Below are 53,906 nucleotides of genomic sequence, written 5' to 3'. Positions count from 1 at the left end.
CACACCGAGCAGCTCGGCCCAGATCTGTGCCAGCGTGGTCTCGATCTGGCCTTGCGGCGGCTCATAGGCGCGATGCGCATATGCCTCAGCGCCCGGCGCAGCCAGCGCCTTGCGGTCCAGCTTGCCGTTCGCCGTCAGCGGCAGCGCCGCCAGCCGCNCGCCGCAAACGCTCGATCAGTTGCACCGCCAGCAGCGAGTGCCCGCCGAGCGCAAAGAAGTGGTCGTGGCGTCCGACCCGCTCAACACCCAGAAGCTCGGCCCAGATCTGTGCCAGCGTGATCTCGATCTCGCCTTGCGGCGGCTCATAGGCGCGATGCGCATACGCCTCATCGCCCGGCGCAGCCAGCGCCTTGCGGTCCAGCTTGCCGTTCACCGTCAGCGGCAGCGCCGCCAGCCGGACGAACGCCGATGGCACCATGTACTCCGGCAGGAGCGCACTTATGTGGGCGCGCAAGGCGCCGGCAAGCTCGCTTCCCTCCAGCCCGTTCGAAGCTGCTTCCGGCGCGCGCACCACATAGGCGACAAGACGCTGCTCGCCGCCGGGGCCCTCGTGCGCCACCACCACCGCCTCGCGCACGAACGGGTGCTCGCAAAGCCGCGCCGCGATCTCGCCCGGCTCGATCCGGAAGCCGCGGATCTTCACCTGGTCGTCGTTGCGGCCCAAAAACTCCAGATTGCCGTCCGGTAGATAGCGCGCCAGATCGCCGGTGCGGTACAGCCGGTCGCCGTCCACAAAGGGATTGGCGATGAACCGCTCCGCCGTCAGCTCGGGCCGGTTCAGGTAGCCGCGCGCCACCCCCGCCCCGCCGACGTAGAGCTCCCCGACCGCGCCAAACGGAACCGGCGCACCATGATCATCCAGCAGATAGACCGCCGAATTCCGGATTGGTCGTCCCAGTGGCACCCGTTGCTGGCCATCGAAGCCAGCAGGCACCGGGTAGCAGAGACTGAAGGTGGTGTTCTCGGTCGGGCCGTAGCCATTTGAGATTCGCAGCGTCGGATGTCGCTTCTGACATGCTTTGATGGAACTGGCTGAGACCTCTTCGCCCCCGACCAGCAGTTGCTGCAGCCCACTGGTGCTCCGCCCCTCCCCGACATAGACGTCGAACAACCGCGCAGTCATCCAAGCGATAGTGATGCCTTGGTCTTGGATGATCCGGGCCAGCGTTGCCGTCGAGAGATAGCGTTCAGGATAGAGCACAACACTGGCGCCGTTCGCCAAGGCTCCCCAGACTTCGAACGTGGTCGCATCGAATGTCGGCGAGGAAGCGTTGAGAAAAACGTCCTGCGGCGAGATCTCGACGAAATCGTTCTCCGCCACCAGACGCGCCACTCCGCGATGCTCGACCATGACCCCCTTGGGGGTGCCTGTTGATCCGGAGGTGTAGATCACATAGGCGAGATGGCGTGAGGTGAGGCCAAGCGCGCGCGGGTCCGGATCCGACGCCGGCAGATTTGCCCATTCCGGCGTCGCCGCCAGATCCACCACCGTCAGATCGCGTAGCGCATCGTCGCCCAACGCCGATCGCCCCGCTGCATCGGCCAGCAGCACTCGCGGCGCCGCATCGTCGAGAACCTGCCGCAGCCGCGCCGGCGGATAGGCCGGGTCCAGCGGCAGGTACGCCCCGCCCGCCTTGAGGATCGCCAAAAGCCCGACCACCATCGCCACGCTGCGCGCAACGCAGATCGCCACCGGCTGGTCCGGCTTGACCCCGAGCCCGATCAGATGATGCGCCAGGCGGTTGGCGTGCGCATTGAGCTCGTCATAGCTTAGCCGCTCCTCCTCATGGACCACCGCCACCGCGTCCGGCGCACGGCGAACCTGTGCCTCGAACAGCTCGTGGATGCACACGTCCGACGGATAGGCCGATGCCGTCCGGTTCAGCTCCTCCAGCAGATACGCGCGCTCAGCGGATGACAAGAGTTCAATCTGCCCCACCGGCTGCCGCGGATCTGCCTTCACAGCACATAGCAAATTTTGCAAATGCTGGGTCATACGGTCGATATGCTTGGGTTCCAAGCGACTTGCATCAAAGTGCCATCGAAAGCTCCCATCTAGAGCGCAAGCCTCAAATGTTAACGCCTCACCGGGCAGGGCTGCCTCAGAAGTCGGGCTCGAAGCTAGGTCACCAGTGGCAGACTCGCCACTTACAGTAAGCATAACGCCAACCGGCCAGGGGCGGCGCAATCGTAACGCCTCCATACCGAGCAACGTTGGGCAGCGCGCGATAAGATCTCGCGCGAAGCTATCCTGCTCCTTCAACTGAGCGAATTCGGCCGCCACCACCGTGCGCGCCTCTGCAAAATCATTGTCGAGATCGATGGTAATTGCCATCGGCACAACAGAAGCGACAAGCACCTCGAGCGCTTTCAAGCCCGCTCGCGATCCACTCGGCGCGGGAGTCCATCCCAATTGAAGCTCTAATTCTCCCGTGATGCGGGCTAGGTAGATCAGCCAAGCCGTTAGCAAGAATTCCGTGCGATTACTGGGAGACAGCTCAGCCAAAGCACCCGGAATTCGCCATGAACTCAACTGCCATTGAGGTGCAGCCAAAGCTACTGAAGACGACAAAAAGGAAAGCTGGGATGTTTTGAACTGTTCAAGTCGCCGTCGCCAAAAACTCTCACGAGGCGCCAACATTTCATGCGCAACCGTTATGCTCCGCGCCTCGTCATCGCTCAGAATCGGGAGGCGGTCGCCTACATGGGAATCAGAACGCCTCGCGAGTGCCCGCGCATCCAGAGCCTTACCATCCAAGCTGCTAAGCCAAACATTAACATCCTCTGTCCCTGTCGCCACACGCCAGTGGCTGGGGTGGATCTCAACTAAAGACCCCGCAGCAAAGCCCGAGCGCCGAGCCGTCACCTCCAAGCGCCTGACGACGACAACGTCATCGCCTACGAGAGCCTTGGACAACCCCAATGGATTGGTATGATACGGGCCAAAGTCTAAGGCGCGCGTCATCGCTTCCAGATCTTGTGCGGATCGATCCCATCGCAGACAGCCCGCAGCATCTGGGCGCCGACCTTTCGGGAAAAAGCTTCGGTCCGCTAGCGCTTGCGGACGAGCACTAAGCTCTCCATTTGTTAAGCCAGTTAGAAGCTCGCGGAAGCCATCGATAGCAGCCTCATAACATTTGAGATTCAGCGTCAGCGCAGTATCGCTCGTCGCAATCAACACTTGGCGTTGGACGACCAGCTCACCAGTATCAACACCGTGATCGATACGATGCCACGTGATGCCATGTTCGGTCTCTCGGGCAAGAAGCGCCCAAGACGTCGCATGAGTTCCGGCATATCGCGGCAACGGACCGTCGTGGTAATTGAAAGCGCCTCTACGCGCTTTCCCAAACACATCTGCTGGCAATATGAACGGATTGGCAACGGAAAATATCCACTCGACTGGCTCCGCGTTGAGCAGCGCAGATAGCTCTTCAATGCTCGTCACACACAAGATATCGGCGAGATCGGCCCAATCGCGGAATATGGCGTCGGCACACAGCGCCGCCCGGATCGCGTGGCCCATCTCCATCACTAGCTGAGCACATCTAATAGCTAGCGCACCACCACCAACAAAGATGCAAGAGCCAACCGGTGTAGCAAGTTTCATCTGAACTCCGGCTACGATGAAGGCCGTAACGGATCACCCCGCTTTTCAAGCAATCGACATACCAATGACGTACTGCGAGCGTTTCCTGAAGAAACAACGCGCGCCTCGCTCGGAACGCCACCGTCGGACTTGGGACATCGACGTCCTGAACCAGACACAGCTCAGCACAACAATACGGACGTCATTGGCGACGATCACCGCATGGGCGTCCGCAAAGTCGTCGGAAGCTCTGCAACAGCCGCCGTCATCTCCGCGCGTACAGCAGAATCTCCTTGGCGCTCACGTTAAGTAACGGACGCGCCAATGACCTTCTGCGAGCTCATTCTGAAGAAAACAATTCGCTTCTCGCCGGGCTGCCAGAATTTTGCCGTCATGCCGTCGGGCTTGGGACATTAACGCCTTGAACCGAAACCGAGCTCAACACAACAGCACGCGCCGTCAACAGCGACGACCACTCAAGATCGGGCGCCCGCGGCTTGTCCGAATTGCCTTTGCGAGCCAAAATGCTCGCCGCTGCGTTCTCCAGGTGGTCTGCTCGTCGAGTGAGAGAGGGTCCTGCGACAGGGATTCCGCTCGATGTTGTAAAGTTCGCCACGCATCGCGTTTTCGCAGACTGGCCGGGGCTCGGCACTAAGTAGCGTTTTCGCTGAATGCCCGCTGTGGCACGGCCCTTGCTCGTGAGGCGACGAAAGCGACGAAGAACGGGTCCACGGCGAATGTCGCAACCACAACTGACTCCTGATCTCTCACATCGGCGCATGCTGTTGACCCTTGGGTGCAGCGGCTTGGATGTGACTTGCGTGATCGAGGCACTCAGTCGAGACTGTGTCATTTTGATTCGAAATGTCTCACCGAGCGAGGCGGACGGCCTCGTACATCAAATTGCCGGTGAACTGGGATTGCAAAAAAAGCTAGAGCTGGAGGCCGGCTTTTCCGATTTTCTTGGTCACCGACGGCGGATCAACAAATACTTCATGAGCGTTAATTCCCGGGATGATTATCAGTTTGTCACCCCGCATTCCGAAGGAGATAGAATATCTAATATGCAGTTGTCGTGCTTTTATTGTTTCGAGAATAGTAAAGACGGAGGAGAAACAATCCTATTGAACATCGACGACACAAGTGAGGCATGGGGACTTTTACGAGAAAAAACGACAAAAATATTACCTGGATCAAAACCATTGTCTCGGGGCATGATCACTCGTGCAAAAGCACTTCATCGTCTGAGCTCGCCGGATGACTATTTGGTACCAGATGACCAAATAGTAGCCGAGGTGAAATCCGAGATCCCGGGCCTTTTGCTGGCGATTGTTATGGCAAGGCCGAAAAGAAGCTTTTCCCTTCTCCTAGGGCGCGATGTGAATGTCCTTTGGGATAACATTGGAAGTGTTGACCAAAGCTGTCTTCACTTTTTCGTTCGGATGTTGCAGGAGCGCGAACTTCTCAAGTTCCCACCGGACGGTTTTGAGTTGCACCAATTGGACCCCGTTAATGCAGGACGGAGCTGGTGTTCAGGCGCCGATTACGAGAAACTTTTTTGTGACGAGATTATTCTCAAGCTAAAACCAGGGGACCTTGTTATTCTGAACAACCTAACTTGGGCGCATGCGGTGAACAATTGGACATCGGCACCGGGCACTCGAAGGATAGCTGTGGCATTGGCCTAGCGTAGTCCCCACTTCCTGAAAGTTGAGTCGTGCTTCAAGGGTGCATGAGCAGCATCCCTGAGCGACAGCGATTAGCCTGACGAAGGAGTGACCTGCCACTGCTTTTCATCCAGCGGCAGTTAGAGTCTCGGGGTTTTTTGTAGCGAGACCGAACTTTGGACCAGCCAGAACTAGAGTTTTGCGCTTCTTACAGCCGCAGCGGCCGATGTGCGATAGGATTAGTCGGCGGTCAGCAGCTGGCGTTGTCAGCGGATCAGTTCGCGCCGATCCTGCACTGGCATTGAATCTCGCGCTCTGATTTGCTACTGCTTATTCGATCAAATGGAAGCAGTGGATGAGCGCGCATAGTCCGATGCCCCGGTCGGACTGGATCTTCCCGGCGCTGGCCGTGCTGTTGTTCGCGGCCGTCAGCGCGACGGACTACGTGTTCACGCTGTCGCTGGGCGGGCTCGTCTTCGCCATTGTCCTTCTGGTCATCCTGTTCGGCACGGTATTCGCTGCGGTTCATCATGCCGAGGTGATCGCGGAGCGCGTCGGCGAACCCTATGGCACGCTGGTGCTGACGCTCTCGGTGACCATCATCGAGGTGGCGCTGATCACCTCGATCATGTTGGGCGACAAGCCCGCGCCGAAACTGGCGCGCGACACCGTGTTCGCCGTGGTCATGATCGTCTGCAACGGTCTCGTCGGGCTCTGCATCTTCATCGGCGGCCTGCGCTATCGCGAGCAGGGCTTTCAGCTCTCCGGGGCCAACGTCTATCTCAGCGTGCTGTTCGCCCTCGCGACCATCACGCTGATCCTGCCGAACTACACCACCACCAGGCCCGGGCCGGTCTATTCGGCGGTTCAGCTCGGCTTCGTCGACGTGGTCACGCTCGCGCTGTATGGGGTGTTTCTCTACACCCAGACCGTCCTGCACAAGGATTACTTCGTTCACAAGCGGGCGGACGGCGGCAACGGTGGGGTGCATCTATCGGGCCGGATGTTGGTGCTCAGTGTCGTGCTGCTGCTGATTGCGCTGCTGGCGGTCGTGCTGCTCGCCAAGAAGTTTTCGCTGGTGGTCGACGCCGTCGCGGCCAAGATCGGTGCGCCGCCGGCCTTTACCGGACTTCTGGTCGCCCTCCTGATCCTGATGCCGGAAGGCGTCGCGGCCGTTTCGGGGGCCCGCAGGAACGACCTCCAGAAGAGCATCAACCTTGCGCTCGGGTCGTCGCTGGCCACCATCGGGCTGACCATCCCGGCCGTCGGCGTTGCCACCTACGCGCTCGACAAGGAGCTCGAGCTCGGCCTCAACGCCCAGGGCAGCGTGCTTTTGCTCCTGACCTTCTTCCTGAGCATGCTGACCTTCGGCACTGGCAGGACCAACGTCCTGTTCGGACTGGTCCATATGGTGGTATTTGCCGTCTACGTGTTCATGGTCTTCGTGCCCTGAGGCGCGATAAGGAGAGTTCCCGATGCTTGCCGCTAGGTCCGAGGTTCAGGTCGACAACGAGCAGATTCGTGTGACCGAGTGGCGGCTTGCGCCGGGCAGTGCCGCCGAGCATCAATCTGGCAGCGCTGGATCGCAGCGGCCGGACCGGAAGTACGGTGGATTGCCTTCGACAACGCTTTCACTGATGGGTGTACATTGATTGTTGCACTACGCCTTTAGATACAATGTTTCGGTGATCGTGGGGCATCATCGGGTATGTCTTCAGAGACCATTTATCCGTCGCGCTGGTGCGGAGAATGCCAACGGCGTTACCGGCCATGCTGTTGTGTCGGCTGTTGGGCTTTGATCGCATATGCACGCAAAACGATTCGAATCTTTGCTCCTCGGGCAAGTTGGCAAGACCGATTTTTCGCAGCGCGCGCTGGACGATATGACGCAGCGGTTGAGGAGTTTGCGTGATTATGGCTTGTTGCCAGCCGGCCGTACGAAGGACGTAACACCACTTTCACATGCGCAGATGGCAGCAACGATCCTGGCGATGGCCGCCGCCAAGCCCGGATGTGCCGGTTTGCCGCGAAGATCTTGAGCAACCTTCGTCCGGTTGGAGGCACCGACGCATCATTTCGGGAATGCGCCACGTTCGGGAATGTCGTCGAAACTCTTCTTCAAACGCCCGCAGCGCTTGACTCGCTTGTCGAATTGCGGATCTCGGAAAGCGAACTCTCCACCAACGCGCATGGCCGCGGTACCATCGCTTACCGGTCCGGCGAGCAAATCCTTCCTTGTTGTCGGGCATCGAGAGGGAGTCCGATCCTCGCGACGTCATCTCTCCTCGACCGTAACCGAGAGGGTGTTCTACACGCCGTTCTTTCAGAGGATCGTGGGAGAACTTGCACGTGGAAGCTAAAAAAGCCGCCGACTCCGGATCTGGGGACCTGAGATAGCGTATCACCGAGTGCGCACAACGGTTGAACGAGCCCTCGCCTGCGAAAACCGATGGTGCTCCCAAGGCACCCTGCGTCGCCGTCTGATGAGAGCACACGACATCAGATCGCCAGATTTCACTGGTTCTCATGCTTCAACCACAAGATACAAAAAGCCCCCACTCGATCCCGATGTCGCGGATCTGGCGCCGACAGATTCGATGCTGACGCTGTACGACTACAATCACCTCGTGACCTATTGGAGGTTGTTGGACGCAGATGCCGAGGGAGCGGACTGCAAAGAAGTCGCGCAAATCGTGTAGCACTTTGATCCCGTCACGAGCAACTACGACCAGTTGCACCATTTCATTGCGGACGGTGTCTGGGACGCGACGCCGCTGGAGACAGAGCTGCTCACCCATGCGCGGTCGATCGTCGCAGCGCTCATCGCCAAAAGTTTGTCGCGGCTCGGGTGCGATCTGGCGTTGCCAAAAGATCGAGCAGAAATATTCTGATCCTGGTGCCGGCCGTCGTTAGCCGGATGTTGTACAAAGTATAGTGACGCAAGCGGGTATATAGCCCGTGATCGAGAGTACGCCGACGCGATATCGCTTATGGTCGCGCCGAACGGAAGCCCATCATTCTTTCGCTTTTGAAATAAAGCGCTCCATTCAATTCATGGTTTCGGTCGCGAGGCTCGAGATCTCTGTTAGCGTCTCTACTACCGGGTTGCCCTGAAAGGTCGTTCCGTTGGCGAAGGTGAGGTTCACGGACGCATTGATCTCGTGATCTAGAATGATCGGCTGGCGCGCCTCGATCAGCACATAGGTCAGATCGGCGCCATTACCGATGGTGGCGTTGGTGAATGCATTTCCTCCTATCTTTGTGTTTATTGACTTTACCATTGAAAGGGGCCGGCAACGCGTGAAGACGATGTTGGCCGCCTCGCAGTAGGCTTTCAGCGTCTCGTTCATGATGCGCAATTCCGTCAGCACCGTGCTCAACAGCATCTGTTCGCGCACGATCAGAGGAGCGCACTCCGTCCAGCCGGTAGCAATGTCGGTGAGCACGAGGGTCTGGATGAAGCTGCCGCGCGCAGATGGACCGCTATGCGCTACAAGGTCGGCCTCGACGAATCCCGGCGCCGGATCATTCCAATCTGCGCTTTTTTGATGACGTCCAACTTTGACGAAAGCTTCTACAATCGCGTTGGCGGTGACCGAATTGGCTCTAGGCAGATCAACGAGCTCATCCGCATTGCGCGGGGCCTAGTGGCAGACAATCAGATCAATGTCGCGGAAGGTAGCGGTAGAAACAAAAAACTCAACAGGTCGGCCGGGGCACAGAGCGACTGCACCCACTTCGTCCGCAGCAAACACCCAGGCGGGGACATCCCGGAGACTCTTCCGAAACGCCGATATCTTTCACGATCACCTTAAGCGCGACTTGACGCGCCGCCCTCGCAGACTTGTCGACCGCGCGGCGAATGGCATTGCCAATCCGCCGCGCGGAAAGATCAGATGCCCACTTTTCCAGCAAACTAGGCGTGTGACGCCCGAGGCGCTTGCGCCATTCCGGATTCCGCAGACGAAGCGCCCTGCCGGCGACCCCATCCCGTTGCCGTACCTCCTCGACGCGACAGACCAGCGCGAAGGCGCGCTGAACGCCGAACTCGAGGTACTTCTGCTGACCCTGAAGATGCGGGAGGCAGGTCTCCCGCCGCATCGACTTTCCCTATCCAACGCAAAGCACATGTATTGATCGCCGGCACAGATGGTGGCCCATCATGCCAGCGGCGGGTGCAACCTGCAGCCGGGAGATCTCCTCGGCACGGGCACGATCTCCGCGCCCGATGCGGCGGGGTATGGCTCCATTATGGAGACGACCAAGGGCGGCACCGAGCCCGTCCGTCTGGCGTCAGGAGAGGAGCGCCGCTTCTTGGAAGATGGCGACGAGATCATTATGACGGCTCGGTGCCGTCGCGAAGGATTTGCCCCGATCGGATTCGGCACGTGTCGAGCGGAAATCCTTTCGGTGCATGGATCGCGAGTCAGCAACTAGGCCTTAAAGATGAACTGGGCGCACATCGCTGACACCTCAGATTTTGCGGAACGTGCGGTGATCGAACGAGTCCGCGGCAAGCGCTCGATCGCCATCTATCGAATAGATGGCGAGTACTTTGCAACGTCGAACATCTGCACACATGCCAACGGCTTGCTCTCCTGTGGCCAAATCGTCGACGGTTATATCGAATGTCCGCTGCATTTTGGTCTTTTCGAGGCGGCCACTGGCAAGGCCAGAAGCGCTCCCGTCACGCGTAATCTTGCTACGTTTCCGGTGCGGATCGAAGGCACCCGAGTGCTTATGCAGTTATCTGATTGACGCGAGTTTGACGAACGCTAGACAGTTGGCTGCGAGGTTGCATATGGATTATGAAACTATGGCCGCGCGAACCGGCTCGCATCTGCAGCGCTTCCCTTTAGGCGGCAACTGCCAATGAGTCGTTGGCTGTTCAAGGCGCGGGCTTTCCACTCATCGAGGCGCGCTTCCGCGAGGCCCTGACTGCTGAGAACATGATTGAGGCGAGCAAAGGGATTGGGGATCGCAACCTGCCGAGGTCGCGCGTATGTTGGAGATTGAAGGAGTCAGGTTAAAGAGGATCGGACGTGGGTTGAGAACCAGCAAAGGGCACTTGCTGAGGCTTTGTTGACGCCTCAACGATGCGTTCGAGCGGTTGCGGCAGTGATCATTTTGCGGCGATGGATGGGTTGGTACGCGACCGAATCATTGCAAGCGGCAGACGTTGTCGCGTCGGGTCATACAATACCGGCCAAAGTTTCGACTCGTAAAGCGCTTGTCGACGCACTCACCGGCCATCAGCAGCGCGGATGCCCGTCATCAGGTTTGCCGACGATGTTGACTGCGAGAAATGGAGGCCAGGGCAGTCAGGAGCTGATTATACTGCCGGCAGTGCAAAGGAAAACGTCGCACCTCCTTCCGGCTCGTTGGCGGCGACGAGCTCGCCGCCGTGCTCGCGCACAATGCCATAACTGATCCACATGCCCAGCCCAGTGCCTTCGCCGACCCGCTTGGTCGTGAAGAACGGCTCGAAAATGTGGTTGATGTGATCCTTGTCAATTCCCGGACCGTTGTCGGAAATCCGGAATAGAATCTCGTTGCCCCCGCGTGCCGCTGAGACCACGAGCCTCGGCTGTTCCGTGCTTCGCATTGCGTCGATCGCGTTCTCGACAAGATTGACGATGACCTGGTGCAACTGCCCCTCGTTGCCAGAGATCCATAGTTCCGGCTCAAGCTCCATCTGCAGATCGATGCGCACCTGCTTGGTGCGGACGGCCCACAGGACCGCGGTGTTGATCAACCGCTCGATATTGACGCGCTCAACCTCGCCGAGCTTGCTGAAGGAAAGCCGCCGCAAATTCTTCACGATCTCGCTGATGCGAACCGCGCCCTCCATGGTACCGTCGATCAAGGGACCGAAATCCTCCAGAATATCGTCGATGCGTAAGCTCTTCTTTAGCGCGGCGAGATCACTTGCCCGGCCCCTGTCGTGTACCGCGTCGAGATAGGCGGCGATGGCGGCGCGGTAGCGTGTTAGGGTGTGAATGTTGCCGTAGACAAAACTGATCGGATTGTTCAGCTCATGGGCCACACCGGCAACGAGACGGCCCATGCTCGCCATCTTTTCCTGCTCGACAAGCTGCCGCTGGGCGCGCTGCAATTCGTGATGAGCCTTGTGCAGCGCCTCATAGGCGCGGCGGAGTTCGCCAATCGGCCGCCCCGTCAGCACAACCCCGATGAAACGGCCGCGATGATCGTGCCGCGGCGAGCTGTTGATCGCGAACAGATCGGTGCTGCCGCCTTCCGTTACGAATCTCAATTCGCCATCGACGACGTCGGTCGTGCCGCGCGGCTTCAATAGCGGCACCAGCTTGGCGCTATCGGTCGCGTCGATCACGTCGGCGATGTTCCTGCCGACCACATCCCCGACGCTGCGACCGAGCGCATTCTGGAACGCGGAATTGACCTGTTGCACCAGCCCCCGCGCGTCGCAGACGATCAGGATGTCCGAGACGGATTCGATGACGTTGGTGACAAAGGTCTGCGCTTCCTCGAGCTCCGCGTTCTTGTGCTCGAGGTCGACCTTGAGCAGCGATTCGGCTTCGCCGACTTCAGGAGAATGCGTCGCCTTTGGCATTTTTTCTCAAATCGTACCTGGACAGCTTGTTCCTGAGACCGACGCGCGACAGCCCAAGCTCGCTCGCGACCCGGCTGATATTGCCTTCGTACTTCTCCAGGCAGTTCATGATAACCGACTTCTCGAGATCCTCCACCTTGTCTTTCAGCGAGGCCGAGCCGTTAAGCTTGCCGTGGGCGGGCAGCGGCGCCGATCGCTTCCCGGTGCGGCGGCCGAGCAGCGGCGGGGCACGCAGCTCGTCCTGGTCAGCGAGCACGGCCATGCGCTGGATCTCGTTCTGGAGTTCGCGCACGTTGCCCGGCCAGTGATATTTGCCGAATTCCTCTAGCGCCGAACGCGCAAAGCGCAGGTTCGGCCGGTTGAAGGAACTCTTGACTGCCGTCAGCACGCCCTCCGCAATCAGCGGGATGTCCATCGGGCGCTCACGTAGCGCCGGCATGTGCACCGGGAGTGCGGCGAGGCGGTAGTACAGGTCGCGCCGGAAGCGGCCCGCTTCGACCTCCGCCTCCAGGTCTCGGTCGGTCGCCGCGACCACGCGCACGTCGACCTTGCGCACACGCTGCGCACCGAGCGGCCGAATCTCGCTCTCCTGTAGCACGCGTAGCAGTTTGACCTGGAACGCCGGCGAGGTCTCGCCGACCTCGTCGAGGAAGATCGTGCCGCCATCGGCGACCTCGAACAAGCCGATCCGATCCTGATAGGCGCCGGTGAAAGCGCCCTTCTTGCAACCGAATAGCTCGCTTTCCAAGAGTTCGTCCGGCAGCGCGCCGCAGTTCTCGACCACGAACGCCTTGTTGGCCCGCGCCGAACCGTAGTGGATGGCACGGGCCAGAAGCTCTTTACCGGTGCCCGATTCACCGGTGATCAGAACCGAGATGTCGTAGTCGGCGGCGCGCTTACCGAGCTCGATGACACCGTGCATCGGGCTTTCCGTCGAATGCACGATGCGGTCGAAATCGTAGAGCTCCTTGGCCACTCCGCGCTTGACAGATACGACCTTCTTGACGTGCCCCGAGGTCGGCTTAAGGTCGACACTGGCGGTCTCGGTCTCCTTCTGGAGCCGATAGAGCTGAACTGCCTCTTTGACGGTTTCGACCAGCTGGTCCGGCTGCCATGGCTTGGTGATGTATTGATAGATGCCGGCCTCGTTTAGCCCGGCGATGATGTCCTCAGACTCCGAATAGCCGGAAATGATCATCCGTACCGGATCCGGCCAGAGCTCCCGGACGCGCTTCAAAAAGCTCACGCCGGATTCATACGGCATCCGCTGGTCGCAGAGGATCGCATGGACGATCTCGCCCTCCAGCAGCTTCTCCGCATCGGTCGCGTTGCCGACGCAGAGCACCTCGAAATCCTCCCTGAGCACGCGCCGCAGCGCTTCCTGCGAGCGGACCTCGTCGTCGATGACGAGAATCGTCCCCTGAATGCTCACGATGGCACCGCGAAGCCCAGAGACCGACCTGGCGCAGGCCGGGACCGGTGAGTTGCTATGGTCAGCGGTGTGCGCGACTTCGGCACTTTGTGAACGAAGTTGTAGCGAGCGACGTGGTAGCTCGGATCGAATCCGTAGAAATTGATTCGCATCCGCCGCAGCTCCTCGTCGCGATAGGCCTGCAACGGTTTTCCGGCCTCATCGGCCGCGCGCCGCTGCTGTTTATCGGCGAGGCGTACGGCAAACTCTTCGCCCGCCGCGATGGCGGCGCCGAGCTTCACGAGGTTTTCGTTCGCAAGCTCCGAGCGCAGCAGCACGCGATCGATGATGCCGAGACGCTGCGCCTCCGCCGCCCCCATCGGCAGCCGGCATTGCGTGATCCGGGTGGCGTTCGACAGCCCCGCACGGCGTGGCAGCAGATAGGTCCAATATTCCGAGCCGTAGAGATTGCCCATGTCCTTGTAATGCGGATTGAGGACGATTTGATCGCTCGCCCAGACCTCGTCGGCGGCAAGGCTCAGGAACACCCCACCCGCGCCGGCATTGCCTCTGATGACCGAAACAACGAGCCGATCGATGGTCTTGATGATCGCGCGGGCGAGATCGTTGATCGCATTGATGTTTCGCCAGGACTCGTCCGCGGCACTGTCAGCCGCCTCGATCTCGGCGAGATGGATGCCGTTCGACCAACAGTCGCGACCACCAGTCAGAAGCAGCACCCTGATCGGGCGCGTCAGCGCGCCGCGATAAGCGTCGAGCAAGGCTTCACAGTCGCTGCTGCTCATCGCGCCGTTGTAGAAGGAAAAGCTGAGTTCGCCGACCTCGCCATGCTCGCGATATTCGATCGGCGCGTAGCCGCAGCCGGGCCGGTGCGGCAGGTGCGCGGCTTCTGCGGCGAAGATTTTTGCCGCCGGCAGCTTCAGGCTCTTCGGCGCGAGCCGCTTGACGTGGCCGATCCAGACCGCGCCATCGACCGTGGCGCGGGCAAGCGCGGCGCTGCATTGCGCCACGACGGTGCCGGGCACGTCGGCAACGTCCTGCGCCTCGTGCGCGTCGAACAGCCTGACGTCCTCAAAGAACAGACTGTCGACAAGGCCCGGCATGCCGTCGGCGCTGTTGATCTTGCGCAGGATCGTCGCGGTGGTGTCGTGCTGCCAGTCGATCGTCCGGTCCGCCTGACGGCAGGGCCCGCGCACGCGAATGCGCGGATCGTCCGCCTGCATCGGTTGCGGCGCCGGTCCGCCGGCTTCGATTGCCGCGATGGCCTCGAGCACCGCCGCGACGGCGCTCGACGTCACCTCGTTGCGGTAGATGCTGGACTTGGCCGCGCGCCGCATCGGGAAGCTGCGGAACGCCCAGACCAGACCGGCATCAAACTCGCCGTCCGCCTGCAACACCGTGACGCCCCACTCGGCTGCGCCTTCGAGAACAGCCCAGTCGAGCGCGGCCGGTCCGCGGTCGCCGGGCGGCCCGGGATGCACGATCAGGCAGCGCACGCTGCTCCAGACGTCGTCGGGGATCGTGCGCTTCAGGAACGGAGCGATCACCAGGTTGGGCCGATGCAGCGCCACGCTCTCGCGCGTGACGTCGGCATGGATATCGAGCTCAACCGAGACGTCATGGCCTCGCTCCCTGAGCTCGACGTGAAGCCGCTGCGTCAGGCTGTTGAAGGAATGTGACAGGAGCAGGATGCGCATCTCGAAGCCTCAACAGATTCTCGGCAGTTGTTCGCCCGACAGCCAGTCTACGATTCGACCGCCTCCGAAGCTCGTCGCCATCTGCACGAAATGATGATCGTCGGCTACGGCCGCGCCAATGTCGGCGGCATCGCGGCCGAGCGGATGCGCCCGCATCGCGGCCAGCACCGCCCTGGCGGCCTCCGGCGCGACGATCGCGACCAGCTTGCCTTCATTGGCGACGTGGAGTGGATCGAGCCCGAGCAGCTCGCAAGCCGCCGCCACGCCCGGCTTCACCGGGATCGCCTCCTCCTCGATACGGAAACCGAGGTCGGACTGCTGGGCGATCTCGTTCAGCGTGGCGGCGAGCCCGCCGCGGGTGGGATCGCGCATCAGGCGGATGCCGCGGCCGCCGGCCTGCACCATCCTGGCGACGAGATCGTGGAGCGACGCCGAATCCGAGACGATTTCAGTCTCAAAAGCAAGATTCTGCCGCTTGGACATGATGGCGACACCGTGGTCGCCGAGCGTGCCGGAGATCAGCACACGATCGCCGACCCGCGCGTTCTCGGCCGAGAGATCGAGGCCATCGGGCACGACGCCGACACCGGCAGTCGAGATGAACAGGCCGTCAGCCTTGCCGCGCTCGACCACCTTGGTGTCGCCGGTGATGATATGGACGCCGGCCCCGCGCGCCGCCTCGCCCATCGATTCCGCGATGATCTTGAGGTCGGCGAAGCGAAAGCCTTCCTCGATGATAAAAGTCGCCGAGAGATAGAGCGGCTTCGCGCCGGCCATTGCGATGTCGTTGACGGTGCCGTGCACCGCGAGCGAGCCGATATTGCCGCCGGGAAAAAACAGCGGCGAGACCACGTAGCCGTCGGTCGTCATCACCATGCGCCCGGCGCCGACCTCGAACGCCGACTGGTCATTGCCACGCGCCAGCCATTCATTGTCAAAAGCTTCGTGGAACAGGCCCGAGATCAGCTGTACCATGGCACGGCCGCCCGAGCCGTGGGACAGGTCGACGCAGCCATTCTTGATGTCGAGCTTGCGCTGATAGGCCTTCATGACGCACGCCTCTGCTGATGGTCGCGGAAGCGGCCATAGGTCCAATGCGCAGCGCAGGCGCCTTCGGAGGACACCATGCAGGACCCCATCGGCGTCTCCGGCGTGCAGACAGTGCCGAACAGCTTGCAGTCGACCGGCTTTTTCACCCCGCGCAAAATGGCGCCGCATTCGCAGGCCGGATTGTCGTCGACGCGCAGCTCGTTCATATCGAAACGGACCTCCGCGTCGTATTTCGCGTAGGCGCGCTTCAGCTTCAGCCCGCTATAGGGCACCTGCCCGAGCCCGCGCCATTCGAACTGGTCGCGCAGCTCGAAGATATCGGACACCTCTTCCTTGGCGCGCAGATTGCCGTCGCGGTTCACGGCGCGGCTGTACTGGTTCTCGACCTCATGCCTGTGCTCGTTGACCTGCCGAACCAGCATCAGGATCGCCTGCATCATGTCGAGCGGCTCGAAGCCCGAGATCACCACCGGCTTGCCGAATTCTTCGGCGAAGAACTCGTAAGGCGCGGTGCCGATGATGGTCGAGACGTGGGCCGGCCCGACGAAACCGTCGATCTCGACGCGGCCAATGTTGCGGATGTCGGGACTCTCCAGAATGTTCTGCATCGCCGGCGGCGTCAGCACGTGGTTGCAGAACACGCTGAAGTTTTCGAGTTGCTTCTTCCCGGCCAATCGGATCATGACCGCGGTCGGCGGCGTCGTGGTTTCGAAGCCGATGGCGAAGAACACGACCTCGCGCTCGGGATTCTCTTCGGCAATCCTGATCGCATCGATGGTGGAATAGACCATGCGGATATCGGCGCCGCGCGCCTTCGCCTTCAGCAGCGATGCGCCCTGCGACCCCGGAACGCGCATCAGGTCACCATAGACGCAGAGGGTGATGTCTGGCCGTTCGGCTAGCCGGATCGCCATGTCGATGCGCCCGGCCGGCAGCACACAGACCGGACAGCCGGGCCCGTGAATCATCCGCACGTTCTTCGGCAGCATGTCCTCCAGACCGTAACGCGAGATCGCGTGGGTATGGCCGCCGCAGAATTCCATGAAGCGATAGGGCTTTTGCGGATCGGCTTCCGCGCGGATCACTTTCGCGAGCCCGAGCGCGATCTCCTTGTCGCGAAACTCATCGGCATATTTCATGGCGCGGCTCCCTGTGCCTCGGTGCTGAGCTCGCGCAACAATTCGAGCGTCCGCCTTGCCTCCTCCGGGTCGATCTTGGTGAGGGCGTAGCCGACATGGATGATCACATAGTCGCCGACAGCAAGGTCTTCGATCAAGGCGACCGAAATTTCCTTGCTGACGCCGTCGATGGAGACGATCGCCATTTCGTCGGGCAGCAGCTTTGTGACCTCAGCAGGTATCGCGAGACACATTAGGCGGTTCCTTCCAGGCCTTGCTGTTCGAGTTGGAGCGCGGCGATCCAGGCCTGACCGAGGCTGAGACCGCCGTCATTGGGCGGCAGTTGCCGCGGCAACAGCGGCGAAAGACCGGCGGCTATACAACCGCGCTCAATCTCGGAACTGAGGATCGCGTTGAGAAAGCAGCCGCCGCTCAGGGTGACGGTCGTGATGCCGGTCTCGCGCGCCGCGCGGCCGATCCAGTCGACGCAGGCGGCCGCAAGCGTGCCATGGAACAGCTCGGCGCCGTCGACCGGGTCAATGCGATCGGTTGCAAGGCGCGCGAGCAACGGAAACAGGGACAGCACGCCGTGTTCGATCACCCAGCCATCCTTCAAGATGCGCGGCGTGCCGACCCGCGCTTCCAGCTTCATCGCGGCTTCGCCTTCGTAGCTCTGCACCGGGCAAAGACCAAGCAGCCCCGCCGCCGCGTCGAACAGCCGGCCGGCGCTGGTCGTCACCGGCACGCCCGGCTGTTCGAGCATGGCGCAGAGACGTGCGGCCTGCGGCTGCCTCGCGAAACGGCTTGCGATCGCATCGCCGCGGCGAAGGGCATGCAGTACGCTCGCGGCCATGCGCCACGGCTCGCGCGCGGCACGATCGCCACCCGGCAACTTCATCGGCGCCAGATGTCCGAGCCGTCGGAACTGCGCGGCCTCGCACAGCAGGAGCTCGCCGCCCCAATTGCCGCCGTCGCTGCTATGACCAAAGCCGTCGAGCACCAGCGCCAGCGCCGACCCCGTGATGCCATGCTCCGCCATCACTGAGGCCGCATGGGCATGATGGTGCTGGACCGCGATCAGCCGCTTCCCGCTCGCCTCGGCGAAGCGCGTCGAGGCCATGTTTGGATGCAAATCATGCGCGATTACGACCGGCTCGACGTCCAGCGTGAAAAGCAAGTGATTCACCGTCTCTTCGAAGAAGCGGATGCCTTCCGCGCTGTCGAGATCGCCGATGTGCTGGGAGACGAAGGCCTCGTTGCCGCGCGTGACCGTCACGGTCGATTTCAGGGCACCGCCGACCGCCAGGATCGGCGGCACGGCGCGCACGAGGCGGACCGGCTCGGGCACATAGCCGCGGGCACGTCGGATGAATTGGGTACGGCCCGAGACGACCGCCGCCACGGAATCATCGGCACGGGTAACGATGCCGCGGTCATGGGTGACGATGAGGTCGGCGATGCCGGCAAGCCGCAGCTGCGCCTCGCGATTGTCGATCAGAAGCGGCTTGCCGCCTGGATTGGCGCTGGTGGCTACGATCGCCCAGCTTGCATCGGCTCGCTTATGCGTCAAATCCAGCGCCGCGAGGATCAAGTGATGGAGTGGGGTGACCGGCAGCGAGATGCCGATCCGCGAGAGCTCCGGCGCGATCGCGGGCGCGAGCCGGCCGCGCGATGTCATCAGCACAATCGGCCGCGGCGAGGTCTCGAGCAAGGCAAGCTCGGCAGCATCGGCAGTAGCGATGTCGGCGACCGCGACCACCGAGCCAACCATGACGGCAAACGGCTTCTGATTGCGCTGCTTGCGCTGGCGCAGGCGCTGCACGGCCGGTTCGTCACGGGCATCGCAGACGAGCTGATAGCCACCGAGCCCCTTGATCGCGACGATCGCGCCAGTCGCAATCGCGGCGGCGACGTCCTCGATACCGTGGCTGAGCCTCGGGCCGCAGTGCGGGCAGGCAATCGCCTCGGCATGAAAGCGTCGGCTGTCGGGATCGGCATAGTCGCCCGCACAGGCCTTGCACATCGCAAAGCGCTTCATGGCCGTCGTTGGACGGTCGTAGGGTAGCCGCTCGGCAATGGTATAGCGCGGGCCGCAATGGGTGCAGTTGACGAAGGGGTAGCGATAGAACCGGCTGGTCGAATCGAACAGCTCGTCCAGGCATTTTGGGCAGGTCGCGGCATCGGCGACGATGCGCGTCGACACCCTGCCCTGCTCGCTGGTGCGGATGCAAAACTGCTCGCTCGCCATGGCGCCGACCGGCTGCACGGAGATTTCGTCGATGCGGGCGAGCGGCGGCTTTTCGCGCGGCAACGCTGCGACGAAGTCGGAGGCGCGCTCTCCTTGGACCTCGATGACGACACCGTGGGGATCGTTGGCGACGAAACCGTCGAGGCGATAGCGCGTCGCGAGGCCGTAGACATAGGGACGAAAGCCGACACCCTGCACCGCGCCGCGCACGTGCAGGCGCAGCCGCCGTCCGTCCAATGCTGTAGCCTCGCCGCCCATCGTCATTCCGCCGCCGTCATCGCGGCCGGCTTCATGGCCTCCATCCGCCTGCGGATCCAGGCATAGAACGCCGCAAAGCCTTCGCCGGTGCGCGCCGACACCGTCAGCACCTCGATCTTCGGGTTGACCCGCCGCGCATATTCGACGGTCCTGGCGAGATCGAAATCGAGCACCGAGGTGAGATCGATCTTGTTGATCAGCATCAGGGACGATGCGGCGAACATGTCAGGATATTTCAGCGGCTTGTCCTCCCCCTCGGTGGTCGAGAACACCACGATCTTGCAGGCTTCGCCAAGATCGAACGCTGCCGGGCAAACCAGGTTGCCGACATTCTCGATGAAAAGCAGCCCGCCGTTCAGCCAGGGCAGCCGGTCATAGGCCTCGCCGACCATGGCGGCATCGAGATGGCAGCCCTTGCCGGTGTTGACCTGGATCGCCGGCACGCCGGTCGCGCGAATGCGCTCGGCATCGTTGGAGGTCTGCTGGTCGCCTTCGATCACGCCGATCGCAAAACTGTCCTTCAGCTCGGAGACGGCACGGACCAAGAGCGAGGTCTTGCCGGCGCCGGGGCTCGAGACGAGATTGAAGGTAAGCACCTCGTCGGCGCGGAAGCGGGCGCGATTGTCGGCGGCGAGCCTGTCGTTCTTGCCGAGGATGTCGCGCTCGACCTGGATGATGCGGTCGCTGCTCAGGCCGGCGATCTTCTGGCCGGCCGGATTGGCGCCGCAGTCGAGCAGCCCGGCATCGCCGTGGGCGTGATCGTGGTGATGACGGTGATCATGGTCATGACCGTGGTGGTGGTAACGATGATGCCCGTCGTGACCATGATCGTGGTCATGATGATGATCATGGGCATGTTCGATGGATGCTTTGCCGTCGCTGCAGCCGCAGACCATACACATCAGTCGACCTCCAGTTCCCTTACGCGCATCTCTTCGCCGCCCGTCACCTGCAGTTGATAGCCACCGCAGGATGGGCATGGTTCGTAACGCTGCTTGATCTCGATGCTTTTGAAACACGCCATGCACCAGGCTGTCCCGGGCGTCTCGACGATCTCGAGCCTCGCCCCTTGCGCGATGGTCTGCGCAGCGACCGCCTCGAAGCAGAACTTCATGGCTTCCGGCGCAACGTGGCTGAGCGCGCCGATCTCGAGGCAGACGATCTTCACCTTGGCGAAGGAACGCTTGCGCGCTTCCTCCTCGACGATGCCGATGATGCCCTCGCACAGTGCCATCTCATGCATGGCCGGCCTCACGAAAACTGAGGCTGAAGCCGACGCAGGGGTCGAAGGAGCCGACCAGCGCGCGAACCGCATCTTGGCCCGGCCGGCCGGCGGCGAGCGTCGCGCCCTTGAGGCTTTGGACCAGCGGACCGCGAGCGTGAAAGTTCCACTCGGTCGGTGCCAAGAATTCGAAGCTCGTGATGCGATCCTCATCGTCGAGCGCGACGGCGTGGTACAGCCGCCCGCGCGCGCATTCGACGGCGGCAGCGCCCTTGCCTGCGCCGAGGCGATAGCTTGCGACGACGCCGTCATCGGGATCCTCGTCGCCGCCATCGAGCCAGGCGCAGAGCCGCGCGACCTCGGCGATGCGCGCCTTGAGGCGCGCGGCCGGGCCTGCCGACGAGACCGGCTCGCGTTGCGCCCTGCGCGCCCACACACCGGTTTCCGGAATCTTGCCGCCAAGTTCCGGCGCATCGGAGTAGGCCGCCCCATCCGCCAGCAAGCGCGTGACGATTTCGAGGTCGTCGGCCGTCGTCAGGAATGATTGCTCGGCCATTGCCGGCGACAATACTTCGCCATCGCAGCGCGCGACATAGGCGGCGAGGGCGCTGCCGGGTGCGAGGATCTGGTCTTCGCCGCAAATTCCCAGCGCGCCGAGCGCGGCCTTGATCTGTGCGACGACGTCGCGACGCAAGGCTTTCGGCACGGCGTCGCTGGCGCCGCCGAGAACCGTGCTCGCCTGCATCATCGCGCGCACGGCAGCAGCGCTCGTGGCGTCGAGCGTGAGCCACCCGACGAACAGGCCGCGCAGCAATTCGGTCAGCCGCTCGGCGACGACAGCCGTGACGCGACGCCGCGCCGTCACCGGTGTCGCCTCCTGCCCCTGCGCGGCCTCGACCGCCGACAGGAACGCCACCTGATGGGCGACGGAGCAGAGCGAGAAAAGCCTTGGCAGCACCGAGAGCAGCGACATCGCCGGCTTGCCGGCAAACAGCCGCGTTAAAGGCGGCCGGCTGCGCGGCCGGATCGCGACGTCGGCGATCGTGCCGCTGGCGAGCCACACCGTGATGTCGATCTCGTTGCGGAACCCCAGGCTCATTCACGCCGCTCCGTCAAGGCACCGCGCAGGAAGTTACGCCGATCGATCGGGGTTGTCGCAGGCTCGCGACGGCGGACCGCTTCCTCACTGTCTGCCGGCAGCATCAGTTCGACAATGGCTGCTTCGGCCGTCGCCCGCGCCGCGGCCATGTCCGCGAGCTGGAACATCGGCGAGAACAGCGAACAACTCGCGATCCGGCCCATTTGTCCGACCTCGCTGATGATGAATTCGATGTTGCCCGCGGGAAAACGGACTTGCACGGTCGCGCCCGACATCGTCTGGGCCACCGCGCTCGCAGGCATCACCACGTTCATGAACCACGGCGTGACCATGATGCCCACGATCGTGCCGTTGAAGCGGCGGAAACCGACCGCCTCCACGCCGAGCGCATCGTTGTAGATCGGCAGATCGCGCATCGCGCGGTCGCCGATCTGCCGATAGCTTCCGGCCAGGAGATCGCCCCACGCCGCGGCGTCGGCGTCTGCGACGGGAACCGGCGCGCCTCCCGTCATGCTTCGATCGCCATGAATTTGGATTTCGGGGCATCGCAATTCGGACAGTGCCATTCCTCCGGCAGCGCGGCGAATGGCGTACCGGGCGCGATCTGCGCCACCTCGTCACCGTCAGCCGGATCATAGACGGTCCAGCAGATGCCGCATTCCAGCCGCGTGATGTCCGCGACGTCCTGACGCACGCCAAAATTCTCGAAGGCGCTCATTTGAAATAGGCCTCGATGATTTCCTGCAGCCGCTCGGCGGAATCCTCGAAATCCTCGTCCGCCGCAAGCGCGACGGTCGGCACGCCGCTGACTTCGAGCGTATCGAGAATGATGGTGTCCATGGCGTTGAAGAACTGCACCGACCAGACATTGCGGATGCCCGTGGACAGCACCCGGCAGGTGCCATAGCCGCGCGACACGAGCTGAATCGGTCCGTTCCGGATCGTGTCCTGCAGAAAGCTCATGTCGACCGGGCTCATCGGAAGCAGCGTGAAGTTGATGATCTGCGAGGGGATGCCGGGCCGCCAGGCCAGGGCGCGCTCGCGGATTTCGGCGAGCACCGGCAGCACGTTCATGGCGCCCCCCGGCACCTCGCCGATCTCGAAATCGGCGGATGTCAGGTCGGCGGCCGCGCGCTTGACGATCTCGGGTATGGCGCCGATCTCGAGATATTCGTGGCTGGCGTCGGACTCGAGCCGCACGCGCCAGATCCCCGCCAGCACCGATTCCTGGATCTGGGCCAGCGATCCGTCCGGCAGCGCGACGACGCCACCAACCTCGCCTTCGCCGAGCACGTCGGCGATGAGCTTGCTCTCGAGCTCGTTGAGATTGGCGAGCCGGAACAGCTGCGTCGGCGCGTCGGCTTTCTGGCCCGCGATGGCATCTGCGATCCGCGAGAGCAGCGCGACCGCGTTTGGGCAGCTCCAGGCAAGCTCCGCGCTGTCGAGCGTTGCAAGCTTTGCCAGCGCTCCGGCCGCCGTCAGGCTGCCTTTCGACGCATTGAGACTCTCCTCGCCGATCGGAAACACGCTGACCGGTTGCTCGGCGCCTTCGGGCGCATCCCAGAACCCGACCTTCATAGCTTGACACCTTGCGTGCGATGCTGGGGAACGATGGTGACGGCGACCGCGGCGGCTCGCCCGCGCGGACGATCGATCAGTTTTGTGATGCGATCGACATAGACCGACCAGTCCTGGATCTTGGCGATCAGCCCCAGCGTCTCGCCCTTGGCGACGAAGATCAGCGTCGGCTGCACGCGCACGCCAAAACGCTGTCCGACCGCGCTCTCGTCGCCGCGCGCGATGACGGCACCGCGCAGCCGGCCGCCGAAAGCGGTAATCAACTCCGGCAGCACCACGGCGACATCGATCGCCTCCGGGAAACGATTGGGATCGCCCGCCGACAGCAGCACGGCGATCGCGCCGGCAGCATCCGCCTCGCCAAGAAAACGATCAACCGTCGCGGCGTCGATCTCAGGCAGGCCGTGCCGCGTCAGATCATTCTTCCCCACCTGGAATTCCATTAGACCTCCCCTGACAAGCTTATGTTTTCGCTCGGAACAGAGGTCAGCAAGGTATGTGCCAGCATATCGCTGGCAGTAGCAATGAATCACCTATTTGATTACATCGGATATTTTTACGAACCGATGGCAACGCTCGTTTTAATGATAAGATACTTTCCGTCTTTATTATTTGCAGTGGAAAGACAGCTTGCAGGCCTATCGCCACCGCCAATCCGGCCGCCGGTATACTTGAACCGGGCCGGTCTATTCGGACCGCAGATGTGCCGGCAGCTGCGGTTCTCGGTCGATGAGGTCGGCAAAGAAGCGATCGCAATTCTCGCCCCCGACCGCCGCGTTCAGGCCTTCGATCGCATCCGCGATCAGGCGCGCCTCATCCTCGTCGAGCAGACGGATCGCGGTGTCGATATAGACCAGCACCTTCGCGCCCACCGGCGGGTTCGAAAGCAACAGTACGGAGACGCGGCGCTCCTCGCCGAGAAATGCGCACAGTGCGGACATGCCATCGGTCTCGACAATCGTCATGGGTAAGCCGAGGCACATGGTCCAGTCTCCAGAGGCGCGGTCAGGCCGGCCGCGTCTCGTAATGGAGGTCATCGATGTCGTTGGCGAGCAGCCGCTCGGACTCCGCCAAGGGCGCACTGCGCCGCGTTACTTCGATGCCCCACTCGGCCAGGATCTCGCAGGCGAGATCGATCGCCGGCGCGATCTGGTGGCGCACCGGCGGCGTCAGCGGCCCGCCCCAGTCTTCGAGATCGAGCGGCTGGCAGCCGATCAGCACCAGATGTTTCGGGCAGCGGCCGAGCAGGTCGGCGGCGCTGATCACCTCCTGGAAGCCGGTCTGGTGCAGGCTCATCTTCTTGGCGCCGGTGAAACGCGGCACCTCGTCGTCGCGTGCGAGCTTCAACCGGCCGGGTTCGAGGCCATAGTCGATGGCGTCGAACACGATCAGGCGGTCGGCCTCTTCCAGATAGTTCACGAGGTAGAGGCCCTGGGTGCCGCCGTCGAGGATCGTAACGTTATCAGGCACGACGTAGCGGCTGTGGAACTCCTCCACCGCGCGCACGCCAAAGCCTTCATCGGCCCACAGGATGTTGCCGATGCCGAGCACCAGGATGCGGTCGTGTTGCGAGGATGTCGGCATCGGTAGCCTTCCCGTTTCAGTCGCGGAATTGCCGTTCGCCCGAGATCATCGAGGAGATGATGCTCTGGCGCGACATGATGTCTTCGCGGATCGCCGCGTAGGTGTGCACCATCAGGAACACCACCAACGCCCACATGCCGAAATGATGCCAGGTGTGCACGTCCTGGCTGTTCGGCCAGATCGCAAACACCCAGCCGAACAGCTTGTGCTGCCAGCTGTCGATGCCCGCGCCTTCGGAATAGAGCGCAAAGCCGGTGATGATCATGAAGGCCACGAACAGGGTGAAGCCGGTGAACATCGCGGTCTGCGCCAGCGGATTGTGGCCGACATACATTTTCGGCCCGCGCTCAAGGAACGCGTACCAGCGGATCTCGTGCAGCACTTCTTTCCAGAACTGCTTGCGATGCACTGGAATGTAGAAGATCTGCCGGCAGTGGTGATTGCCGACGAAGGCCCACAGGATGCGCGCGAGGAAGAATACCGCGAGCACCTGTCCTGCAGAGAAATGAGCAAAGCGGATATAACCCATCACGAAGCTGGCCGACGCCTCGCCCTGGACCGAAGGCAGCGGCGTCCCGATTAGATAACCGGTGACCATCAGGATCAGAATCGATAGCGCGTTCACCCAGTGGCAGATGCGCACCGGGGCTTCGTAGACATAGACGGTGGGACGCCCCACCGCACGCTCGCCCGCCGCATCGGCCGCAATCGCTGTGAGGTTCGGCTCGGCTTCCGCAGAAGGCACAACTGCATCCATCATGGTCGCCTCCTACCTGACCTTGACCTTAGCGAGCTCCTGGCCGTCCGGGCTCACGACGTGTGTCGAACAAGCCAGGCACGGATCAAAGGAATGGATCGTGCGCAGGATCTCGAGCGGCTGCTCGGGATTGACCATCGGTGTGTTCATCAGCGACGCCTCGAAGGCGCCGATGTTGCCCTTGGGGTCTCGCGGCGAGCCGTTCCATGTGGTGGGCACCACGCACTGGTAGTTGTCGATCTTGGTGTCCTTGATCTTGATCCAGTGTGCGAGCGCGCCGCGTGGCGCCTCGGTGAAGCCAAAGCCCTTGGCTTCCTTCGGCCAGCTTTCCGGCTTCCACTTGTCAACATTGGCAGTCGAGCTGTCGCCGGCCTTGATGTTGGCGATGAGCTTGTCCTGGAAGTAACGCATCTGCTGTCCGGCCCAGACCGATTCCAGTGCGCGCGCCGCGGTGCGGCCGAGCGTCGAGAACAGCGCCGACATCGGCAGGTTCAAATCCTTGAGGAACTTGTCGACGGGATCCTTGAACTCGGACTTGTTCTGCGCGTAGCCGACCACCCAGCGCGCCAGCGGGCCGACCTCCATGGCGTGGCCCTTCCAGCGAGGTGCCTTGATCCACGAATACTTGCCGCCCTCGTCGAGCTGCTCGATCGCGGTCTTGGTGCCCTTCGCATTGGGACCCAGCACGTAGTTCGGCTCGGTGATGCCGTCCCAGGGATGCAGGCCCTTGGTTTCGTCGGGGTATTTGTACCAGGAGTGGACCACAAACTCCTGGATCTCGTCGGGGTTGGCGTGATCGACGGGAAACACCTCCGACAGATTGCCGTTGATGATGGCGCCGCGCGGTAGCTTCAGGCTCCGGGTGGAATAGTCGTTGGCGTGTTCGGGCACGTCGCCATAGGCGAGCACGCTCTGGCCCGAAATGCCGCCGCCATAGAGCCAGTCCTTGTAGAACGAACCGATCGCCGCTACGTCGGGTAGATAGACCATTTCGTTGAACTCCATGATACGGTCGATGATCGAGGAGATCAGATTGAACCGCTCCATGTTGATGGCGCCGACCGCGCCGGTCCCGTCGACATTGATCGGACAGGGCACGCCACCGACCAGCCAGTTCGGATGCGGATTCTTGCCACCGAAGATGGTGTGGATCTTGACGATCTCCTTTTGGAAATCGAGAGCCTCCAGATAATGCGCCACCGCCATGAGGTTGGCCTCGGGCGGTAGCTTGTAGGCCTTGCTACCCCAATAGCCGTTCTTGAACGGCCCCAACTGACCGAACTCGACGAACTTCTTCAACCGGATCTGCAGATCCTTGAAGTAGCCGGGCGAGGACAACGGCCAGCTCGAGATCGACTGCGCGAGAGTCGAGGTCGCGCGCGGGTCGGCCGAGAGCGCGGAGACGACGTCGACCCAGTCCAGCGCATGCAGGTGATAGAAGTGGACGACGTGGTCGTGCACCTGCAGGGCGAGCTGCATCAAATTGCGGATCGAGTTGGCGTTCTCGGGAATGGCGATCCCGAGCGCGTTCTCGACCGCGCGCACCGACGTCAACGCGTGCGTGCCGGTGCAGACGCCGCAGATCCGCTCGGTGAACGCCCACGCGTCGCGCGGGTCGCGGTTCTTCAGGATCACCTCGATCCCGCGCCACATCGTGCCGGTCGAGACCGCGTTGCGGATGACGTTGTCGGCGTCGACATTGACCTCGACCCGCATGTGCCCCTCGATACGGGTCACGGGATCGACGACAATGCGTTTGCCGGAATTGTCGAGATTGAAGCCGTTGGGAGTTTGGATACCCATGGTGTTCCTGCCCTAGTGTGTCTTTGTCGCTTAGCTGTTGTGATCGGCGTCTTCGCGCTTGCTGGCGAGCCGCTTCACCGCGGTCACAGCCGCATGCGCGGCCACCGCGGCGCCGACGGCGCCGGCTGCCGCCATGCCGATCTGATCGGCGTTCTTCTCGATGCCGAACTGCTTGATGTTGGTGAGACGATCGTAGAACGAGCCCTTGTCCCAGAAGCCGTCCTCCGAGCAGCCGATGCAGCCGTGACCTGACTGGATCGGGAACGACACTCCGCCGTTCCAGCGCACCGTCGAACAGGCGTTGTAGGTGGTCGGGCCCTTGCAGCCCATCTTGTAGAGGCAGTAGCCCTTGCGGGCGGCCTCGTCGTCCCATTCCTCAACAAACTGGCCGGCATCGAAATGCGGCCGCCGATAGCACTTGTCGTGAATGCGCTGCGAGTAGAACATTTTTGGCCGGCCCTGGCGGTCGAGCTCGGGCAGCTTGCCGAAGGTCGTGATGAAGGTGACGACGCCAGTCATCACTTCGGCGATCGGGGGGCATCCCGGCACCTTGATGATTGGCTTGTTGGTGATGACCTTGTCGATCGGCGTCGCCTGGGTCGGATTGGGTTTTGCCGCCTGCACGCAGCCCCAGGACGCGCAGGCGCCCCAAGCGATGATCGCCATCGAATCCTCGGCCATCATCTTCAGCTTCTCGACGAACGGCATGCCGCCGTCGATGCAGAACATGCCACCTTCGTTCAGCGGCGGATTGCCTTCGACCGCGAGGATGTACTGTCCCTTGTGCTTGGCGCGGGTTTCCTCGAGGATGGCTTCAGCTTGGTGACCGGCTGCCGCCATGATGGTGTCATCGTAGTCGAGCGAGATCATCGACAGCACCGCATCCTTGACCAACGGATGCGCGGAGCGAATGAAGCTCTCGGAACAGCAGGTGCATTCGAGGCCGTGCATCCAGATCACGGGCACGCGCGGCTTGGTCTCGAGCGCGTTGGCAATGCGGCTCGCCGCGAGCGGCCCGAGCCCCAGGCTCGTCGCCGTCAGGCTGCAGAACTTGTGAAAGCTCCTGCGCGTGATGCCTTGCCGCCTGATCACGCTGTAGAATGTTTCCGTCGCCGCGCCCATGAATCGTCCCGTCTTCGGCTTTGACTTGTCGATGACGCCAAGGACAGCAAGAAGCAGGCCAACAGCCGGGAGCGATTCAAAAGTGAAGGGATTCCAGAACGTTGCTGATCTGAATCACTCTCATGAACGGTACGCGGGGACACCGACAACACGAGGAGCGGAAACAATTCGATTTGCAGCCGGCAAGGAAGTTTCCGGCCTCTCGCCGGAAATACTTTCTTAGTGCGCGGTGCACACCATACTCGACGCTGGTTAAGATGCAGGTTTAATGGAGGTTTAGGACCGGAAGCCCTCTCACAGAACACGCATTGTTGTGGGAAACAACTAACCATCACCGGCAAGGATGTAACCACGGATGAAGCAAAGGCGGCAGACAGGGGACTCGGAAAAACCGACGTTGTAGCCATGCACAAAGAGCATCATGCCATCGGCAGGATTTGCGGTAGCGGAGGCGAACTCTTCGCGAGAAAGACGATATAGCTTCTGGATTCGGAAATGCTTTCTGTCGTCTTCCGCCTCCTTGCGTAGCCCAAACCAGCTCGTCTTCGGCGTCTCCACTTCGCCCATCTTGTGAACGACCGGAATACTGACCGTCACGTGGCCAAAGGTGTTGGTGGCAGAACGAGCATAGGAGATCTGGCTCAATTCGAGACCAGGCCCGCCCATCACCACGCGATTCGTGGCGAAGTAGGGGGGGGGGGGGGGGGGGGGGGGGGGGGGGGGGGGGGGGGGGGGGGGGGGGGGGGGGGGGGGGGGGGGGGGGGGGGGGGGGGGGGGGGGGGGGGGGGGGGGGGGGGGGGGGGGGGGGGGGGGGGGGGGGGGGGGGGGGGGGGGGGGGGGGGGGGGGGGGGGGGGGGGGGGGGGGGGGGGGGGGGGGGGGGGGGGGGGGGGGGGGGGGGGGGGGGGGGGGGGGGGGGGGGGGGGTTGATCACGACCTCGGCACCGGTGGTGCTCTTGTCAGGAGGCGCCCTCTGGCTCGCCTCACCGGTTGTCGGTCGCCATGGCCGATAGCCATGATAGTGCCGGACAGTCGCGGTTCTGTTCATGCGTGAAACCAAGCGCATGTCCGAATTCGTGGACCGCAACCGCACGAATGCAGAACTCGCGTCTATCTCGACAGCCTTTGCTCCAATGATTGAAACTGAAATTGAGAGTTATGCCCGATGGCTTGCGGTCAAGGTATTTTCCGACGACGTCGGTGTGAGCGCCCTCGTCAGCGACCCGCACGTGCACACCGGGCGCGCCGTCGGTACACAACGGCCAGGTCTTCGAAAACCACACGCCGCCGTGCGCCGCAGTCTGCCAGGTCTCCGCAACCACTTTTCGAACCAGGTCGCCATACTTTTGATCCTTCGGCTGCAGATTCTCCCAGCAGCCGGGGATTTCCTTGATCTCCCATTTCGAGCCGCGAATGACCGTGCCGTACAACTTCATTTCGGACACGCCCGACGGAAGCGCAGGCGAGCATTTGCGCCCCAAGAGATCAAGAGTCTGGGTAACCAGAGGCGGACCATTGTCCTACCGCGTCGGGGTTGGGGTCGGCGGGAACACAGGCACCGGCGCCACGATGAATCCATTTGTCCGGGGTCCGGCGCCCGTACGGCGTCCGGCGCCTCCCGGGAATTCCTGCGACTTCTCTCCTCCCGGCGAGGGAGCCGTGTAAATCGGATTATCCTTTGATCCAAGCCTGGATGGAGAAAAGTGTATGTCATTTGCGCCGGCTCCGCGCTCTCGGTAGGCATCGCCGGCGTGAGATTGTTAGCGGCGATGAGAATAGCGTTGTCCCGCAACCAGGCTGCCAGTGGCTTGGACGCGTCGACAATGATGCGCTTATAGGCGGCTCGGTCCGGGTACTTGTTCTCAGCACGCCCCTCGAGCTCGATCAGGTCCGCCGGCGTTCCATGATAGCAGCCGCGCTCATACGTTGCCGGTCCCGCGGCCGCTGGCGTCGTATCGGACGCAAGTTGTGCGTTCTGTTTCATCAGGAATGACCAGATCAGGTCATAGGTATCCTGGGCTGAAGCAGTGGGACCCCATGGGTGATTTCACTACTGGTCGCGCTCAGAATCCGTTTGTAATCAAACGCTGTACCGGAGCCGAGCCCGCCCGTATCGGTCACCTTCAACTCCAGGAAGAAAGTGCCATACAGGAACGGATCAATGTCGAAATGAGCGTACCTGTCGAAGGCCTCTTCAGGGCGTGACTTCTAGATTTTGAGGTATTCCTTCCGCCTCTCCCGTTCGATCTGGTAGAAAGTCACGACCTCACATCGGATCGACTTGAGGAAATACGGCAGCCCACCGGCCGTGATCACGCCTGTCTGCGGTTCATGAATATAATACAGACTGGTACACCCGCCCATGGCGAGGCAAATACCAACGCAAGCCGCGGCTCGACTGAAATTCCACATATGACCGCCCCGTATCCGCGTCGAGCTAGCCCGTCTTATTCGCAAGAGTGCGCCTGAGGGGTTGGCGAGCGTGGTGTAAAGCGCTGATACGGCGTAGGATTCGGTTGCAACCCATCACCTTCAACCGCGAACGCCACGTCCGCCATGACCGACGATACGATTCCGCCCTTCTCGTTTCCGGCCGTTCACGCCAAGAAAGTCACAGCTGCCTTCGATGGTGGGCGCCTAATCTCGAATGGGGGCGTGATGCTTCTGGCGATGGCCGAGCGGCGTCTTGGTTTGGCCGACAATTTGGCCCGGGTGTTCCCGGATCGGCGCGATCCGACGCGGGTCGTGCACAGCCTTGTCGATATGTTCCGCGCGCGCATGTTCGCGATCTGCTGCGGCTACGAGGACGCCGACGACCTCGATCATCTGAGGTCCGATCCTGCATTCAAGCTGGCCTGCGGACGGCTGCCGGACGCGGGCCGGGATTTGTGTTCCCAGCCGACGCTGTCGCGGCTGGAGAATGCTCCGCGCCTGCGCGACGTGATTCGACTGACCTGCATTTTGGTCGATGCATGGATGGATAGCTACCCCCACCAGCCGGCATCCGTCACGCTCGACATCGATGATACCTGCGACGTCGTCCGCGGCCATCAGCAGCTCTCGCTGTTCAACGCTCATTATGACGAACGCTGCTTTCTGCCGATCCACGTCTACGACACGGAGAAGAGCCGGCCCGTGGCGGTCGTGCTGCGGCCCGGCAAGACGCCGGGCGGCGTCGAGGTGCGTGGCCATCTGCGCCGCCTGGTACGGCATCCGCACGCGATGGCACAACACGCGAATTACGTTCCGTGGCGACGGACACTATGCCCGGCCGGAGGCAATGGCGTGGTGCGAGACCAACGGGCATCGACTACATCTTCGGTCTGTCCGGCACCAAGCCGCTCGCCAGAAAAGTCGACGAGGTCGCCGACGACATCCGCACGCGACGCGCCATCGAGAACCTGCCGGTTCTGCGTGGCTATACCGAGACGCGCCACAAGGCAAAGTCCTGGGATCGCGAACGGCGCATGGTCGCCCGTATCGAGGCGACGATGCTCGGCCTCGACATCCGCTTCGTCGTCACCAGCCTCGATGTCGGTTCGGCCGAGTGGATCTACGACAGCCTGTATTGCGCGCGCGGCCAAGCCGAGAATCTGATCAAGCTGCATAAGACGCAGCTCGCCTCCGACCGCACCAGCTGCCGTTCGGCGCTCGCCAACCAGGTCCGTCTCGTGCTCCATACGGCCGCTTATTGGCTGATGCTGACCGTGCGCGAGGCGATTCCCAAAGTCCGGGAATTGGCCGCTGCCGAGTTCGCGACGCTGCGTCTTCGGCTCTTGAAAATCGCTGCCCGTGTCGTCGAGACCACGAGCCGCATTCGCCTTGCGTTCGCCGCGGCATGTCCCGAAGCCGACCTGATCCGCGGCTTGCCAGGCGCGCTGCTGCCGCTCGGTCCTTGACCGGCGGGGCGTGCGCCCCCGTTCGCCCACCCCATCCCTCAAGCGCGTTGCAAAGTACGGGTCGTCAGGCGGTGAATAGCCGAAGGCAATCCTGTGCGCCTCGTCAGACAAGATGTGCGGCCGCATCAATCGGACTAAAAAGCCGCACTCTCACGAATAGGACGGGCTAGGCGCGGCAGCGACCGTCCTTTTCTTCTTGGTCAATCCACGCGCTGCGGGCGTTGGCCTTAAAGAGCGCGGCGCTATCTGGTCATCATGGTGGTCGGCAGTAGCGTACCGTGCGCGATATTGTACGGCTTAGGTGCTTTGGCTCGCCATGTTTTTGCGGGAGCGACTTGAAGAGCGAGTCGGCCGGCTACAACTTCGGCCTGCTCCTGCGATGGCCCGCAGACGTGCCATCATCCGTGCCTTCGCCGAAACTGTCCCGGCTCAAAAGATTGCTTAAATCATCGCTCGTCCGCGTTTTTCACGGAGCACTCTTTATTTATTTGTTTGCACTGCTCCCTTGAGGATTGGGAATGAGCCTAAATTGGCCGCCTATGCGTCAGGTTGTGGTCAGCCAAGCTGTATATCCTCCTCCGCGCGGAGCTTGCGCGGCACGAGCTCCAGCGTGCAATTGTGCCGAGAGGAGAGCGAATCTGATGTATGGTAGAATCGTCGGATCGTCCAGCCAGCCTGGAAGCGCCAGCCATGTTGATGAATCTGGAGATGAGGGAGAGAGTCCCCGATTTGCGGACACAGTTGCGGGCATGGAGCCCGGTACGTCGTCGTCGGTGACAACGACGCCATACTCTCTGGCTTCCAAGCCGCCGATCATAGAGATCGATCAAAATTCCTTCGAAAACGGACTGAGGAGATTTTTGGGCGGCGACATCAGGCACATCGCCGGTAACCCAGAAGAGTACTCGGATCACGTGTCCGAGAAGGCTTGGCGCACAGGAGCGGTTGCTGGAGGCTACCTCAACACTCCCGAATATTCAATCAAGCCAGGACGATTCTACAGCTATCAGTTAGGTGACGAAACCGTCGGGCTTTTAAAAGCAGGTGGGCCGACTCAAATCGAGGGGGAGCAGTTTTGGCAACAGTTTGGACGCAACGATATCACGTCCGTGGTTGAGCTTCGGGTTACTCATCCGTTGGTCGATAACGCGGGCGATATTCTGCTGGAGCATCAACTGCGACTGGACGGCGACCATCCCTTGGTCTTGTCACGTCCTGGCATGGAGGGCATGGAACCCCGTCTGAAAAAAATGGGTTTTGTCCACATGGGTGGTAATGATTGGGCGCTTGATCCTAACCAGCATCCCGAAGTGTGGACGAAGAACGAGAGCAACGAGTGGCAGCGAGTAGACAAACCTACGAAGTATCTTACTAAGGTCGAGGATAGTGACACCGCTTCTAGTGACACCGCTTCTGAAGCAAGTGTCGAAAGTGCCGAAACGACCTCTTCAGGTGGTGATCCATCAGCCCTCTTGCACCAGTACTTCGCAGGATTGCGCATGGAGTAGAACAGCCGCAATAAAGAGAGACCTGGGCAGGAAATAACGGCTGTTTCGTGAATGGACGCGGCGCCGCGAAGGTCCTAGCGTTAAACGAGGGGGGCGTACGTTAGCAGCGTGCGCCCCATTCGCCTGCCTATCCTATTCAGAAAGTAATGTAAAAAGGCACTCCGCTCCATCACAGTGCGAACCACCGATGCGAGGGGCGACCGCCGGTCTTGGTCGAGGCGAACCGCTGCTCGATCTGCTTGGACTCGAGAAGCTGTTGGGTGACGTCGTTCAGACGGCGCAAGTCGAACTCGCCGTTGACCATCTTCTTCAGCGTCGAGCTAGCCCGTCTTATTCGAAAGCGTGCGCCTGAGGGGCTGGCGAGCGTGGTGTAAAGCGCTGATACGGCGTAGGATTCGGTTGCAACCCATCACCTTCAACCGCGAACGCCACGTCCGCCATGACCGACGATACGATTCCGCCCTTCTCGTTTCCGGCCGTTCACGCCAAGAAAGTCACAGCTGCCTTCGATGGTGGGCGCCTAATCTCGAATGGGGGCGTGATGCTTCTGGCGATGGCCGAGCGGCGTCTTGGTTTGGCCGACAATTTGGCCCGGGTGTTCCCGGATCGGCGCGATCCGAGGCGGGTCGTGCACAGCCTGGTCGATATGTTCCGCGCGCGCATGTTCGCGATCTGCTGCGGCTACGAGGACGCCGACGACCTCGATCATCTGCGGTCCGATCCCGCATTCAAGCTGGCCTGCGGACGGCTGCCGGACAGCGGTCGCGATCTTTGTTCCCAACCGACACTGTCACGCCTGGAGAATGCGCCGCGCCTGCGCGACGTGATCCGACTGACCTACATTTTGGTCGACGCATGGATGGATAGCTATTCATCTCCGCGCGGGCTTTAGGCGCGAGATCCATCAAGCGAGCCATGGTCAAGGGCTCGTAAGGCCGGGAGCGTTGCCACAACGAAAGCAGTCGACGACAAAGTCGTCGTCTGCATCAACGCTGGTCAGTACCTCGCTCCGGGATCAGCGGCGCGCCCCCGATTGAGATTGGCCCTTCTGGTTTAGAAGGTTGGACCACTCGCTTGGCCGGCTTCAAAGCGGAATGGGCGGCCGGCGGAGAAGGAACAGGGGGCGTAGGGGCGGGAACGGGCAATTTCTGCAAAGATTCGATCCTCGCCGTGAGCGCCTCGATCTGGTCCGCCATCCGCTTCAAATCGGTTTGCTGGGCACCGATGTTGCGATTGAGCTCTGCGATCTCATCGCTCGCCTTCTGTTGTCCTGATCGAATCTGGAGGAGAGCTTCCCTATCCTCAGGTGACAAGCCTGTAATCGGGACATGCTCATGCGCCGATGACGTCGCGAAAACTGTCTCGATGTTACTCCAATAGTAGGCTGCCCCGGCGCACAGACCAACGGAGATGACCACGAGCGCTAGAATCCAAGAAGCGCGCCTTGGCGATTTGTGCAAGACGGGCGGCAACTCCGAGGCGTTCGCTTGATCAATCACATCCGTCATCCTCAGCCTGTCATTCCCATTCATCGGCCTTTCTCGTTGACGGGATAACTCGCAACGGTCAAGAGCTGCGGCGAGATCCGGGTGCTGACCGCAATTTCCCCGGCAATCTCGCCATCGCCATGTCAGCAATCGCGGTGCGATGTCGCGATTGGAGGTCGGCACGCAGCTGCAGGTGAAGCGTTCTTCTAGATTCGGCACCATCGATCAACCATCTCCGTGAGCGTACCACGAAGGCGGGGCTTCAAAAATTGGAGCCGCGCGTTGTCGATCTCTGGCCGGACAGGATCATCGATACGACCGCAATCCATATAGGTTGTGAAGCGCAATTCGATCTGCAACGCCTTGGTCGAAGCGCTGTAGTGTTTCCTGCCGCCGGCAAACGGTTCATTGGAAACTGCCCGGAAGCCCCGTCGCTCGAACGCGATCACGGCGTTGGGTCCGGCCGCTCCTGATAAATCGATGTCCCGTCGAACATAGACTCGGAAATCACAGCGTCCTGGAAAGGACCAAATAGCAGCCCTTCAGGATCGCGATTTAAATCGGCACGTATCGACTGTGTGTCGCCGCAATGCTCGTGATTCCCAGATCTGGCAACCTCTGGAAGATGCCATCGTTATTTCTTAGCCATGTTCGGTGAAGTTGAGTGAAAGCGGCCGCAATCGACGGCGGAACGAAGGTGCCGCTGTGGGGACACTAGCAATCACCGGAATGGATATGCCTGGCGCAGGTTGCCCGACTCGATACAGCTGTGGGCAATGCCCTCTGGTCTGCGTATGTCCGCGGACGATGGAGCTCATGGGAAGCGCGCCTCACTCACAATAACCGAGCATCAGCTCGGAGCTCGGCCGCCCAGGCGAACCGACGCGGGGAAGCAATCGAGGGACACCGCCTTCGCCGCGATCCAGCATGATCTTGCGCTTTTGCGCCGCATTCCGTTGCCGAATACGGGATAACAGCAGCGAACGTCACCTCAAGTTGCACCAAATTAGTGATCCAAGATGCGACTTCTAAGCGAACTCTTTTGGGGCTTCAATATGAAGAGATTTCTGGGATTTTTGTTGATCGCTCAGTTCTTCTTGCTTTTCGCCGAGGCCAGGGCGCAGGGGCTTCCTGCTCCCTCATACTGGAAGAATGAACGGGGTTCAGAGCTGTATGTTTGGTCCACTAATGGCAGGGCAATCCAAGGGACTTTCACGAACCATGCTCAAGGGTTTGCTTGCCAGGGTATCCCTTATCCTGCATCGGGAGCAGTCGGTCCAACCGGACTGTATTTTGTTGTTACTTTTGCCCAGTGCAATTCGTTCACCCGGTGGGTTGGAAAAATTAACGGGGCTCAAATGCCAACGTCATGGACGCTGTTCTACGTTGATAAGAACGGAAAGCCCGGCAAGTTGAAGGGCGCGGATACATTCACGCGCGTATGGTAGTTTTCAATCTTCTTGCAACGTGGCGACCTTAGATCGACAATTCGCTCTCGCGAGTTTCGGCCTGCGTCTCTTTGAGACGCGTAAGCTCCGTTTCGCAATGCTCTGGGCTGTCCACGATCAGCAGGTTCGATGCTTCCCGCAAGCCCTGTTGGAACGGCCGAGGAATTGCATCGAAGGGCCTCCCCAGATCCGAAAGGACAGTATAAGCTTGCGTCCAAACTTGTCGGACGATCCGTGCTTTAGCATTTGTTTTCAGGTTCTTGTTTTGAAGCCCAGCGCGGGGTCCGCTAGGGGCCGCTAATGTGTGCGACGATCGTGCCACTGCGTTTGGTTAACGAATGTGAGTTTTCAGCTCTCGATACTTAAGATTCTCGCCGGCCAACCGGAGGGCCGTGCGAGTCTCGCTGTCCTGAAGGATTACCTGGCGGTATTCTACACCAGCGGCCCGGAGTGGACGGCTCGTATGAAGCGATTGGCAGAGCGGGCCCCGGATCTCAATATTTTCGGACAGAAGCTGGTTGCGCGAGAATCCGGACAGTGGATCATAACGGAAAAAGGCAGGGCCTTTCTTGGTTCGCTGGAACAGATGGCCATGCCGACCACTCAAGAGCGAGCGCTCGAAGGATCGCGTGAGAAGCCTCTCGCAAGTAAGCTTCCCGTTCTTCCACCCGCGCTGCAACGCCGCAGCGCCAGCCGCAGGCGTCACGGCCAGAAACAGCCGAGGACGCGGGACGATCGATCGGCCTAACGGCTCTGTGAAGCTCATCGCGATGACGATGTCGCTCAATAGTGAGCGGCGGGGCAACATCGCACGCGACCTACGAAGAGGGTCTTGATCATTCTGCGAACACTAGAACCTATCTCAAAATTGTCGAAACAGGATCAGCAGGCAAGCGAGCTGGACGAAGCCGAGGAAGTTTTGCGGATAGAACTCCCAGCGGACCAGCAGGCGCCGCCGCCACTGGATCCAGGCGAAGAAGCGTTCGACCAGCCAACGCCGAGTATAACGACGGAGCCTGCGGCCGTCCTGGGTGAGCGACCTCACTCGGTTTGAACGGTGTGGCGCGATCATCTCGATGCCTTGTGACCGCAGTTCATCGTCGAGCGCATCGCTGTCATAGGCGCGGTCACCGATCAGGTTCTCTGGCTTGGCCTCGATCATGTAGAAGTCGAAGCAGAGCTGTACCAAGCGCACTTCGTGATGGTTCGCGGCATGCGTGCTCACTGAAAGCGGCAAACCGCGGCGATCCACAATCGCCATGATTTTTAAGCCCTTTCCGCGCCTCGTTGGGCCGATCTCTGCACCGCCGCCTTTGGCCATCGCAAAGGCCGCGTCGATGAAACACTCCTCTTCGTCGAGCAAGCCTTTCTCGCGAAGTTCGTTGGCGATATCGGTCAGAACGCGTCGCAACACTTCATTGCGACACCAGTTCTGAAAGCGACGATGTACGGTCTTATAGTTCGGATAGCACTGAGGCAGCATGTGCCACTGCGCGCCCGTGTTCAAAATCCAAAGAGCGGCTTCGAGAACTTGACGCGTCGCAATCGGCTTCCGGCCCGGCCGGCCGTCGGCAAGGTGCTCATCCGGAAAGTGTTTCCGGATGCGCTCCCATTGCTCGTCCGTCAGCCGAATCATCTTTCCTTTATAGCCGATCGACGCTGATCTTCAATTTTGAGATAGGCTCTAGATAGATCGCGGTCGTTTGCATGGAGATATTGTAGTGGCAACCGGTATAGTAAAGTGGTTCAACGCGACGAAGGGCTACGGCTTTATTAAGCCGGATGATGGGGGAGCCGACGTATTCGTGCACATCAGAGCAGTCGAGAAGGCCGGCTACACCGCTCTTGCGGAGGGGGCGCGGATCAGCTTCGATGTCAAGATGGGTAGCTCGGGTAAGGTGTCCGCAGAAAATCTGCGTTTTGGTTGATTTGCGCCATCAGCTTCGCGGCCGTCGCTGTGTAAGCCGAGCAATGCCTGCGCGGCTCAAGCGATCATCCCTGGGGTCGAGAGCTAGCTAGACCCTATGTTTGCCTTCTGAGGTGACGGGCGGCCCGCCCCGCGGCAAGCTCCTATCGAGGGTTGCGCCGGATGGTCCGGCGCCGAGCCTCAAGCATGGGGAGCGGGCCTGATGAACGATAGCATTTTCGTGGGGCTGGATGTGCACAAGGCGACGATTTCGGTTGCAGTGGCCGAAGCGATGCGCGGCGGAGAAGTTCGTAACTTGGGGATCATCCCTAATCGCGCCGATCAAATCGCCAAACTGGCGAAGAAGCTTGGCAAGGGTGACCGGCAGGTAAGTTTTTGTTACGAAGCCGGGCCCTGCGGATATGGCCTGTATAGACAACTGACGGGACTGGGGCACAACTGCATCGTGGTGGCTCCCTCGCTGATCCCGATGAAAGCCGGCGATCGGGTAAAAACCGACCGGCGCGATGCGGCGATGCTGGCCAAGCTGCACCGGAGCGACGAACTGACAGCCGTGTGGGTTCCGGATGCAGCGCATGAGGCCATGCGCGACTTGGTGAGAGCCCGCGCCACGGCGATGCGTGTGCTCGGCAAGGCGCGGCAACATCTCCAAGGCTTCCTGCTGCGACATGGGCGCATCTATGCCGGGAAGAGGGGGTGGACTCTGGCTTATCGTCGCTGGCTCACCACGGTGCGCTTCGATCACCCGGCGAGCCAAATCGTTCTGCAGGACTACATTCATGCCGTAACCGACGCTGAGGCCCGCGTGGACTGCTTGACCAAGCGGATCGAGGAGCTGGCGCCACAATGGTCGATGACGCCAATCGTAGAGGCCGTGCAGGCCATGCGCGGCATCGCCTTCATCGTTGCCGTGACGGTGGTTGCCGAGGTTGGCGACTTCTCTCGCTTTGACAATCCTCGCCAGTTGATGGCCTTTCTCGGCCTCGTGCCGTCGGAGTATTCGAGCGGCGCAACCATCCGACGCGGCAACATCACCAAGGCTGGCAACGCTCTGGCCAGGCGGGCTCTGATTGAGGGGGCATGGACCTATCGCATGCAAGCCCGCGTCAGTCGCAAGCTCCATGACCGTAACGAGCGCCTGCCTCAAGTTATCCGCGATATCGCCTGGAAGGCCCAGGTCAGGCTATGCGCTCGCTATCGGCGCTTGTCGGCGGCCGGCAAACCCAAGGTGATCGTCACCACCGCCATTGCACGTGAGATGGTCGGCTTCCTGTGGGCGATCACTCGTCAAGTACAACTCGGGTCGGCCGCCTGAAGAGCGCCGACCATATCGGTGCCCAGGGCAGGAGGCAGGGCGCGGTGGGGAATCCTCGTGGCCTGTTATGAGCCGGCATTGCCGACGCTCGCCCTCTAGACCGAGGCAGCCCCAAGACGAAACCACGGTCATGCGGTAGCCAACCCGCGCATGAGAGCTTGATCAACCGTCGTCTTTGGCCCTGCCTCCTACCGTGGGCACCTTCGAAGTCCAGCGTCCGGGCGCTCAGCCGGAAGCGGCTCCGCTTGATCGAGTCCCTTGACAGCAAACATGAGAGCAGGCTGTTGAAGAACTCAGCCGCGTTCGCAAACGAGGCCTGAATCGTCGCCATTGTGTATGTAGAAATGGCCGACGAGCCTGCCAGCAGTGCCGATGATAACCCATCCGCGACCGCAGACGGGGTCATTCTCGTCGTGCCCTTCCCATGAGAACTCCGCGCAGGGCGAACCGTCTCTCGCGCCGTAGCGGACGTCGAGGAAGCCCCTCAGCGCACCGAAGGCGACTTCACCGTCGGACTTGCCATCGAAGGTGAGATGCGCCTCTTCGACAAGATCGAGGAAGTCGCTGTCCCAGTTGTCCATTTCGACGATGCGCCAGCGGCCGGCAAAGGCCTTGGCGAAGCCGGGCACCTTGGCCATCAGCCGGTCTCCGCTATCAGTTTGGGCAGCCGCACCAGATTGTAGGCGCTGGCAGCGAAGGTGAAGGCCCATGCGACGCGATCACGGCCACGGAAGCTGGTCTTCTCTTGACCGGCGACCGTCTTGATCCAGCCGAACGCCTCCTCGATGCGCTTGCGGATGCGCTGGCTGACGGCATAGCCGCTGTGCCGGGTCGTTCTCCCGTCGATCGAAGAGCTGCGGCCGCTGGTGTTCTGCGCAACATGCGGCGTTACGTTCATCGAGCGCAGCTCGTTGACGAAGTCCTCTGCGTCGTAGGCTTTGTCGGCGCCAAGCGTGATTGCTGTCGGCCGGTCGGCACGAGGCTCAATCATGTGCAGCGCGGCCACTCGCTCGGCATGCCCGTCGGCCCGCGTCAGGCAGGCGTCGACCAGCAGTCCGTGGCGGTTCTCCATCAGCCCATGCCCGATGAAGCACAGCTTCCTCTCCTTGCCTTTACCTTTGCGGTAGAGCCTGGCATCGGGATCAGTCGTCGAAGCATGGGTGTCGTTCGAGCGTTTCTTGCCGTGGGAGTCCGCATCAGCATTGCGCCCGCCGCCTTGCGCCGGCGGCTCGCCCGAGCCGTCCTTGGGTTTGACGCTCTTCATTGTTGCCGCAAGCCCGACGTCATTTGACGAGTTTGGCGAGTATTTCGGGAGCGTCAACGAAGGCGAACGGGTTCAGGAACTGCCGCCCCCATAGGAAATTACGATCGACCTCTGTAAGTGACGCGGCGTCGCATACGTCATTCCAGAATGTCTTGATCGCCCTGATCTGTCGAGCAATGAGATCCGTGGCCTCGTTGGTATCGAGCAGGAAGAGCGGCGCCGCCTTCAGGCAAACGGAGATTTGGCTTGTGCGTTGCTCGCCGACAATGAGCATTGCCTGGGTTGTCTCGCCGACCGTCCTGACTTGCGGGCAGATATCATAGGCGGGCGTCAGCGCGAGATCTTTTCCATTCCAAAAGCCGGCGTGATTGCGGGCATGATCGTCTGTATTGCCGCAAAGGATATTGAACACCATCCGGCCATACAATTCTTTGAGCGTTTCCTTGGGCGAAGTGAACCGGTGACGGATAATAGTCGCAAGGTCTTCGTAGCTTGCGTAACGCGCCATCATCTCGTCGAGCCCGAGCAAGGTCAGCGCTGATACCATGACGCGACGCTGCCATCCGTCATCGACTTTCTGCCGATCGAAACGCTCGATCAGCAGCACCTCTTTGCCGGCGGCGCGCTCGAGAGCGACGGAAGCGGCGGCAAGTCCTGCTTTGGCGGCCAGCCGCATTGCCACGAACTCGGCTTTCACGACATTGTAGAGGTCGTTCTGTGAAGAGAACTTGGCGATGTACTTCTTGCTGTCCGACGTGATCATCGTCTTGGGCCGGGCACCGCCAATCGAGCTTCCGTGCAGAAGCGCGCGATCGAGGTCCTGCGTCAGCGGCAGGCCCTTTTCGACGAGCGCGGTCGCGGCTTGAAGTTCTTCGAGCGATGCAGCCGAAGCCTCCCGCGGCACGTACTTTTCTGCCGACGACTGGAAATCGAGGGCTCCGATGCGGTCGGAGCCAGATTCGAGAAGATAGGTCAGTTCGTCGATCTCCGCAGCGTCGACCTCCTTGCTGCTCTTCCCGAATTTGCGGTTGATGATTACGCGACGTCCCCAGGCGTCGGGAGCCGCGTCGCGAATGCAATTAGGCATCATCAATCCCGGCGTCAGGGGAAGGACCCCACGACGTAACGGCAGTTCCGGATCGTAGAGCGCAATGGCGTTGTTGCGCGCGAGATAGGTCTGTCCGTAGTTGAAGAGGAACTGATTGCCAGAGGCAAACAAGCGGCCGGCCACGACCGGCGTGGTCTTACCGGGTAGCCAGACCCATACGAAGGCCTCGGCCGGCTTCTTGTCAGAAGTCGTCATCGGGCCTCACGCGCGGGGCATGGACGGCTTTCGGCAGTAGCCTCATCACGGCCGAATTCGATGCGAGAGCGCTGGTCAGCGTGCGTTCATCCGCTTCAAACAGCGGTACGCCCGCGATGGTGGCGGCTTCGAAAACGGCGCCAAGTGTGCAGCCGAGATCGCCATTCTCGATACGTCGCAAGAGTCCACGGGAAAGGCCCGCCCGGTCGGCGAGCTCTTCGGTCGTCATCTTGCGATCGATGCGGGCCTTGCGGATGAGCTGCCCCAGAAGTACAGCCGCATCCTTGGCATATCGAGAGTATGGTCTCGTTTTCTTGGGCATCTCACAATCCATTAATAGACCATTGTGGCTAGTATGGCTCATTTATAAACCAATCTCGAGGGTCATGTCAAGTTCTGGTCCATCTGTGAACCAAATCCACTCATATGGCTCGTTAATGGATCATCTTGCCTTGCGGAGCCCGAGTTTGAAGCGCAATCAACCGACTGCGTATAGCCGATCTCGCCACTCGGGTTTGTGAACGAAAACTGCTGCAGCTCCAGGCACCCCCGCCACCTGCAAACCCGGGCGGAAGCACACCAAAGTCCCAGCCTGAAACGACAGACGATGAAGCGCTTACACGTTCATGTCTCTCGAGATCCGAATCGTAAGATTCGAGTCCTCCCGCCGATCGGAAAGCAGAAGCGATATTTCGCGCTGACATTAACGGTGATCCATGCCGAAGAACGCGGGACACCGAAGAACAGAAAGAAAATCGAGTGGAAACTGATCACCGACCTGCCCGTTCAGTCACGCAAGGACGCCATTGAGAAGCTCGAATGGTATGCGCTGAGGTGGAAAATCGATGTGTTCCACAAGATCCTCAAATCGGGCTGCAAAGCTGACGAGTCGAAGCTCAGGACCGCCCAACGGCTTGCCAATCTGATCTCGGTCTTTTGCATCCTGAGTTGGCGGGTCTTCTGGATGACGATGCTCAACCGCTCGGCTCCAGATGCGCCACCGAGCCTTGCGCTGTCCGACATCGAGATCGACCTGCTTGATCATCTTGTAAAGGATAAAGGCCAAAGGTCGTTCCGACAAAAATCACTGTCTCATTACCTGACCAAGATCGCACGACTCGGCGGTACCTCGCGCGCTCCAATGATCCCCCGCCCGGCAATACGGTTATGTGGCGCGGACTGTCACGCCTTACTGACATCGGGTTGGGCGCCGTCGTTGGGCAGAAATTGTGAGTAATTGAAAGCTTGACCGGATGTGTACGTCCCAAACAGCGCCGATGCGTGTGGAAACGGATTTCGCCGTCGCAAGCGGCTATGGCTCGCTCGATATCGTCAGCAATCAGGAATCCTGGAACCGACGCCAGTTGCCAATTGGCGAAGAGCGTCCTGCTCAGCGCCGCATCTTCGAGCAATCGCCAAGGTCCGCACAGTTAACGAGTGACCCACATTTGCTTGAAGTCTAACATCGGCAGCACGGATAGTCGCACCAGCTCTCCGGCGCCATTTACAGGACTGAGGTGCAGACTGTCGAGGAGCTCAAGCTAAATGATCTCGAAGTACCTCCGACGTTCGAAGTCGGTGACCCGATGTTGAACGGCTTCCCATTCCCAACGGCGGGAGCAAGAAAAGGCTTCAACAAACCTTTCTCCGAAGACATCATTGGCCGCTGGAGACTGTGCAAACCGTGATGTTGCCTCTGATAGGCTTTGGGGTAGTCTCGCGGACGGACGACACATCTCCACGCCTGCATCACCGACGATCGAAGCCGGTAGTGCCACATCCGTCTCGACGCCCAGTATTCCGGAACCAATGGCACATGCGAGCGCGAGATATGGGTTCGCGTCTGCGCCAGCCAGCCTATACTCCAGGCGATGGGCCGACGAATCTCCCGGAATCGCACGAACCGCGCAGGAGCGGTTGTCAACTCCCCAGCTTGGACAGATTGGTGCCCAGCAGCCGGGTACCAATCTCTTGTAGCTATTGAAGTTCGGCGCTGCGAGCACACAGAAATCATTCATGTATTCCAGTTGTCCGGCGATGAATTGCCTCATAAGCTTCGAGACGTTGCCGAACGCATCGCTGTCGTAAAACGCATTCTGACCATCCGAGGACATCGAGATGTGAATATGGCCGGACTGGCCAGGCCATTTCTCGGAAACCTTGGCCATGAATGTAGCCATCATGCCTCGCGTTTGCGCCCAGGCTTTTATCATCGACTTGAATATGGTTGCTCGATCGGCAGCTTCCAGCGCATCACAATGACGAAGTGACGCTTCGACCACGCCAGGCCCCGTTTCAAAGTGCAGTCCGCTGAGAGGTATTCTAGCCTTCTCACAAAGCGCCAAGATCTCATCGAACAGCTCATGTTGCGCGACAGAGCGCGCAATCGAGTAGCCGAACGGGCCCCGTGTTAAAGGAGCCCATTCGCCGAACGGCTTATCTTCAATTGTGTCGGCGTTCTCCTTGAACAGCATAAATTCAAACTCGAACCCGGCAGCGCAGCCGTATCCGTGATCAGCGGCCCTTCTCAGGACCTTACGCAGAATACCGCGCGGGCAGATGTTCTCATGTGCGCCCGTGAACTCGGCCAGGTAGAGATATTGATCGCCGACATAAGACACTGAACGGCCGGTGCCTGACAGAATACGCAGATCAGCATCTCCGAACGCTGATAGCGGCTTTTGCGTGAAACTGGCCGGAATGACCCGGTCCGAGCAATCCCACGCCAGCACCGCTTCAGAGAACTTGATAACTTTATCGCCATCCGACAGATCTTCACCTAAGACGTGTTTGCCTCGCAGGACGCCATCGAAGTCGCTTACGCCGATCATCGCCGCGCGGGCTGGATTCGCCCCGGTCAACCTGGCATTAGTTGGCATTAGTCGCGATCCACTAAATCGAACACCTGATCCATCCGCATTGCTCGCAACTTGTCATAGTCATCCTCAAGCTGCGTCAAGTCGCTATTCACCAGATAAACGATGCCTGGTGTCGACGCCAAGTCGATCGTCGGAACCAGCTCTTGACCAATCGGAACGAATGCAATGGCATCCGCGAAGCTCGGGAGCTTGCGGATAGCTTCGAGTCCCGGGTAACCGACAACGACACCGCCCATATCGGAGATCAGCGAGACGCATAGTGCGTGAGCTTGCCGCTTGTATGGCCCGCGCAGCCTCATGTACTCACCAAAGCTCTTGGGATCTGCGTAGCGCCAGGCCGTCAGCGTCATATGGTTGTGCCCCAACGCCATGGTTCGTGCTTTTGCCGACATGGTCCCTTGAAGCCTCGCTCCGAAGTCCACCAGAACCGGCCCCCGACGATCGACAATGATCTCAGCATGAGCTGGTCCGTCGACGATCTGAAGCGCCTGCAACGCACGCACCAAGTAGTCGGACAGCTCCTGAACGATTGGTTCGCTGCCCCCCAACAACCTCTCAAGTGAGCAGACCGATGATGCCCCCTGAATAGGAACGGTGTCATAGGTCCAGGCCTCCGTAACGAAGGCTTCCCCGTCGATCGAGACGGCATTTACGGTGTATTGCTGGCCGTTTATTTTTTCCTGCCCAAGGGCAAAGCGATTCAACGCTCCGACACGGTTCGTCTTCCCGACAATTGCGCTTATAGCCCGCTGAATATCAGCATCTGTCGAGCAAAAGAATACATCCTCGGTACCAGTACTGTTCAGAGGCTTGATCACGATCTCGTCGAACTTCGCTTCACGCTTCCAGCTTGCGAACTCTACAGCACTGTCGGACACGACTTGTCTGATCGATCGCACGCCTGCAGAGGTCAGCGCGCAAGACAACCGCGCTTTGTCACGCCGAGCAGCCGATAGCGCGGTGCCATTCGAAGGTAAGCCCAGCCGCTCCGACAAAGAATCGGCGAGCTCAACTCCGGTCTCGCAGCCCGCGATAACGAACTCCAATTCCCTACCATGGAGAGCCTGAAGATGATATTCAACGATGTCGTCATACCCCATGTGCTCGCTGGGGCGAATGACTTCATCATACAGATCCGCATTGAAATGCGATTGGAATATGGGTGGAATCTGTGCAGCCGACATCGCATGCACCGTTCCAATTCCATAGCGCTTGAATTCTTCCGGTAGGTAGCGGCCGGTAGAGTATGCGTCTACGATTACACAGTTCCGTTCTTTCATGCGGATCTCCGATACTGCAAGTAGATGCTGCCGACAGAGACAGCCGTAATGAGAACATTTCCAACGAACGTATGTGACGAAGGCACGATGCGAGAATCGAAGTACTGGAACAGGAAGGTGATGATAGGGGCGGTGGACAGGACCATGTTGACGGTGAAGGGCTCTAGGCGGCGAATGCCCTGCTGGATCAAGAGCAAAGGAACAATGATCGTCGACAGCCCAGTTGTTGCGATCGCAAACCAATGCTGCGAGATCTCGATCACCATAGATGAATGGTCGACCAGTCCCAGCAGCAAGAGAATCGTTCCATAAAAGCGATGCGCCAGCACTTGTCGGCCAGAAAAGCCACGGTCGAACAGCAGTTTAACAAGTATATTTGTAACGGCCAGCGATAGGCCGGCCACGATGGCCAAGACGATGCCAAAGGACGATCGAGCCCCCCACTCCACACCCGCGTTGCCGCTGGCCGAGATCCAAATCATGTAGCTCCCGATCGTCGCGATCGTAACGCTCACGACAATATCGGATGCTGGAGGGGCGCCCTGGCGCCTGATCAGTGCGTTTAACCACACTGTTGCAGTGGGCCCCAACGCCACCATAAAGGCGACGACGATCGCAGGTTCAGCGTATTTCAGGCCGATAAACAGGCCGATCCAGCTGATCGCTGTCACGACATTGAGCGCGACGAAGATCAGGAGCGACCATTTCGCCACCCTTGCTTCGCCTCCCTCGTGGTGAGCCAGGAGATTGAACGTCAGACAAATCACAGCGAAGGACAGCAGGAGCGCGACGAACACATCTGCTTGCTGAAAATACGATGCCGCATAAACCTCGCCTGCCGCGCTCACGACGACATAAAGCGCCACAAAGAAAACTCCTAGAGCGAAGCGATTCGTCAATCGCGCACTCTTCCTGTGCCCGCGCGGCGGCGCACGGCCCTCGCAGGACCAGACGCGTACATCGGCTCCGAGGGATTCTCGTTTCGACCTGCACGGACCACGTTTGGTTTGAAATGTCACAATCCGCCTCTAGTGCTTCTTAGTTCGGCAGTACCCAACACACGCCTCTCCAAATGCCTTGAACAGTTGCTTGCTGAGGAGATCGGTTGAGACGTGCCATTCGGGGTGCCATTGCACACCGATTTGCAGCGTCGGCGCGCCAATGACCGAAGCCGCCTCGACCAGACCGTCAGGCGCCCACGCCTCCCGCCTCAGCGCCGGGGCAAGCGCCTCGATGCCTTGATTGTGCAGCGAGTTGACTTGCGCTTCGATCGTCCGCGCGACTGGAAAGAGCGCGCCATCGGAACATATGCTGACGCTGTGCGCGGCGTCGTACTGACGGTCTCTAGGACGATCTGACTTCTCGGCATGCATCGCGCCACTTTCCGGCCTCCACTCCGCAAGCGATGGGCGGAGTGTGCCGCCGAAATAGACGTTGAGTTCCTGAAGCCCACGGCAGATGCCCAGAATAGGCATTCCGAGCGCGATGGCGCTCTCTATGGTTACGGCAGAGAGCCTGTCCCGCGGGCGGTCAAGGATCCCAACCTCAACGTCCTGCGGATCAGCTTCCGTCAAGGACGCAGGCGCTCTCAGGACGGCGGGGTCGATGTTCGATTCATCACCAGTCAACACCAGGCCGTCGAGCCGGCGCATGATCGCCGGGGCGATCTCCTCCCTCGCGTCTTCGGCGTCGACCGTCGGCAATATGACGCAAGCCACTCCCGCATGCCGATGGAGTGCCTGCACGTACTTGCGCCGCAACCAGTCGCGATGCACACCATCGACCAAAAGACGGTTCGAGGTGACGCCGACCACGGCTCGGGCGCGCTCTGGCCGAAGCAACGTCACGCCCCCTGCCCTCGCGTGCGAACGTCGGCAACGGACTGCTCATACAACCGTCGATTTCGCTCTTTCAACTGAGCTATGACGCTAGGTTGACCTTGAGGTCCCTTGACAAAGAGCCCGCCCCAAGTAGCGGCAACCTTCGCGTAGTTCGGATCCTGCATTCGGATTTTCTGAGCTTTGCGCAACAGCCAAAACGGGACACCCGGCGAAAGGTGATGCTCAAGATGGTATTCATCCAGATTCTGTCCAAGGATGGCCCGCTCGAGGAAACTTCCTTTCCGATTCCTGGTGAGATAGACGTTCTGCGTCTCGGTTTCGCACATAGGTGAGTGCTCAGCGAGCTCGATAAACCAGCCGAGGACCTGAAACGTGGTAAGATAGGGCACGATCCAAAACAGGACGACGATATGGAGCAGCCCAAGAGCATATGACCCGGCCAGGATGCTGATCCAGAAGAGATAGAAGCCATACTTGTCGACAAGTATGGCTGAGCGGCTCTGATCCTCGGCATTTGTGATCGAAAACCGATTCGTCCAAAGATATTTCAGATACGTCACTGTTGCGCCGCCGAAGATCGGCTTCCAGATGATGTTGAAAGCGTACCGCTCCGGAGGCTGCACGTCGTAAACGCCGCTGGCCAGGAAGAACTTCAGGTCGGGATCCTTGTCCGGGTCGCCGAGATAGGGATGATGCAAATAGACGTGCGAGATTCGGTAGGCCCAGTGGCGCTGGAACAAGGGATAGGCCGCGAACAGAATGCCGAGCACATAATTCCAGGTCGTGTTCTTTGCGAGCGTGCGGTGAGCCGCATCATGAGCGATGGTTGTCAATCCGCGCTGATAGGCACCAATCAGAAGAACGGCCAGCGGGTAGAGCCACCATGAGACGGACACAGTCGCGAGCGTGCACGCTGTGATCACAGCGTAATCTTTAGCAATATAAGCGGCTCCCGTTATGTTGTCGGGCCTCAACTCGGAGAGCTGCCTATTGATCTCTCGGCTGAATTGAACGGCCTCATAGCGTGATGACCTCAATTTCCAAGCCTCTGCCTGATTCATGAGAACCTCTTCCTGATCGCCTTGCGGTTGTCAGATTGCGGAAAGCGCCTTGTCCAGATCGCGTACGATATCGCTGACATCTTCTATGCCGACGCAAAGTCGGATCGAGCCGCCAAATATGCCGGCGGCTTCGCGCTTTTCCCGCGGGACGGTGGTGTGGGTCGTCGAGACAGGATGGGTCACGAGCGTGCGGGCATCCCCTACATTCGAAACGTGATACATCAAGTCGACGTTCTGGATGAACTTGCGCCCAGCCTGTTCATCCTCGACTTCGAACATGACCATCGCCCCGTGCCCGTATGCGGCATTGAGTGTCTGGTCGACGGTTTCCCGATCGGCGCCTTCAAAGAGCCCCGGGTAGAAGACACGGCGCACTTTAGGATGCTCCTTGAGAACGTCGGCCACGATCCTGGCATTCGCGCAGTGCTGCTTCATGCGAAGGGGCAGCGTTTCAAGCCCTTGGATTAGTTGAAAGCTCGCAAACGGGGCGATCGCCGCGCCGGTATCGCGCAACCAGGTCATGCGAGCCTTGAGGAGAAACTCGCTCTTTCCAAGATCGTCGACATCGCGCACCGCGTTATGCCAGACAATTCCGCCATGCGCATCGTCGGGACGGTTGAACAAGGGAAAGCGAGAGGCTCCCCGGTAGCTAAACTCGCCGTTGTCAACGATCAGTCCGCCGAGCGTCGTGCCATGGCCGGATATATATTTCGTTGCGGAGTACGTCGTAATCGCAGCGCCAAGATCTGATGGCCGGCATACCAGTGGCGTCGTCGTATTGTCCACGACCAAAGGCACGCCGTACTTTCGGCCGATCTCCACCAGCTGTTTGACGGGGAGCGGAATCAGACAGGGATTCGAAATCACCTCTCCGAACAGGCATATCGTGCGATCATCAATGGCACGTTCGAACGTCTCGGGCCTTCGAGGATCTGCCGTCCTCACGCTGATCCCAAGACGCTTTAATGTGTTGTGGAGCAGGTTCCAGGTATTGCCATATAGATACGGAGAGGCGACGACATTGTCCCCCACATCGCCACTTGACAGGTTGACAATAGCAAGGAACGTCGCCGCTTGACCTGACGCAACGGCGAGGGAGTCGCTTCCCATATCGACGGCGGCGTAGCGCCTTTCCAGCGCGCGGGTCGTCGGATTGATGATCCGCGTATAGGTGAACCCATCAGCCTTGACGTTGTAGACATCAGCAATGTGGTTTAGATCGCCATCGAGTTCATAAGCCGTATTCTGGTAAATCGGCACTGCGACGGCTTTCGTCACCGGGTCGTGTCGATAGCCCGCATGCAAAACAGCAGTCTCGGCGGAAAACGGCAGCTGCGGGTCCCCAGCCGCTCGAGCCGCCATCTTTACGCGAGCCCCGCATGTCTCTTGGCCCGATATCGGGCCCGCTGACCGAGCCTGACCGGACCGGAAATATGTACGAAAAGCGCACCCCAACTGCTCGATCCAGCTGGATTGGATTTCCCCGATGCAACCGACTCGAAAACTCCGCGTCGCAAGATGCAGCTTCGAGTAGATGTAAAGGTTGTGGGCCGCCAAGTGGCGATACAGCCCATCGAATCCTGCCTGGTCCACGATTCCGGACGGCGCACTGAACGCGACGCAGACCGGCGACTGCAAGTCCGCGGACAGCAGCGGAGACACTACTCCTTCGAGTTCTTTGACGAGATCGTCCCTGACCTTCTCGTATCTGCAGCGCCTGGCATCAATGCCCTCCTCGTGCAGAATCTTCAAGGCCTTTGTCGTTGCCTGAACGACGTGGGTGGGAGGGGTCGATCGCCACTCACCGGTGCGCTCGAGTGAGAGCCATTGATCTCTCACGTCGAGCACAAACGACCTCGGTTCTTGAACCGCATTCTCCAGCAGCTCGCGAGACGCGATGACAAACGCAACTCCCGGCGGCCCTTCTATGCACTTGTTGCTCGAGGTAACCAGGACGTCAGGTCCACGCTGGCTTAGGTCGATATTAAGGGCGCCGAAAGAACTCATCCCATCGATGATGGTCTTTACGCCACGTCGCCTCGCCTCCTCCACGATCGCGTCCAGCGGATTGACGATTCCGGTTGTCGTCTCACAGTGCACGAGACACAGGTGCGTAACGCCAGGGTTTCGGCTCAGATGCTCGCCAATTTCTTGAGAATCCAAAGGATCGGTCGCTCGCTTGACAAGCTTCAGTGCTTCGACGCCCCACAGCCGCAAAATTTCTAAAATGCGCTCGCCATAGATGCCGTTTATGCAAACGAGCGGCCTGTGGGCTCGGGACACAAATGAAGAGAGAGCGGCTTCCATTGCAAAGGAGCCGCCTCCCTGAATAGGCACCACCGAATGGTCGCCAGAATTTCCCAGCAAGTTGAGCATCAGCCGCCTCATGCAGGCGGTCACTTCCTTGAACTCGCAATCGCGCGATGCGAGATCAAGCTGCATCTGGCTCCTGACCGCCAGCGATAACGACAATGGACCAGGCGTCAGCAAAGAGCGCTGTCTTGTCAAACCATTCCTCCTCAAGTTGTATTCGTCAATGGATCTGGAGTACGCCCACCCCACCAGGGGAGCCCCTGTGGCGAGCGTCGACTTCCTCGGTCAACAGCTTAGGAACGTCATAGATCGCGGGCGTCCGAAAAGCCTGCCGGATGACAACCTCCATATCTCATCGCAGATGCAGAGCGATCTTCAAAGCTCCTCACCGATGCCATTCAGACCTCCTAGAAATTGGCTTTGCGACCGCGCCCTCGAACGCAATTGGCGCCGACGCGCGCTCTCACCCAGCCATCACGCATGCGCAGGTTTTAGCGTGGTCGCCTTTCTTGCGTCGCGAAACGGCAGGTCGGCCGACCGACTTACGTGTGAACCTGCGCCATTCAGGCAAACTTGACGTTTGGAAATCGATGCAAATCATCGCGCCCGGATGCAGATCAAGGCATGGCACACTTGATAATCGTCGTTGGCAGCGGGAGTCTGATGCGTGGGCTTGAGACTTGATGCATTCGCACACCGTCGCTCGTTGGAGGGTTTGGGACGCTGATGACTGCCGTTGTCCATTTCAAGATCGTACAACTTGACGTTAGGGGCGTTTCAACCCTCTCCAGGAGTTTCTCGCGTGAATTTTTCCTGACACGTCCTCCCATCTGGCGGCGACAAGCCGACGTGGGCGGCAGAGTGCGGAGATTCACAGCGAGATAGAAGAATTTGATAGTTCGACATCAGGACCGTCGGCATTCCGCCTGCGAGCGCGATACCTGCAGGTAAGTGATGGCCCAATCTTCCCGTTCACGTACGATCCTCGCCATACCCCCAGATGGAGGTACCGAGCTTCTCCGCCGTGCCGGCGAGATCCGCCTGGATGCTCATGCCTGGAAGAGTGTACGCCCTCTTCGCACATGACTGACGGTATCACGTCGCCGCGCTTGAATGGAGCGGCCTTGGCAGGCTGTGGTCGAGTCCGGCTCGAAGGCAATCTGAGCGACCTTGCGATTGCTGGCCCTTTAGCAACGATCATTTCCATACCTTTCGGCGAGCCGCCGTGAAGCAGAACATGTCGTCCTGCTTTGCTAGTCCACGTCGAGCAGACTCCAGATAAGTGGCACGTGTGCCTCTGTGAGCGCGATCGTTCGGCTGGCAGCATCTCTCGGTTCTGCACGCCGCTTGGCGGAGAAAACGTCTCGCGGATCAATCATCGCCGCGGTGAGCGTGCCGTGGTTGACGGCTGGTCCACAGCGTGAGCCCTAAGGTGAACCGGAGTTCCATCGCGTCGCGGCACTTAATGAGCCCAAGTACCTCGTTCATTCGGCTGTTGGCGGCTGGTTCGCACTCCGCTGCATAGTTGATGCGCCCGACCCGGACATCATCATGAGGCGCTACGCGA

Annotated in this window: 47 protein-coding genes and 6 pseudogenes; 17 read left to right on the top strand and 36 right to left on the bottom strand. The window is 60.5% G+C overall.

Annotated features, from left to right (window positions below; translation table 11 throughout):
- Positions 1 to 85: 85 nt before the first annotated feature.
- Positions 86 to 3,526 carry an amino acid adenylation domain-containing protein gene (locus tag XI09_RS03035; protein ID WP_271565601.1) on the bottom strand — a complete coding sequence of 1,147 codons (3,441 nt, stop codon included), beginning with the start codon at positions 3,524 to 3,526 and terminating at the stop codon, positions 86 to 88.
- Between the two features lie 884 nt (positions 3,527 to 4,410).
- Between XI09_RS03035 and XI09_RS03030 the strand changes: the two genes are divergently transcribed.
- The 4 genes and pseudogenes from XI09_RS03030 to XI09_RS03020 form a co-directional block, all read left to right on the top strand.
- Entirely contained in the window at positions 4,411 to 5,277 is an 867-nt protein-coding gene (locus XI09_RS03030; RefSeq protein WP_271565600.1) for a hypothetical protein, read from the top strand.
- A 334-nt stretch (positions 5,278 to 5,611) separates the two neighbouring features.
- A complete protein-coding gene (locus XI09_RS03025; protein ID WP_097669700.1) occupies positions 5,612 to 6,709 on the top strand; it encodes a calcium:proton antiporter in 1,098 nt (365 codons plus the stop codon).
- 22 nt (positions 6,710 to 6,731) lie between these two features.
- Positions 6,732 to 6,827: pseudogene (locus XI09_RS45665) on the top strand (cupin domain-containing protein); the annotation flags it as partial.
- Positions 6,828 to 7,754: 927 nt separating this feature from the next.
- A pseudogene (locus tag XI09_RS03020) lies at positions 7,755 to 7,952 on the top strand (hypothetical protein); the annotation flags it as partial.
- Positions 7,953 to 8,543: 591 nt separating this feature from the next.
- On the opposite strand, the pseudogene XI09_RS03015 reads toward XI09_RS03020, so the two are convergent.
- Positions 8,544 to 8,798, bottom strand: a pseudogene (locus tag XI09_RS03015) (ISNCY family transposase); the annotation flags it as partial.
- Between the two features lie 382 nt (positions 8,799 to 9,180).
- On the opposite strand from XI09_RS03015, the gene XI09_RS03010 reads away from it, so the two are divergent.
- Genes XI09_RS03010 through XI09_RS03000 form a run of 3 tightly spaced genes read left to right on the top strand, consistent with a single transcriptional unit; the run spans position 9,181 to position 10,014 of the window.
- Positions 9,181 to 9,393, top strand: a complete 213-nt coding sequence (locus XI09_RS03010; protein ID WP_271565599.1) for a hypothetical protein — start codon at positions 9,181 to 9,183, stop codon at positions 9,391 to 9,393.
- 12 nt (positions 9,394 to 9,405) lie between these two features.
- Entirely contained in the window at positions 9,406 to 9,693 is a 288-nt protein-coding gene (locus XI09_RS03005; protein ID WP_271565598.1) for a fumarylacetoacetate hydrolase family protein, read from the top strand.
- A gap of 9 nt (positions 9,694 to 9,702) precedes the next feature.
- Positions 9,703 to 10,014 carry a non-heme iron oxygenase ferredoxin subunit gene (locus XI09_RS03000; RefSeq protein WP_271565597.1) on the top strand — a complete coding sequence of 104 codons (312 nt, stop codon included), beginning with the start codon at positions 9,703 to 9,705 and terminating at the stop codon, positions 10,012 to 10,014.
- A gap of 574 nt (positions 10,015 to 10,588) precedes the next feature.
- On the opposite strand, the gene XI09_RS02995 is transcribed toward XI09_RS03000, so the two are convergent.
- The 20 genes from XI09_RS02995 to XI09_RS02900 form a co-directional block, all read right to left on the bottom strand.
- A complete protein-coding gene (locus XI09_RS02995) occupies positions 10,589 to 11,848 on the bottom strand; it encodes a sensor histidine kinase (RefSeq protein ID WP_271565596.1) in 1,260 nt (419 codons plus the stop codon).
- Positions 11,823 to 13,280, bottom strand: coding sequence for a sigma-54-dependent transcriptional regulator (locus XI09_RS02990; RefSeq protein WP_271565595.1), 1,458 nt, complete (start codon positions 13,278 to 13,280; stop codon positions 11,823 to 11,825). The genes XI09_RS02995 and XI09_RS02990 overlap by 26 nt, the downstream gene beginning before the upstream one ends.
- A complete protein-coding gene (locus XI09_RS02985; protein WP_271565594.1) occupies positions 13,277 to 14,977 on the bottom strand; it encodes an enoyl-CoA hydratase-related protein in 1,701 nt (566 codons plus the stop codon). Before XI09_RS02985 ends, XI09_RS02990 begins: the two co-directional genes overlap by 4 nt.
- A 9-nt stretch (positions 14,978 to 14,986) precedes the next feature.
- Entirely contained in the window at positions 14,987 to 16,027 is a 1,041-nt protein-coding gene (gene hypE, locus XI09_RS02980; protein WP_271565593.1) for a hydrogenase expression/formation protein HypE, read from the bottom strand.
- The gene (hypD, locus tag XI09_RS02975) at positions 16,024 to 17,166 is read right to left on the bottom strand and encodes a hydrogenase formation protein HypD (RefSeq protein ID WP_271565592.1); all 1,143 of its coding nucleotides are present in this window, start codon (positions 17,164 to 17,166) and stop codon (positions 16,024 to 16,026) included. Before hypD ends, hypE begins: the two co-directional genes overlap by 4 nt.
- Positions 17,163 to 17,399: a HypC/HybG/HupF family hydrogenase formation chaperone gene (locus tag XI09_RS02970; RefSeq protein WP_097669706.1), complete on the bottom strand. Its 237-nt coding sequence runs from the start codon at positions 17,397 to 17,399 to the stop codon at positions 17,163 to 17,165. Before XI09_RS02970 ends, hypD begins: the two co-directional genes overlap by 4 nt.
- Complete coding sequence (hypF, locus tag XI09_RS02965) at positions 17,399 to 19,657, bottom strand: carbamoyltransferase HypF (RefSeq protein ID WP_271565591.1); 2,259 nt, start codon at positions 19,655 to 19,657, stop codon at positions 17,399 to 17,401. Before hypF ends, XI09_RS02970 begins: the two co-directional genes overlap by 1 nt.
- Positions 19,654 to 20,553, bottom strand: a complete 900-nt coding sequence (gene hypB, locus XI09_RS02960; RefSeq protein ID WP_271565590.1) for a hydrogenase nickel incorporation protein HypB — start codon at positions 20,551 to 20,553, stop codon at positions 19,654 to 19,656. The genes hypF and hypB overlap by 4 nt, the downstream gene beginning before the upstream one ends.
- Positions 20,553 to 20,894, bottom strand: coding sequence for a hydrogenase maturation nickel metallochaperone HypA (gene hypA / locus XI09_RS02955; protein ID WP_097669709.1), 342 nt, complete (start codon positions 20,892 to 20,894; stop codon positions 20,553 to 20,555). The genes hypB and hypA overlap by 1 nt, the downstream gene beginning before the upstream one ends.
- Positions 20,887 to 21,972 carry a nickel-dependent hydrogenase large subunit gene (locus XI09_RS02950; protein ID WP_271565589.1) on the bottom strand — a complete coding sequence of 362 codons (1,086 nt, stop codon included), beginning with the start codon at positions 21,970 to 21,972 and terminating at the stop codon, positions 20,887 to 20,889. Before XI09_RS02950 ends, hypA begins: the two co-directional genes overlap by 8 nt.
- Positions 21,969 to 22,484, bottom strand: coding sequence for a [NiFe]-hydrogenase assembly chaperone HybE (hybE, locus tag XI09_RS02945; protein WP_271565588.1), 516 nt, complete (start codon positions 22,482 to 22,484; stop codon positions 21,969 to 21,971). The genes XI09_RS02950 and hybE overlap by 4 nt, the downstream gene beginning before the upstream one ends.
- Complete coding sequence (locus tag XI09_RS02940; RefSeq protein WP_271565587.1) at positions 22,481 to 22,690, bottom strand: rubredoxin; 210 nt, start codon at positions 22,688 to 22,690, stop codon at positions 22,481 to 22,483. The genes hybE and XI09_RS02940 overlap by 4 nt, the downstream gene beginning before the upstream one ends.
- Positions 22,687 to 23,550 carry a hydrogenase expression/formation protein gene (locus XI09_RS02935; RefSeq protein WP_271565586.1) on the bottom strand — a complete coding sequence of 288 codons (864 nt, stop codon included), beginning with the start codon at positions 23,548 to 23,550 and terminating at the stop codon, positions 22,687 to 22,689. The genes XI09_RS02940 and XI09_RS02935 overlap by 4 nt, the downstream gene beginning before the upstream one ends.
- Complete coding sequence (locus tag XI09_RS02930) at positions 23,547 to 23,993, bottom strand: hydrogenase accessory protein (RefSeq protein WP_097669714.1); 447 nt, start codon at positions 23,991 to 23,993, stop codon at positions 23,547 to 23,549. The genes XI09_RS02935 and XI09_RS02930 overlap by 4 nt, the downstream gene beginning before the upstream one ends.
- Before the next feature lie 243 nt (positions 23,994 to 24,236).
- The gene (locus XI09_RS02925; protein ID WP_097669715.1) at positions 24,237 to 24,533 is read right to left on the bottom strand and encodes a HypC/HybG/HupF family hydrogenase formation chaperone; all 297 of its coding nucleotides are present in this window, start codon (positions 24,531 to 24,533) and stop codon (positions 24,237 to 24,239) included.
- 22 nt (positions 24,534 to 24,555) lie between these two features.
- A complete protein-coding gene (locus XI09_RS02920; protein WP_271565585.1) occupies positions 24,556 to 25,134 on the bottom strand; it encodes a HyaD/HybD family hydrogenase maturation endopeptidase in 579 nt (192 codons plus the stop codon).
- A 16-nt stretch (positions 25,135 to 25,150) separates the two neighbouring features.
- Positions 25,151 to 25,894 carry a Ni/Fe-hydrogenase, b-type cytochrome subunit gene (gene cybH / locus XI09_RS02915; protein ID WP_271565584.1) on the bottom strand — a complete coding sequence of 248 codons (744 nt, stop codon included), beginning with the start codon at positions 25,892 to 25,894 and terminating at the stop codon, positions 25,151 to 25,153.
- A 9-nt stretch (positions 25,895 to 25,903) separates the two neighbouring features.
- Positions 25,904 to 27,694 (bottom strand): nickel-dependent hydrogenase large subunit, encoded by a 1,791-nt coding sequence (locus XI09_RS02910; protein WP_271565583.1) that lies wholly within the window; start codon positions 27,692 to 27,694, stop codon positions 25,904 to 25,906.
- Between the two features lie 30 nt (positions 27,695 to 27,724).
- Positions 27,725 to 28,816: a hydrogenase small subunit gene (locus XI09_RS02905; protein ID WP_271565582.1), complete on the bottom strand. Its 1,092-nt coding sequence runs from the start codon at positions 28,814 to 28,816 to the stop codon at positions 27,725 to 27,727.
- 324 nt (positions 28,817 to 29,140) lie between these two features.
- Positions 29,141 to 29,413 carry a hypothetical protein gene (locus tag XI09_RS02900; protein ID WP_271565581.1) on the bottom strand — a complete coding sequence of 91 codons (273 nt, stop codon included), beginning with the start codon at positions 29,411 to 29,413 and terminating at the stop codon, positions 29,141 to 29,143.
- Between XI09_RS02900 and XI09_RS02895 the strand changes: the two genes are divergently transcribed.
- Positions 29,414 to 29,827 carry a hypothetical protein gene (locus XI09_RS02895; protein ID WP_271565580.1) on the top strand — a complete coding sequence of 138 codons (414 nt, stop codon included), beginning with the start codon at positions 29,414 to 29,416 and terminating at the stop codon, positions 29,825 to 29,827.
- On the opposite strand, the gene XI09_RS02890 is transcribed toward XI09_RS02895, so the two are convergent.
- Entirely contained in the window at positions 29,798 to 30,250 is a 453-nt protein-coding gene (locus XI09_RS02890; RefSeq protein WP_271565579.1) for a matrixin family metalloprotease, read from the bottom strand. The two genes, XI09_RS02895 and XI09_RS02890, sit on opposite strands and share 30 nt — an antisense overlap.
- A gap of 1,120 nt (positions 30,251 to 31,370) precedes the next feature.
- Between XI09_RS02890 and XI09_RS45660 the strand changes: the two are divergent.
- From XI09_RS45660 to XI09_RS02875, 4 genes and pseudogenes are all read left to right on the top strand, one after another.
- A pseudogene (locus XI09_RS45660) lies at positions 31,371 to 31,979 on the top strand (transposase); the annotation flags it as partial.
- A gap of 83 nt (positions 31,980 to 32,062) precedes the next feature.
- Positions 32,063 to 32,713, top strand: a complete 651-nt coding sequence (locus tag XI09_RS45655; protein ID WP_333939017.1) for a transposase — start codon at positions 32,063 to 32,065, stop codon at positions 32,711 to 32,713.
- Positions 32,714 to 33,354: 641 nt separating this feature from the next.
- Positions 33,355 to 34,221: a host specificity protein gene (locus XI09_RS02880; RefSeq protein ID WP_271565578.1), complete on the top strand. Its 867-nt coding sequence runs from the start codon at positions 33,355 to 33,357 to the stop codon at positions 34,219 to 34,221.
- Between the two features lie 439 nt (positions 34,222 to 34,660).
- Positions 34,661 to 35,092 (top strand): annotated as a pseudogene (locus tag XI09_RS02875) (transposase); the annotation flags it as partial.
- Positions 35,093 to 35,207: 115 nt separating this feature from the next.
- Here XI09_RS02875 and XI09_RS02870 read toward each other — a convergent pair.
- Complete coding sequence (locus XI09_RS02870; RefSeq protein WP_271565577.1) at positions 35,208 to 35,729, bottom strand: hypothetical protein; 522 nt, start codon at positions 35,727 to 35,729, stop codon at positions 35,208 to 35,210.
- 185 nt (positions 35,730 to 35,914) lie between these two features.
- Positions 35,915 to 36,157: a hypothetical protein gene (locus XI09_RS02865; RefSeq protein ID WP_271565576.1), complete on the bottom strand. Its 243-nt coding sequence runs from the start codon at positions 36,155 to 36,157 to the stop codon at positions 35,915 to 35,917.
- A gap of 606 nt (positions 36,158 to 36,763) precedes the next feature.
- On the opposite strand from XI09_RS02865, the gene XI09_RS02860 reads away from it, so the two are divergent.
- Positions 36,764 to 37,156 (top strand): avidin/streptavidin family protein, encoded by a 393-nt coding sequence (locus tag XI09_RS02860; RefSeq protein WP_097670005.1) that lies wholly within the window; start codon positions 36,764 to 36,766, stop codon positions 37,154 to 37,156.
- Positions 37,157 to 37,496: 340 nt separating this feature from the next.
- Positions 37,497 to 37,904 carry a hypothetical protein gene (locus XI09_RS02855; protein WP_271565575.1) on the top strand — a complete coding sequence of 136 codons (408 nt, stop codon included), beginning with the start codon at positions 37,497 to 37,499 and terminating at the stop codon, positions 37,902 to 37,904.
- A 114-nt stretch (positions 37,905 to 38,018) separates the two neighbouring features.
- Here the strand turns inward: XI09_RS02855 and XI09_RS02850 are convergent, their stop codons facing one another.
- On the bottom strand, positions 38,019 to 38,792 hold the full coding sequence (locus tag XI09_RS02850) for an IS5 family transposase (RefSeq protein ID WP_271565574.1): 774 nt from the start codon (positions 38,790 to 38,792) through the stop codon (positions 38,019 to 38,021).
- Positions 38,793 to 38,877: 85 nt separating this feature from the next.
- Between XI09_RS02850 and XI09_RS02845 the strand changes: the two genes are divergently transcribed.
- Positions 38,878 to 39,084 carry a cold-shock protein gene (locus XI09_RS02845; protein ID WP_271565573.1) on the top strand — a complete coding sequence of 69 codons (207 nt, stop codon included), beginning with the start codon at positions 38,878 to 38,880 and terminating at the stop codon, positions 39,082 to 39,084.
- 201 nt (positions 39,085 to 39,285) lie between these two features.
- On the top strand, positions 39,286 to 40,398 hold the full coding sequence (locus tag XI09_RS02840; protein WP_271565572.1) for an IS110 family transposase: 1,113 nt from the start codon (positions 39,286 to 39,288) through the stop codon (positions 40,396 to 40,398).
- Between the two features lie 293 nt (positions 40,399 to 40,691).
- Here the strand turns inward: XI09_RS02840 and XI09_RS02835 are convergent, their stop codons facing one another.
- From XI09_RS02835 to XI09_RS02820, 4 genes and pseudogenes are all read right to left on the bottom strand, one after another.
- A complete protein-coding gene (locus tag XI09_RS02835) occupies positions 40,692 to 41,036 on the bottom strand; it encodes a hypothetical protein (protein ID WP_271565571.1) in 345 nt (114 codons plus the stop codon).
- A pseudogene (locus XI09_RS02830) lies at positions 41,036 to 41,668 on the bottom strand (transposase); the annotation flags it as partial. The pseudogene XI09_RS02830 and the gene XI09_RS02835, both read right to left, overlap by 1 nt.
- 13 nt (positions 41,669 to 41,681) lie before the next feature.
- Positions 41,682 to 42,965, bottom strand: coding sequence for a type II toxin-antitoxin system HipA family toxin (locus XI09_RS02825; protein ID WP_271565570.1), 1,284 nt, complete (start codon positions 42,963 to 42,965; stop codon positions 41,682 to 41,684).
- Complete coding sequence (locus XI09_RS02820) at positions 42,952 to 43,329, bottom strand: helix-turn-helix transcriptional regulator (protein WP_271565569.1); 378 nt, start codon at positions 43,327 to 43,329, stop codon at positions 42,952 to 42,954. Before XI09_RS02820 ends, XI09_RS02825 begins: the two co-directional genes overlap by 14 nt.
- Positions 43,330 to 43,572: 243 nt before the next feature.
- On the opposite strand from XI09_RS02820, the gene XI09_RS02815 reads away from it, so the two are divergent.
- Positions 43,573 to 44,202 (top strand): hypothetical protein, encoded by a 630-nt coding sequence (locus tag XI09_RS02815; protein ID WP_271565568.1) that lies wholly within the window; start codon positions 43,573 to 43,575, stop codon positions 44,200 to 44,202.
- A gap of 304 nt (positions 44,203 to 44,506) precedes the next feature.
- Here XI09_RS02815 and XI09_RS02810 read toward each other — a convergent pair whose 3' ends face one another.
- From XI09_RS02810 to XI09_RS02785, 6 genes are all read right to left on the bottom strand, one after another.
- On the bottom strand, positions 44,507 to 45,844 hold the full coding sequence (locus tag XI09_RS02810) for a glutamine synthetase family protein (RefSeq protein WP_271565567.1): 1,338 nt from the start codon (positions 45,842 to 45,844) through the stop codon (positions 44,507 to 44,509).
- Positions 45,844 to 47,124, bottom strand: coding sequence for an ATP-grasp domain-containing protein (locus tag XI09_RS02805; RefSeq protein WP_271565566.1), 1,281 nt, complete (start codon positions 47,122 to 47,124; stop codon positions 45,844 to 45,846). Before XI09_RS02805 ends, XI09_RS02810 begins: the two co-directional genes overlap by 1 nt.
- Complete coding sequence (locus XI09_RS02800; RefSeq protein WP_271565565.1) at positions 47,121 to 48,023, bottom strand: DMT family transporter; 903 nt, start codon at positions 48,021 to 48,023, stop codon at positions 47,121 to 47,123. The genes XI09_RS02805 and XI09_RS02800 overlap by 4 nt, the downstream gene beginning before the upstream one ends.
- Before the next feature lie 129 nt (positions 48,024 to 48,152).
- A complete protein-coding gene (locus XI09_RS02795) occupies positions 48,153 to 48,938 on the bottom strand; it encodes a gamma-glutamyl-gamma-aminobutyrate hydrolase family protein (protein ID WP_271565564.1) in 786 nt (261 codons plus the stop codon).
- Positions 48,939 to 48,967: 29 nt separating this feature from the next.
- The gene (gene rtxC, locus XI09_RS02790; protein WP_271565563.1) at positions 48,968 to 50,026 is read right to left on the bottom strand and encodes a dhydrorhizobitoxine desaturase; all 1,059 of its coding nucleotides are present in this window, start codon (positions 50,024 to 50,026) and stop codon (positions 48,968 to 48,970) included.
- 30 nt (positions 50,027 to 50,056) lie between these two features.
- Complete coding sequence (locus XI09_RS02785) at positions 50,057 to 52,588, bottom strand: 2-aminoethylphosphonate--pyruvate transaminase (protein WP_271565562.1); 2,532 nt, start codon at positions 52,586 to 52,588, stop codon at positions 50,057 to 50,059.
- Positions 52,589 to 53,906 lie beyond the last annotated feature (1,318 nt).

The organism is Bradyrhizobium sp. CCBAU 11386, from assembly GCF_028128955.1.
GTDB lineage: Bacteria > Pseudomonadota > Alphaproteobacteria > Rhizobiales > Xanthobacteraceae > Bradyrhizobium.
The sequence above is the reverse complement of the archived record's forward strand: the minus strand, read 5'-3'. Positions and strand labels throughout refer to the sequence as shown.

Bases quoted from the DNA above. Each gene is read 5' to 3' on its own strand.
- XI09_RS03025 (WP_097669700.1), top strand. From the start codon at position 5,612: ATGAGCGCGCATAGTCCGATGCCCCGGTCGGACTGGATCTTCCCGGCG.
- XI09_RS03005 (WP_271565598.1), top strand. From the start codon at position 9,406: ATGGTGGCCCATCATGCCAGCGGCGGGTGCAACCTGCAGCCGGGAGAT.
- XI09_RS03000 (WP_271565597.1), top strand. From the start codon at position 9,703: ATGAACTGGGCGCACATCGCTGACACCTCAGATTTTGCGGAACGTGCG.
- XI09_RS02995 (WP_271565596.1), bottom strand. From the start codon at position 11,848: ATGCCAAAGGCGACGCATTCTCCTGAAGTCGGCGAAGCCGAATCGCTG.
- XI09_RS02985 (WP_271565594.1), bottom strand. From the start codon at position 14,977: ATGCGCATCCTGCTCCTGTCACATTCCTTCAACAGCCTGACGCAGCGG.
- hypE (WP_271565593.1), bottom strand. From the start codon at position 16,027: ATGAAGGCCTATCAGCGCAAGCTCGACATCAAGAATGGCTGCGTCGAC.
- hypD (WP_271565592.1), bottom strand. From the start codon at position 17,166: ATGAAATATGCCGATGAGTTTCGCGACAAGGAGATCGCGCTCGGGCTC.
- XI09_RS02970 (WP_097669706.1), bottom strand. From the start codon at position 17,399: ATGTGTCTCGCGATACCTGCTGAGGTCACAAAGCTGCTGCCCGACGAA.
- hypF (WP_271565591.1), bottom strand. From the start codon at position 19,657: ATGACGATGGGCGGCGAGGCTACAGCATTGGACGGACGGCGGCTGCGC.
- hypB (WP_271565590.1), bottom strand. From the start codon at position 20,553: ATGTGTATGGTCTGCGGCTGCAGCGACGGCAAAGCATCCATCGAACAT.
- hypA (WP_097669709.1), bottom strand. From the start codon at position 20,894: ATGCATGAGATGGCACTGTGCGAGGGCATCATCGGCATCGTCGAGGAG.
- XI09_RS02950 (WP_271565589.1), bottom strand. From the start codon at position 21,972: ATGAGCCTGGGGTTCCGCAACGAGATCGACATCACGGTGTGGCTCGCC.
- hybE (WP_271565588.1), bottom strand. From the start codon at position 22,484: ATGACGGGAGGCGCGCCGGTTCCCGTCGCAGACGCCGACGCCGCGGCG.
- XI09_RS02940 (WP_271565587.1), bottom strand. From the start codon at position 22,690: ATGAGCGCCTTCGAGAATTTTGGCGTGCGTCAGGACGTCGCGGACATC.
- XI09_RS02935 (WP_271565586.1), bottom strand. From the start codon at position 23,550: ATGAAGGTCGGGTTCTGGGATGCGCCCGAAGGCGCCGAGCAACCGGTC.
- XI09_RS02930 (WP_097669714.1), bottom strand. From the start codon at position 23,993: ATGGAATTCCAGGTGGGGAAGAATGATCTGACGCGGCACGGCCTGCCT.
- XI09_RS02925 (WP_097669715.1), bottom strand. From the start codon at position 24,533: ATGTGCCTCGGCTTACCCATGACGATTGTCGAGACCGATGGCATGTCC.
- XI09_RS02920 (WP_271565585.1), bottom strand. From the start codon at position 25,134: ATGCCGACATCCTCGCAACACGACCGCATCCTGGTGCTCGGCATCGGC.
- cybH (WP_271565584.1), bottom strand. From the start codon at position 25,894: ATGATGGATGCAGTTGTGCCTTCTGCGGAAGCCGAGCCGAACCTCACA.
- XI09_RS02910 (WP_271565583.1), bottom strand. From the start codon at position 27,694: ATGGGTATCCAAACTCCCAACGGCTTCAATCTCGACAATTCCGGCAAA.
- XI09_RS02905 (WP_271565582.1), bottom strand. From the start codon at position 28,816: ATGGGCGCGGCGACGGAAACATTCTACAGCGTGATCAGGCGGCAAGGC.
- XI09_RS02890 (WP_271565579.1), bottom strand. From the start codon at position 30,250: ATGAAGTTGTACGGCACGGTCATTCGCGGCTCGAAATGGGAGATCAAG.
- XI09_RS02880 (WP_271565578.1), top strand. From the start codon at position 33,355: ATGTATGGTAGAATCGTCGGATCGTCCAGCCAGCCTGGAAGCGCCAGC.
- XI09_RS02870 (WP_271565577.1), bottom strand. From the start codon at position 35,729: ATGACGGATGTGATTGATCAAGCGAACGCCTCGGAGTTGCCGCCCGTC.
- XI09_RS02860 (WP_097670005.1), top strand. From the start codon at position 36,764: ATGAAGAGATTTCTGGGATTTTTGTTGATCGCTCAGTTCTTCTTGCTT.
- XI09_RS02850 (WP_271565574.1), bottom strand. From the start codon at position 38,792: ATGATTCGGCTGACGGACGAGCAATGGGAGCGCATCCGGAAACACTTT.
- XI09_RS02840 (WP_271565572.1), top strand. From the start codon at position 39,286: ATGAACGATAGCATTTTCGTGGGGCTGGATGTGCACAAGGCGACGATT.
- XI09_RS02835 (WP_271565571.1), bottom strand. From the start codon at position 41,036: ATGGCCAAGGTGCCCGGCTTCGCCAAGGCCTTTGCCGGCCGCTGGCGC.
- XI09_RS02825 (WP_271565570.1), bottom strand. From the start codon at position 42,965: ATGACGACTTCTGACAAGAAGCCGGCCGAGGCCTTCGTATGGGTCTGG.
- XI09_RS02820 (WP_271565569.1), bottom strand. From the start codon at position 43,329: ATGAGCCATACTAGCCACAATGGTCTATTAATGGATTGTGAGATGCCC.
- XI09_RS02815 (WP_271565568.1), top strand. From the start codon at position 43,573: ATGAAGCGCTTACACGTTCATGTCTCTCGAGATCCGAATCGTAAGATT.
- XI09_RS02810 (WP_271565567.1), bottom strand. From the start codon at position 45,844: ATGCCAACTAATGCCAGGTTGACCGGGGCGAATCCAGCCCGCGCGGCG.
- XI09_RS02805 (WP_271565566.1), bottom strand. From the start codon at position 47,124: ATGAAAGAACGGAACTGTGTAATCGTAGACGCATACTCTACCGGCCGC.
- rtxC (WP_271565563.1), bottom strand. From the start codon at position 50,026: ATGAATCAGGCAGAGGCTTGGAAATTGAGGTCATCACGCTATGAGGCC.